The sequence below is a fragment of the Planctomonas sp. JC2975 genome (assembly GCF_012985205.1).
Taxonomy (GTDB): Bacteria; Actinomycetota; Actinomycetes; order Actinomycetales; family Microbacteriaceae; genus Humibacter.
On sequence record NZ_JABEKS010000001.1, the window covers coordinates 2,916,640 to 2,965,294 of the forward strand.

Consider the following 48,655-nt stretch of genomic DNA (forward strand, 5'->3'; position numbering starts at 1 on the left):
CACCGGCTGGGATGTTGGAGCCCTTGTGGCTCACATGGGTATCGGTATCGGCCGAGTCGTCGAGTTCGCCGCCATCACACCGACTCCGACCGCCGAGCACGCGCCGAGCGCGCTATCGACCACTACCGTCGAGTCGCGGCGAGAACGTCGGAAGCGAATCGCGGTCGGTTGGTCGCCGGCGTCGATCGCCGGGTGAGGACGCCGGCCGAGGGCCGCCGAGTGTGGCGGGCAGCCCAGTCAGAGTTGGTCGCCTTGTGCAGTGCTCGCGGCTGCCGAAGCCTGATATCCACCAGGTGGGGATCAGTGATGCGGTTAGACCAGTACCTGAAGACGCGTCTGGTCGAATGCGTTGTGCACGGGATGGACCTCACCGACGCGCTCCACAGGCCGACGATCGCCTCAGAACCAGCCCTTCAAACCGTTGCCCTGCTGTTGTGTCAGGTGTCACGGATACCGCTGGAGCCCACCGACGATCTCGTGGAGATCATCGAAACCCTCACCGGTCGTCGCGCACCAGGACATGAACTCCTTGACCGTGCCCGCGAACACGGTGGAGTGATACCCGCACTCGGATAAGTGGTCGCGCGCCCAAAGCAACAGCGACGGTTGCCCGCAGGAGGATTCAGAAACGGTGCTAGAAGCGTTTGTCTCCGAAGCGTCCGTCTGTGTTGGCGGTCCAGCTCGCGCTGGGGTGCGGTTTGTACCGGCCGCCAGGGCCAACGTTGCGGCGAATCATGAGGTTGTCGAACATCGTCGAGCTCCGCAGAGCGAGTCGGGGGAGTTCCTTTTCGCCGGTGTGTCGTTCCAGCCCGATGAAGTAGGCACCGGCCCGGCACGCTCTCATCTGCACGCGTCGATACCAGATGAACCCGATCCCGAAGAGCGGAAGGGCAACCACGAGATCAGACAGAGCCACGATATTTCTCACATCAGGGTTGGACCGGAAAATGCCTCCCAGGACCATCGAGGCAAGCACGTAAGCCAGGAACACCGCGATCGTTCCGGAAAGTATCCGAGTTGATCGGGCTCGGAGTGTTGTCGCCTCAGAACCGATCCGCGGTTCCCATTCGTAGTCCATCTGTTCTCCCCGCTGCTCCCTGCTCAACCCGTCCTATCCGCTTCTGGCGGGCCGCCGGTGGGACGCGTCAAGTTGCAGGAGCTGTTTACCTGTTTTGGGTGAGGTAACTGTCTGGCAGGGGATATTCGGTTTCGCAGATAATCCGGGCGAGGGCTTGTTGTTCGATGGTGCCGGAGGTTGTTCGTACGCTTCCGTTGACCGCTGTCGCTGGGATTCCGTTCTTCGTGAAGCAGCGCGCCGTCACCGTTGCTTCTTCGGAGGGTGCGATGACCCGGATGAAATGCACATCGGGGATGGTCGTGTGCGGGTCCTTGGCACGTAGCGTTGCGACGTCTTGAGCGAGCTTTTTGTGCAGCTGGCCCGTCCGCGCTGTTCGGCCCATAGCTGGAAGCGACGAGCTGGGGCGGTGTAGGTGCGTTCGTCGCCGTGCAGCCGGCCGTCATTGTCAGTACGCCGATGAAGACGAGGCCCCAAACTGCATGTCTTGTTCGCACCCGTTTCTCCGCTCGTCAGGCCCGGGATGAATCTAGTCGCCCGGGCGATGCTCACGACAGACGTTGCGATCCGAAATAGGGATCAGAAGAGACGGGATGAAGAGCGAGCAGCCAGCGTCAATCACGAACTGGTTTCCTGCCGCGGTCGAGGGGGCTGCAGCAGTCCCGGACGACAACAAATCGATCCGCGCGCCCGCTAATGGATCCGACTGCGTGCGGCTTCGATGCCGCTGCCGTTGCTGACAATGCCCTCGATCCGGAACCAGGGACCCCGCTTGGGATGTATCCAATGATGGCTTGAGCGCGACCTTTTCGGAGTCGGGCATCTGTTCGGGGGACCCGGAAGGATGCCGGACGCAGCTATAGAGAGCCGCATGGACGACGATGGCCTCGGGACGCCAAACTGCCCGTATTGTCTCGCGCCCTTGGAACTCGCGGTGCCAAGCAATCGCCCTGCTGGTCGTGCCCGGAGTGCGAACTGATTGTCCTTTGACCTCGCTAGCGGGGCCGGCGCATGTAGACGTGCAGGATCCCTCGGGAGGTTTTAATGCTGCTGACGTCGCCGAAGCGGTTGACACGGGCAGCAAGCGCTTCGTCTGCGGCCGTCATGTCCAAGCGGGCGTGCTGGCCTGTGGCACCGATCAGCTTGGCGTATTCACCACCCATGGCCTGAAGGATGGACACAAGTTCCGACATAGTCACCGTGGAGAGGTGAGACTGAAGGAGACGAACAATCACCTCGTTGGACACGCGCTGCGAGGCGATCCGTGCAATTTCGGCGAGTGGCACGGCCATGTCTCGGGTCAGGGCGTACTCCGCAACGACGGTGAGCGTGGCGCGATTCGCGCTCACAGTGAACACTGCGAACTGCTCGACGATTTCGTCGCGCACTGCAAGAGGCACGTCTGTGCTCCCGATGAGGAAGGCTAGCTGCCCAACAGGCACTTCCGTCGGCGTCATAAAGCTTGTGAAGTTCTTCGACTTCATGATCGCGAACGCACGTCCTTCTGCGTCGCCCTGCGCCAATTGACCGAAGGCAGCGGCGTCGTCTTGAGCGATCTTGGCTTCGATCAGGCGGCCGACGAGCTCCCCCTTCTCCACCGGGATCTGCGCGGGATCCAGCCAGTCATCGAGGCTCAGGCTCGCGATCAGACCAGTGCGGACCGCGGCGGACGGCAGCATGGTGCTCGCCTGCAGGATTAGCGCGGCGAGTTGGTGTTTCTCGACTTCAGTGTTCGCGTCGGTCGTCGCGATCGATCCTGCCTTAGTGAGCATCGCGGCCACGGCGCCGTCCATCCCAATTTCATCGATGTAGGCCAGTACGTTCGTCAGGGTTACGCGGAATCGCCCGTGCTCGGCGAGGGCCTGTCACGTATCGGATGAGATAACGTCCAGGTCGTCGAGGATGCATCCATCGCTTGCCCGAGCGACCACGCCGTCGAGTTGCCGTGCATCCGATTGGAGCACGTCCTGCAGCACGCGCACGAAAGCTTCTGGCTTCGTAATCGTCTGGTCGTCTTCCTCAAGGCTGTTCAGGTACGCCACGAGATCTTCGAGTATCCGCTGGTAGACATTGTCGTCTGCCTCAGCGATGGTGTCGAGGGCGAGGTCTTCGGTCTCGACCGGCAGCGCAGTCACGAGGTTCGGAAGGGTGACCTCGTAGGCGTGGGCGCTGATGATTGCGTCGAGAGGTGCTTGGGACAGGGGCGCAAGCACCGGCAGACGGAGCGAAAGACGCTTGGCGAGATCGCCCAGTGTTTGCGCCTGCTCGGCAGTGGTATCAGCAGAGGTGAACACAGCGAGGCTTGCGTAGTGATCCTCAAGGTAATCGCGAACAGCATCATCGATGTCGTAGGGCATGTCGGGTGTGAGGTGCTCGAGGGCGACGCCCACAAATGACAGGCGATCACCGTCGGACAACGCCGCCTCGGTGACAAGGTGCGGCAGAATTCGCGACCAAAGCGGCGCCATACGTTTAACGAATGCAGCCTGCTGCGCTCCGGCCTCGAAGTGGGCTGCGATGAAGTCGCGCTCTGTCTGCCCGAACGCGGTGAGCTGACGAAGGACGATCTCGGCCCCGCTATCTTCGTGGGCCAGCAGGTAGTCGACGATGCTCAGGTTGTAGGCGACGCGCTCGCGCAGAATCGCCCGACTTTTCTCCCGGAGTACCGACTCGACTTCGTCGTCCTTGAGGACGTAGAAGTAGTCGACGACGCCGGTGTCCACGTTTTTCAGTATGAAGTTCATGGCATTTGTGGTGACACGCGCGGCGTAGAACGTCGAGGTGTAGAGGGTGAAGTTTCGATCGATGTAACCGTTCGCGACGAGCTGTACGGCAAGCTCGGAGCTCAGTCGAACGTTGACGAGATCTTCGAACGATCTCGCTTGCCCCGCTCGTTCGATCGTGAACTCCCTTCGTTCCATGAGTTCGTTGAGATCCGCGCGAGCGAGGAAGCGGCGATCCTCATTCATCTTGGCGTTCTCGTCCTTGAGCCGATGCCGCTCGCGCGTCGCAAGCTCGTCAGTATTAAGTGGGTCGCCGACGATGCCGGCCATCTCCACTCGGGAAATCGACGCGCTTGAAGTTCCCCACCGGGACCGAAAGCTGAACTGGAACGGCTGTTCGCCCTCAACAAATTGCCGCCAAAAGTCGTCGGTGCGCAGCTCTTCGACGGACCTCTCCTTCCCGAGATAGGTCCGCGTCAGGATTGCGAATTCGGTGACAATGGAGAATCGGTTGATGAAGTTGACCAGGCGATCGCCGAACTGCTCGCCCTTCCCAAAGACCGGGTTGACGGAACGCATCGCCCCTCGATTGAGACCGATCTGCTGAATCATGCCGTTCGTCACCGCGTTCACCAACTCGGTGCGATCCCGATATAGGTCGTCGAGCTTGCTCTTGCCCAATCGGATGAGCTCGAAGTCGGCGAGATGGATGCTCTTGTAGACGACCATCGCGAAGAGCCCGTCCTGGCTGAGTTCGAGTGTCCCGGCGTCGATGACTCGTTCTTTGAAAATCACGAACTCGTTGCGGATGTTCTTGATGAGTCTCATGTCGGCAACGTGCCGCGCCACCAGGTCGATGAGGTCCTCCGACACTTCGTGGGTAAAGTCGCCCAGCGTCCGATCAAGGAGGTCCCTCGCGCTGCGATGGGTGATGAACGGCACCACCGGGATGACCAAGCTGAAGAACTTGGTGCGGTTGGCGCGTGCCAATTGCGATTCGGCGGTGTCCGATGGACCAGACACCGCCTCCGGCTCGTCCCCTTCACTCGCCATCTCTTCTTCGGCGGCGCGCTCCCCGAGCTCGTCGAAGATGCTGTCCTTGATCGCATAGATGAAACGCACCTTGCGGCTGCGGAGTTGCTTCGCGCTATTCAGGAGCGTGTTGAGCGCGCGCAGCGTCTCGAAGATGTGCGGATCATCGAATCGATCGATATCCTCGAAGATGACAATGTCGCGCTCGACGATCTCGAAGAAGTAGACGATCTCGTCGAGATATTGATCAAAATACGTTCCGGACTCGGCGGAGAGCGAGATGCTCGCCGAACCAGCGCTTACTTGAGATATCCGGACGCGGTTGTGAAACGCCAACAGGACGAAGAACGTGACGGCGGCCGCCACGACGAAGACGATGCCGTACATCAGCGGCTGCCAATCCGTCGGCAGCTTGGCCGATGTGGCGAGCGTTTTGGTCCAGCCCGCAAGCAAGAAGATGACTGCGACAGGAAGCGCGATCAGGAGCGACAGCCCGATCTGTCGCCCAGCTCGGAAGCGACTCATGCGGCGATAGCGCGAGCCAGGCATCTTGACCGGATCCTGGCTGTAAAGCAGTTGCTTGACGATCTCCTTCTGGATCTGATTCGTCTTGCTCAGGGCATGGCCGCTTGCGGGGTCAACGGGCTCATCGTCAAAGCCGAGCGTGGAGAGTGAGATCGAGATGACCCGCTTGTTGTATTGCCGGCCTACCTCACCCAAGATGCTGTTCTTGCCCACCCCGTAACTCCCGGTCAGCGCGATGTTCTTGACCTCGGGATCCGCTAGAGCGGATTCGATCGCGTCGAAGTAGACCCGGTGCTGTTCAGGGTCGTACTCCGGGGTGAGCGGCAGGAGTCTCGGCGCTGACCCACTGTTCGCAGGCTTCGCCGTCAACCTCTTCAGTAGCCACTCCAGGGCCTTCGTAATCATCGCTCGCATGCTGGGCCTGATTATGGCAGCGCGCGCCGACACGTCATGCACGAGCGAAATGCGCGGATCTGAGTTCGCTGTCCATATAACGACGCTTCGTCCATTGCCTCGTAAGCCTTCATGCCCAATAACTAGAGACGCCACAGCATATGCAGTCTCCCCACGCCCATAGCAGGACCCGCGCTTGCGGGCGCCCGCAAGCGGGTCGATCAGCGTTCGCGGACTGGCGGCGCTGGTCCCGCGTGCCCGTCGTTGAGGTCGCCGCCCGTCTACCCCGCCCGACGAAGTGCCCGATGACGGTGCGCTAACTAAAGCACTCCGCCAGTTTGCTGAGTGGACGATTCGAGCACGTCTCGTCGCGCGCTCGGGTGATGATGTTTGTGTGATTGGTCAGCGTCCTTCTCCGCGTCCCGGTGGTGTTAACGACAGGGATGCTGTGGAGCTGTGTCGCGAATGGATGGTGTACCTCGGGGAAGCCGACACTGTCGTTGCGGTCGGCGACACATCAGCGATCTGTGACTTGTACAGCTCGCGCTACGTGGCCCTGGTCGACAACCATCGCGGCAACATCGGGCTCCCGTTGATCGAGCGTGTTCGCGCCTTGGTGGCTTCTGATGGTCGCCGAGGTTTAATCTTCCATTCCGGTGGTTGCCTTCCCGATGCCGGGGTCACCGCAGAACGGGTTGGGATCGCGGTGATCATGTTCGACCCTGAGAATGGTGAGATCGAGGCTAGAAACCGGGTCGCGATCCCGATCTGTCGCGAGTATCGCTTGCTCTAGAGGCTCGGAGTGGAGTGTCCGGCTACAGATGGGACGACGAGCGGGGCGGCGGCGTCGGGTGAGGCGGCTCGGCGGAGTTCGGCGCGGGCCGCTTCTCGGGAGGCGTCGATGGTTGCCTCGATGGTGCCGCGTTGGAGCATATCGATGAGCGCGGTCTTCGCGGCCCGCGTGTTTGGCGCGGTCAGGATGATGTTGTTGCTCTCGCGTCCGCGGGTGAGTCCCACGTAGAGACCGGCGGCGTCTACGCCGGGGCCGACGAGTGATCGATCGGTGGTTTCGCCCTGTGCGCCGTAGACGGTGGAGGCGTAGCCGAGGTGGAGGTGCTGTGTCGCGTACTCGTGCCGGACCTTGCGGAGTTGTGTGGAATCGGTCGCGGAGGCGAGCAGGATCGACTCGTCGCTGATGCTGGCGATGACCCAGCTCTGCCGGTTCTCCACTCCTGCCAGGGAGTCGTTGCGTCGTGTTTGGACCACATCACCCTCGAGCAGGAGTTGGCCGGCCTGGCCGGTCGCGGTGCGGTCGGTGCGCAGTGAACCGTCGCTGATGCGGCGCGTTTGGATGGCTTCGCTGACCGTTTGCGCTTCGGCGTGTGTGGCGGTGACGAGCGAGATTGTCTTGCGTGCACTGGTTGCATTCAGCCACGCGTCGACCATCACCTGCTGCGCTTCGCTCGTGTTGTTCACCTGCCGGACGTGTCCGGTTTCGATGAGTCGTGTCGCGACCGCTTCGCGTTCCTCAGCACCTCGTGCCCTGCGCAGTTCACGCGTGAGCTCGCCCCACTGCGGGTCCTTGAACCGGTGAATATCGATCAGCTCAATGTTGTTGGCGCTCGCTCGCCGGATGAGTTCCATGGCGCCGGAGTGGCCGACGGGAAGAGCCTGCTGCGGGTCGCCGACGGCGGTGAGGCTGGTGCCGGTCTCGCGGACGAGTTCCACCAATGTGTTGGCCGTTTCCAGTTCGAGCATTCCGGCCTCGTCGACCACCACCCGGTCGCCAGCCCGCAGGGCGTGGTCGCGCGGTCCTGTATAGGTGTTCCCGGTGGCCGGGTCGGTTTCTCCGGGGACCAATCGGGTCCATTCGGTGTGTCCGGCGGGATCTTCATGCCACCTCCACCCGTAGGCATGGAGCAGTTGATGCAGAGAAGACGCGTCAGCTCCGGACTCCCGGCCCGCCACGGTAGCGGCCTTCTTCGTGGGAGCCACCACCACCAACCGTCGGCCTTGAAGGTGCAGGGCGGCCGCGGCAACCTTCAACATCGTCGTCTTCCCCGTGCCGGCCGCACCGATGACCGTTGCCAGCCGATGCGTGCCAGCGATCGTCGCCGCGCCCGCGATCTGCCCTTCATCCAAGTGCTTTCCCGGCTCGATCACGGCCGCCAGACGAGTGATCGCTTCCACAGCCTGCGCCGCACCATCAATCGGGAACAACTCCAGCTGTCCGGCCAACGAGTTCTTCACGATCGCAGTTCGTGTCGCCACAAGGTGCTTCACGTGATCCGGCACCTGCTCCTCATCGAGGAGGTGCACGGTATGCGAGGTAATCGCGCGCTCGACTAGGTCGGTCACGAGGTGGTCGAGGGTGTCGCGTTCGGTGACGGGTCCGGTGGTGGCGAGGGCACGGAGGACGCCGGCGCGGACATCGAACACAGAGAAGCGGCCGCGTCTACGGCATCCCGCTGCCCACTATCGAGCGCGATCCCGCCGTCCCCGCTGTCGTCGACACCATCGAGCACCTCTTCGGGGAGGTCTGGTCCCGAGGCCACCTGACCACACGAGACCGACGACTGATCGCGCTCGGCGCAACCACGATGCTCGGCCGCCAAGACCTCCTCGAGACCCAACTCCGCGGAGCACTCACCAACGGCGAGCTCACCCCCGCACAACTGCGGGAGATCGAATACTTCATCAACTACTACGCCAGCGTGGAAAACGGTACCGCCATCCTCTACGTGGTCGAGAAACTCATCGCCGAACACCCCGGCGCATGACACCGTAAGCGGATCCATCATCGTGCGGAGGGGAACCAGCGTGAGGGCGGGGCAGCTTGAGCGGGCTCTATTTGCTTCGGTATCTGGATAAGGATTCCAGTGTGCTGACGAGGTCGCACAGTAGCAATTGGCTAGGAGCTGAAGTCCAGCCGCGGTGCGCCCGCTCCTCGCATATCGATGGCGAAGCTGACCTCGAGCCGGTCCACGCCCTCAAGCGTCATGGGTCCGGATAACTCTTCCACCATCGCAACGATTCCATTGCTGAGCGTTCCGAAGCGCCTAATCTCTCCGACGTGTGCGAGTGCTTCGACCGCGTCCGCACTTGCCACTGCTATTGAGCGGTGGGGATGCGATCTGTCGACTGTCGCGCTTGCCGGGAACACATAGTGCTGACCACCAGCTGGAGCGAGTTGCCATTGTCCATCCGGCTCATCGGCCATCAATGTCGGATCGTTCGAAACGAAGAAATCGCCGCGGTCGAGCACGTCCAACATGAGTCGAGCACCGTACTCGGACAGACTGGCCGATGCATATCGACTTCCCAGATGCTGGAACGCCAGAGCGCGGTACATATATGCGTAGCGCGCACGCGCCTCGGCGATCCTCTCGCGATCATGGTCGTTTTGGGGTGTCAGCACGTCGCGGTCCGCTTTGGCATGAAAGATCGACGTGCGAAACTGGGCGTACATTTCGTCGAAGATCGCGTTCGCAGGCGACTTGTCAGACGGCGGTGCATACTGCGTCAAGTCGACGATCGTGGCGGCCTCTTGCAGAGCACGCTTTAGCCAAGCGCTCTCACGTTCAGGCAGGCTTTCGGATGCGCGAGACGGAACCATCGAACTGAGGATGGACTCGATTGCGAGGTAGGTGTTGCGGAACGAATCGAAAAGGTCCGACGTTGCCTCGGCGATGCGGTAGTAACGCATGCTTGGGTGCGAGTCGAGGGTTGGCGGCTTCGGTTCCGGCGGCAAGGTGCCGTCTGCATTCCTGACCTCGATGTGTGCGTTCCCGGCGATCTTTGGCCGCGCATAGCTGACGATGCGGGCAGTCACACCATTGTCGGATGTCCACTTGACCACGGCTGCGCTGTCGTTTTGGTCGAGGAGAGCGGCACTGCCGTGGTTGCTGTGCAGGAGGTCCAGCCCGTGGTTAGCGGTCGAGCGCGCCGCATCGTAAACCTCATCGAAGGTATCGCCATGCAATCCTCGAAGCACGAGGAATGGTGAGTTTGCCGGCAAGAAGAGTTCGCTGCCGTCCTCGATTTGGACGGTCTGCGGGGTACTCACCGGACTGCCCGCGAGTTTTAGGACCGCGCATCCGTCGGGGCTCAGAGGGATTCGGTCAAAGCTCGCCACGAGCGTCAGGTTACTCGTTCGCGTGCGGTGGCCCAGCGTCCTTAGTCGCCTATCCGATTCGTCTCCGACCCATATCAATTAACATGTGGAGCCCGCCCGCGCGCGATGCCCTCATAAGCATCCTTCACTGGAACAGGTTGAGTGCTTGGCGGTACCGCTGGTTGTTGGTGCGTGTTTCGGTGGTGACGAGTAGTCCGTTAGAGCCGATCCTCCGGGTGAATGTGCCGCGACACGGGATCTCGACGATCTTGGTGAGACCGGCCTTCCACGCCGGGATTACGGCATCGAGGAGTGACCTTTCAACATCGCGGGGAGTTTCACGCTGTTGAACGATTGTGGTGTTCTCCCACGCACGGTGGCCGCCGGAGTACGCCGCGGTCCCGAACTTGTCACGCCAGGTTGGCCCGCGCAGTTGGAGGAAGAGGGCGCGATGCTCGTCGGCGCTGAGATCAGTGCGGCGGACACGTCTGAAGAGTTCGTCGTCTTGTTGCGTCCCAGCGTGGCTGAGGCACGCGGCCCACACCTCGGGCCAACCGGCCTCCCACTCCGAGAGAGGGGCCGCTGCACGAGCGGCCGGTTCCACCGGTTCCGGTGTGACCATCAGCCCCGGTGGTAGATCACCGCCCCGGGGTCGCAGACCCCATGCCTGACGAATCCAGAGCAGGTCGAGCAAAGGGTGTGGGGTGTCGATGGTGAGCATCATGTCGTGCGGCCACGGGTTCCGCCGCCTGGGCAGCAACGCGCGCATCCTGACCTCCTCCACCTGAACACGATCATCATCGATCCGCGCACCCACTCAGCGGAAGACGCGAAGTGGATCTCGCCCGGTGATCGCCGCCGTCGCCCGGTCAGGTAGAACGGGCCCATGCAGATCTCTAGTCTCGATACCTACGACGTCAGCGACGAGGTCACCTTCCCGGTGTATCGGGTCACGTTCTGGCTCGCACCCAAGAGACCGTCCGCACTCGAGAGCTCTCCATACCCGATGGCGTTCAATGCTGAGCGTTACCGCGTGACCGGCGCCCGCGACGTCCATGAGGTCCTGAAATGGGCGACAAACGATGGACGCCACTACGAACTCTTCATCGAACTGCCAACCGACGGTGCCGACGGTGTCGGGGTTGTACGTCTGGCCGGATTCAACCCGGCGACAGCCGCATACGCCCGCCCGGCGGACTACCTCTCCGACGCGACCCTCGCAGCGTCCACCGTCGCCTGGATCCGCGCACAAGAACACGACATCTGACCCAACACCACCCAAGCCAACCGCGCGCAGGCGGATCCTTTGTGATGCATCAGCGCTGTGCCGCGGTGGTTTCGGCGCTCAGGCGGATCGTGCTGCGGGCATCTTTGTCGGCGGGGTGCGGGAGACTTTTCTCGAGTTCGATGACCGATAGAGATCCGCGTGAGCACGCAGTACGTCCGGAAGACCTGAGTGGGCTGTTCGTCGACCGCGCGAATGCGGGCGACGTTGATGGTGTGGTTGAGCTGTACGAGCCGAGTGCGGTACTGGCTCTTCCCGACGGTCGAACGGCTACCGGCGCCAAACAGATCAGGCGCTTCTACTCTCAGCTCCTCGCCGACAGACCAGCATTCACGCCTGGCCCGCAGCGACCGGCGCTTCGCAACGGTGATCTTGCGCTGACCTCGACGCGCACTCCGGTCGGCGCCACGACCGAGGTTGCTCGCCGCCAGGCTGACGGTACGTGGCGGTGGGTTATGGACCAGCCCAACGTCCTGAGCGATTGACCGCGAAGGCGAGAATGCCCGCAACAGGATCACCAGGGCTCCGCATCTTCTCACCGTGCTGCACAATCACCACTTCGCTCCGCGTGCCCGGCCCTCACCCCAATGTCGACCGCGCCCATCTACCGACGGATCACAGGGCGCTTCGCTGCGCCAGTACCGGGATCCACATCAGCGGTCGACGGTGAGGTGGTCTGCTGGGTTGTTTTTGAGGCTGTCGAGGAAGAGCGTGGTGCGCTCGGCGTAGACGGTGGCTGTTGGTCGGCCGAGGTGCCTGAGGGCGAGAGCGTTGCCGACGTCGAAGTAGTACAGATCGGCGACGGTGAAGCCCGGCCGGAGCACTGCGGCGGCGTGTGCACGGTTGATGAGGCGTTGCGTGACGGTTGTCGCTGCCGTAGCGAGCTTGGCGAGTTCCGGGGATTCCGGGTGAGTCGCGACGAGGGCGTCGATCGCTGCAGGCTCTCGGTAGTGGAGTAGGCGGCGCTCGGTCACGTAGCTCGCGAACGCGCTCCACGGATCGTCAATTGCTTCTGCGCGCTCACCGATCTCGTGCATGGATGACCCGACGAGCTCCCCGATCACGGCATCGACAAGGCCCGCACGGCCACCGAACCGGTGATAGATCGTGCCTTTGGCCACACCGGCTGCGGTCGCGATCTCCTCCATCGGGGTATCGAGCCCTCGCCCGTGGAAGGCCTCGATCGCGGCGCGTGTGATCTGTTCGACGCTCCGTCGAGCATCCGCTCGAAGTGCGCGGGATCCCGTTCTGGTCTGCTCTGCCATCGTCCCGATTCTAGCAAATTGACGGTGGCGTCAAATTGACCTACCTTTTTAACTTGCCTAATGCGTCAAGATAAGGGAGCAAACATGCCGAAGTCGATCGCGATACTCGGAACCGGTCCAGGGCTTGGTCAGGCGGTGGCCCGCCGCTATGCGCAGGAAGGATACGATCTGGTCCTTGTGGCCCGTCGGGCCCGTCCGCTCGACGAGTTCGCGGCACAACTGTCCGACTTCCACGTGTCGGTCTCGACCATCGCAGCCGACTTGTCCCAGGAGGGCTCTTCGGCTCAGGTCATAGACGAGATCCGAGCAGCAGTCGGCTGTCCCACCGTGCTTTACTACGCCTCGAATCCCGGCACCCCGAACGCCGGCTTCCAGCCGGCGACGACCCTGAGGGCCGGGCCCGTGCGGGCGTACATGCAGCATGCGCTCTACGCACTGATCGACCTCGTCCAGGAGTTCCTGCCGGAGATGACCGAACGCGGAGAAGGTCAGATTCTCGTCGCCCAGGGGACAGCAGCGCTGCAGGGACTCCCGAATATGAGCGGACCCGGCCTCGCACTGGCCGCGCAACGCAACTATCTACAGTCCCTCGAAGCCGAAACAGACTCCCGCGGCATCTTCATCGGACGTCTCTACATCGGCGCAGCGATCACTGGAACCCCGTTCCACACAGCCATGCTCGCGGCGGCTTCCGACAGCACTGCTGCCCCCGAATTCCCGATCGTCACCCCCCGAAGACTGGCCGACCAGCTATGGGACATGACCATCTCCAACACCCACGAGATCACATACCCCGACAACCGGACCTCGCCCGAAACGAAGTCGCCCGAAGCCGCCACTGCAACCGAGGTGGCGCCGCCATGCTGAGAACCGTTAGAACCTCTTTGGGGGCCCGGGCGCACCCCTGCCTCCGAATCCTCCATGATGCCTCCACGTCACTGCGAGCCATGTCGCACATCGGCAACATGTTGACGGATTGACCGTATCGCAATATGTTTACACTCTGAACATATAGGAGGTGTCATGACCCTGCCCGAACTCGCGGTTACCGACGACCGGCTGGCGGCGCTGCTCGCCACCGATGAAGACCTTCGTCGTCTTTTCGATGGTGACTGGATCCGATACCGGACATCCCCTGCACTCCAAGAGCTCACCTGGGCGGCGCATTCGACGTGTGCGACTATCAATCGGATCTACTACGACGACCCTGCCGGAGCGCAGCGGCTGTTCCGCGAACTGGTACCCGGCGCGGGATCCGGTATCGACTTCCGGCCTCCGATCAGCATCGACTACGGAATGCTCCTGACAATCGGGGACCGGACATTCATCAACACCGACTTCCTCATCATCGGTGGGGGACAGGTCACGATCGGCGCCGACTGTCTCATCGGACCACGTTGCGGTATCTACACGCCTAACCACGCGCAGGACATCTCACGCCGACTGGAAGGCTGGGAACTTCCCGAGCCAGTCGTGATCGGAAACAATGTATGGCTTGGCGGATCAGTCACCATCACGCCAGGCGTCACCATCGGCGACAACAGCATCATCGGAGCTGGATCTGTCGTCACCAAAGACATCCCGGCCAATGTCATCGCCGTGGGCAACCCCTGCCGACCGATACAACCGATTCCGGACCAGTCACCGAGCAGGCCCGACCGGCCGACGTCCGGCGCTTGATCTCGTACGCTGCATCGAGGAAGTAGCCGCCTGCAAGTCTGTCGCCCACCAGGGCGTGTTGCTAAGCGGTTGCTGGAGCGCGGGGGGACGGCCGCCGGCCTCACCTTTTCGGTGCACAAGAACGACGCGATGCTCTCAGTGGCGGCTGCGCGACCGGGCATCATGGGTGCGTTGTGGTGGCCCGGGTACCACTCGAGTTGCGGCTACCTGCGTGTAGATCCTCCGATAGAACAGACGGCGCGCTGGTGATCCGCCGCCGCCGCCCAGGACAAGTGGTCGGGTGATCTCAGCGAGCCGATTGCGGGCATCGTAGCCGTCGGACGCAGCGCGCTACCTGCGGGACGCCAAGACGGGCGGACCCGGCTCGGTGCCGGGGATGAACGGCACGATCGCCGCCAACAGGGAGCGTCGACGCGTCGGCGTTCGCGTGGAGGTCGAGAGCCGGCCCAATCGTCGGACGAGCTGCGCTCGGGGGTTGCGGCTAAGGTTCTGGTGTCGGCGCGTGTCGCGGGCGAGGGTGAACGGGAGGGCCAGTCTCTCCCTCGTCGCGGGCCAGGTGCTCGTCGTCAGCCTGCCGCGAGAATGTTCGCCGGAGTGCTTTATGGCTTGTGGACACCGTAGAGGAGTTCGTTCAGCCGACCATCGTCGGCGCCCCGGAATCCGCCCCGACTCTTTCGGCGCGGTGTGCGATCGGCCTAGCAGAATATCGGCTGGTGCTGGTGCCTCAATGGAACGCTGCGGCACCATTGACCGCGAGAACGGTGCCCGAAGCGAATCCGCCGGCGTCTGATGCGAGGTACAGCGTCGCTGCTGCGACGTCGGCTGGCGTGCCGGCCCTCCGGAGTGGCGTAGCGGCGATTGTGGTGAGCTGGTCGGCCTCCGGTGTGAAGCGCGCGTGAAACGGTGTCTCAAGGATGAGGCCGGGCGCGATTGCCGAAACGGCGATACCACGCGGTCCGAGCTCTTTCGCGAGCGCGCGGGTGAAGCCCTCGACCCCAGCCTTGGCGGCAGCGTAAGCGCCTGCACCCGTGCCACCACCGTTGTGTGCAGCAAGAGAGGAGATGCTCACGATGCGGCCCCCGTCGGTCATGAACGGAAGGGCAGCACGGACGGCATAGAAGACGCTCGACAGGTTCAGATTGATCACCTGGTGCCAATGTGCGTCGTCCGAGTCATCGGTCGCGCGGCGCGCGACGAGCCCTCCGGCATTGTTTACGAGAACATCGATCCGGCCGTCGAGCATTGTGGCGAGCCGACCCACGGTTGCCGTCACGCCGGCGGGGTCGGTGGCCTCCATCCGCTCGGCGAACACCCGCTTGGCGAGATTCTCGGTCACGGGGGAGGTATGCGTCGTGATGGCCACCCGATCGCCAGCGAGTAGGAACGCCTCGGCGATGCCGAGGCCGATGCCTGTTGCACCGCCGGTGATGAGAACGCTGCGGTCTGTAGGGGGTGCGGTCACGGGGGTCTCCATCCTGGTCGAGTCAGTTGACGGCGGGGCGCATGACGATTTCGCTGACATTGGTCCGGGCGGGCAACCGGATAATCGCGAGGCAGACGTCGGCGACGTCTTCGGGCTGAAGCGCTTTCGCCAACTCTTGCGGGGATGGCGCAGAAGGGCGATGCCGCATAAATGGAGTATTGATGAGGCCCGGTGAGATCGTCGTGACCCGCACACCGTCGCCGCCCGTCTCAAGCGCGGTGGCCCGAGCCAGTGCATCGAGCCCCGCTTTGCTTGCCTGATACGCGACACCGGAGAAGTCGGGGACAAGAGCCGACACGGAGGAGATGTGAATGAGCAGCCCGTCGCCTTGGGCGCGGAAGTGCGGCAGGACCGCTTGGGTGAGGTGAAACGCGGAGGTGAGGTTGCTGTCCAGAACAGTGCGCCAGCCGGCTTCGTCGAGTTCCGCGAGTCGGCGCGCTTTGAGATTGATCCCGACGGCGTTGACGAGAACGTCGATTCCATCCGCCTTAGCTTCCAGCTTCGCCACGGCGTCATGGGTCTGCTTTGCCGAAGTTGCATCGGCGACTGCGAGGTGCGCCGTACCGCCAGCCTCGGACACCTCGGCGCGCAGGGCGTCGAGGCGGCTCGCGTCGCGCCCTAGAAGCAGGAGCGTCGCGCCGTCCGCTGCCGCGCGGAGGGCGATGGCTCGTCCGACACCCCCGGCCGCGCCAGCGACCAGGATTCGGCGGTTGGATGCGGTCATGTGTTTCTCCTGGACGTCGACTCCCGCTCCACCAAGGTGGGCGCGAAAACCAGCGAGTGAAGCGATTCGCCGGCCCTGGCTTCGTTGATCGTGAGCGCTACCACAGCTTCAGCCATCTCTCGCAACGGCTGGTGGACCGTGGAGAGGGTGGGGGATATGAGGCCGCCGATCGGGATATCGTCGAAGCCGACCACGGCGACGTCGGTGACGTCGCGCCCAGCATCTCGGATCGCCGCGACCGCGCCGAGAGCAAACATGTCGTTGATCGTGACCAAGGCGGTCGGCGGATCCTGGAGTTCGAAGAGAGCATGCACTGCCTCACGCGCGAGGGAACCGCTATCTGTATCGCCGAGCTCGGGTGAATCGGACACAAGTGCTTCGTCCAGTTGGATGCCGTTTTCCGCCAGCGCGCGCCTGTAACCAGCGAATCGCCGGACGCGGCTGACCGTGCGGATCGCGCCCGACACGAAGGCGATCCGCCGGTGCCCCCGCTCGACGAGGTGCTGTGTGGCCATCCATGCGCCAGCTTCATTGTCGACGCTGACGCTCAGCAGCTCAGGAGGATCCGTCTCCTCGCGTTCGCGGTCGAACGCGACGATCTGCACACCAGCGTCCATCGCGGGTCGAAGGTGTTCGAGCGACGGCAGTGAGGTGGAGAGCACAATGTGCTCGACACCGTCCGCCCACAGCTGCTCGACATAAGCCCGTTCCCGGTCGGGATCGCGCTCGGTGTTGCAGAGATAGATCTGCCGCCCGCGTGCATGGGCCGCGGTCTCAAGGTAGGCGGCCCATGAACCCCAGAACGGGTTGGCCACGGAGGGAACGATGAGCCCGAAGGTGAGATTCGGGGCACCACGCAATTGCTGCGCGATCCGGCTCGGCCGGTAGGAAAGCGCCTCCATCGCCTCGAGCACCCGGCGACGAGTCTCCGGCTGCATCAGGTGGTCCCGCGCGTTAAGCAGATTCGAGACCGTCGACGGCGACACCCCTGCGGCCTTCGCCACATCCTTGATGGTTGCGATCGCTGACCCCTGCCTCTGGTTGACGCGTTTCGGATTCACTGTATCGTTGCACAAGTTCCGTCTTCCAACGTTATAACGAGGAGTTCGAATGGTGCACGACGATCCGACGACGACCTGGAGCGTCTTCACGAAACCCTGGCGAGTGCAGTCGATCGGCGCTCTCGGAGAGCTGGTCGCGGGCATGGGATTCGATGCCGTCGAACTGCCGGTGCGGCCCGGATACCAAGTGACCCCCGACGAGGTTTCGGCGGCCCTGCCGGCCGCGGTGCGTCAGCTTGGACGTACGGGCGTCACGGTCGCCAGCATCGCCTCCGGCGCCGACGAGGCCACATTCGCTGCGTGCGCGGAGGCAGGCGTGCCGTTCATCCGGATCATGGTGCCGATTGGATCCGCCGGGTATGCGGCGACCGGTGCTGAGATTCGCAGGACACTCGCCAGGCTCGTCGAGCGCGCCGGCCGTCACGGAGTTCGGGTCGCGATCCAACCGCACTACGACGACTACATCGCGGACTCTTCCGAGCTTTTCGCGCTCCTCCGCGACTTCGATCCGAAGGCTGTCGCGGCGATCTGGGACTCCGCGCACGACGCTCTGGCGCGTAAACGTCCCGAGCACGGGCTCGAACTGCTGTGGCCGTGGCTGGGCATCGTCAACCTCAAGAGTGCGTACTACGGGCGCCTCGAACATCAGACGTCACCGGACGGAGATCCGGTGTGGGAACCGATATTCACCGACGCACGCAGCGGCATGGCGGAGTGGGCGCGCGCGATCGACTACCTGACACAGCACTCGTTCGTCGGTCCGATCTGCCTGACCGCGGAATACACCGACGAAAGCGACCTTGTGGCGAAAGTGACCCGTGACCTCGAGTACGCCCGCGGCTTGCGCGCGGCGGCCCAGGAACGTCTCGAGGTCGCGCGATGATCGACGGGCCGCGCCGCGTGAGGGTTGCCGTCATAGGCGCGGGCCAGATGGCCAACCTCGTGCACTATCCCTCCCTATCGTCGCTGCCTGACGCAGAGATCGTCGGCATCTGCGACCTGTCGCCGGAACGACTTCGGTCCACGGGTGAGCGGTGGGGGATCTCCGCCTTGTACGACGACTGGCCGACCATGATCGACGAGACCGGTCCCGACGCGGTCTACGTCATCGGACCGCCAGAGATGATGTACAGCATCTGGTGCGCCTGCCTCACCAGGGGTCTGGATCTGTTCGTCGAGAAGCCGCTCGGTCTCACGATCCACCAGGCGCGCACGCTCGCGCGTCTCGCAGAAGAGAACGGCAGCGTCACGCAGGTCGGATTCCAGCGGCGATCGTCGCCATTGCTTGAGCGCATGCTCGACCGGGTCCGCGAACACGGGGATGTCGTCCACGCGGTGTGTCGGTTCTACAAAAACGACCCAACCCCGATGGAGTCCGCACGCGACCGCATGATGGATGACGGCGTCCACGTCATTGACACCCTGCGCCACCTGTGCGGCGGTGAGGTCGTAGCCGTCTCCGATGTCACGCGCAGGGTGATCGTCGACGACATCAACTTCATCACCGCGACCCTCGAATTCGACACGGGCGCGGTCGGGGTGATGATCACGAGTTGGACGAGCGGTCGCAGAACCTTCGGTGTCGAGATCCACGCTCCCGGGGTGATGGCGGAAGGCGACCTGGAGATCGGCGGCATGGTCTGGGGCGGGGATGGCTCGGACGAGCTCGATGCTGCCGAGGTGGCGGGATCGGACGAGCTTTTCATCCGCGGAGGCTTCCGCGCCAAGAGCGCGGAGTTCATCGCCGCGGTGCGTTCGCGACGGCTACCCTCATCGCACTTCGGCGACGCGTTGAAGACCATGACCGTTGCCGAGACCATCCTGGCGCACGCCTTGCTGCACGAGATGTAAAGAACAAAACGTTTAGCTCTTTCGTCATTCAACTTGACTCATCAGTCCCGATTTTCTTACCATCTAGCGAAGTCGTAACGTTTCGCTTAGCTACTCAAGGAGGAGTTCATGAAGGCGCGGTTGAAGAACTCGAGAGGTCGAACCCGAATCGGCTTGTCGATTGTCGTTGCCGGAGCACTGGCGCTCGGACTGGCCGCATGCTCGGGAGGCGGGAGTTCGACGTCCGGCCTGTCCGGCAGCACACTCAAGATGTACACATGGATCGGCGGCAAGGCCGACCGCCAGCAGTGGAGCGACTACATAGCCGGTGGCAAGCATGCGGACCCGAAGCTCTCGGTGAGCTTCTCCGGCCCTCCGATCAACGACTACTACACGAAGCTTCCGACGGTAATGCGGAGCAGCAGTTCGCCCTGCTTGGTGACGTTCCAGAACGGCCGGGTGAATTCATATGTCCAGGGTTTGGAGCCGTTGGATGACCTGGCCAAGAAGAACAAGGTTGACCTGAGCGCGTACAGCTCGGCCATGCTCGAGCAGCTCAGCGTCGACGGCAAGCTCTACGCGCTCCCGTTCAACGCGGGACCGAACGTGATCTTCTACAACAAAAAATTGTTCAAGGAAGCCGGGATCACCGATCCGGCCAACAATTGGACTGTCGACGACTTCATCGCCGCTGCGAAGGCGACCACCAAGAACGGCGTCTACGGGTTCGCGATCGGGCAGGGCTCCACGCCCATCAGCACTTTCATGGCGGCCGACGGTCACCCCTACGCGGACAAGAACGGCGCCAAGCTCGACGACCCGAACTTCCGCGACGCACTCCAGCTGCTTGTCGATCTGTCGAACAAGTACAAGGTCGCGAAACCTCTCGAGGCTGCCGCCGGCGGAACCTTCCCTGACATCGACGCGTTCAGCACCGGGCAAGCGGCCATGGAGTTGGAAGGACTCTGGGACCTGCAACACGAGCAGCAGACCCTCGGCAAGGACAACGTCGGCATCGCCGTGGTCCCAAGCAAGAGCGGTACATCGAAGGGCTTCATCAGCGGTTCGGGCTTCGGCATCACGAAGACGTGCGGTGACAAGCAGAAGGCGTTCGAGGCCATCGAGGCGATGACGAGCAAGAGTGCTCTCGAGTTCGTGACGAAGTCGCAGGCATCCGTGCCGGCTAGGCTCGACGCGCTCGACGCCTGGTCGGCCAATGCCGGGTCTCCTGCCTTCACGGCCGTGATCAAGCAGATGACCGGCGATGCCACGCCGTCACCGGTGCCGTCCAACCAGGCCCAGCTCGACACACTCCTGACCCAGTACGAGGTGAACGCGTTCTCCGGCAAGAACTCGGTTCCGGAGGTGCTGCAGCAGGTGAAGTCCGGCCTGGGGCAATGACCTTCGCCCGTCTGGACCGCGCGACGGACCAAGTTTCCGAACAGCCCCTCTCCCGGCTGGACCCCCCGAGCGGTCGGCTTCGTCGCCGACCCCTCGGGGGTCCCCGCTGGGTAGGGTGGGCGTTCGTCCTTCCGGGACTGATCGGGCTGGCGGTTTTCATCGTCATCCCTCAGATCGCCTCGCTCATCCTGGGATTCTCGAACTCGACCTTGCTTGGCGGCACGCAGTTCACCGGCGCCGCGAACTACGTCCGGCTGCTACACGACCCGCAGTTCCTCAACAGCGTCGTCGTGACGGCAATCTTCGTCCTCGTCTATGTGCCGGCGAACATCGCGATCTCGATGGCAATGGCGATGTGGTTGAAGACACGCATCGCCGGCCGCAACTGGCTACGCGTGATCTTCCTGATCCCGGCACTGTCGCCGATGGTGGCGAACGCTGCGGTGTTCCGGCTGCTTTTCCAGAAAGACGGCGCCGTCAATCAGGCGCTGGCGGGCATCGGACTTGGCCCGATCCCATGGCTCAGCGACGGGAATTGGGCCCTGGTCGTCGTGATCGGGGTCTCGCTCTGGCAGTCGTTCGGCTACAACATGATTGTGCTCGGTGCGGGTCTCGACTCGATCAGCCCCGACGTGATCGCTGCGTCGCGGATCGATGGTGCTGGACGCGTCCGCCGATTTGTATCGATCACCCTGCCGCTGGTCAGCCCTGCGCTGTTCTTCACAACGGTGCTGACTGTCATCGGTGCGTGGCAGACCTTCGCGCAGGCCTACGTGATCACGGGCGGGGGGCCTGGCAACAGCACGATGACGATCATGCTGTACCTCTATCAGACCGCGTTCACGAACAACGAGCTCGGGTACGCGTCGGCCATTGCCACGGTGCTGTTCCTGATTATCGCAATCTTCACGCTGTTCCAGCTCTGGGGACAGAGGAAGTGGGTTCACTATGACTGAGCATCAGCTCCCGGCTCCTGGATCGAGATGGCGCCGTCGTCTTAGGCCCATTGGGTTTGCTGCGAACACCACAGTCGCGTGGGTCTTCGCGCTGGTGTTCTCGTTCCCACTGATCTGGACCGCCTTCACGGCGCTGAAACCAGCGAACGAGGTGTTCAGCGCACAAATCAGCTTCATCGGGTCGAAGGTACTGTGGTCCAACTTCGTTGACGCCTGGACTGAGGTCGACTTCGGGCGCCTGCTGATGAACAGCTTGATCGTGGCCGCCATCTCGACGATCCTCACGTTGATCGTCGCGACTCTCACCGCCTTCGCGTTCGCGCGACTGCGGTTCCCCGGAAGAGGAGCGATCTTCCTTCTGTTCGTGATCACACTGACGCTGCCAAGCGAGGTCGCCGTCGTGCCGCTGTTCCTCGGCTTCGACCAGGTCGGGCTCACGGACACCTGGATAGCCCTGATCTTGCCCGGGCTATTCGGCGCCTTCGGCGCGTTCTTGCTTCGTCAATTCATGCTCCAGATCCCTGGGGAGCTGGAAGAGGCGGCACGGCTGGACGGCGCGTCCACCTGGCGCATCCTGATCAGCGTCATCGTCCCCCTCGTGCGGCCGGCCTTGTCGGTGCTTGCGATCTTCGCCTTCCTCGGCAGCTGGAACAGCTTTCTCTGGCCCTTGATCATCCTCAACAGCTCAGACAAGTGGACGATCCCCATCGGCATCGCGGGATTCACCACACAGACCGGCACGCAATGGCAGCTGCTGATGGCGGCGTGCGTAATGACGATCGCCCCTGTCGTGGTCGTGGTCGCATTCGCACAAAGACAACTGGTGGCCGCAATCGGTGCGGGCGCCTTCGGCGGCCGCTGAGGCCCCGAACGGATGGAGACCCATGACTCTCGAACCCCTTGACCCCTCGATCCTGCCGGCGCCCGTCGACGTATCGGACAACCGTCAGGCGCTCGCGATGGTGGACGCCGTCATCGCCGGCGGACCGTACGACGCAACCTGGGAGTCACTTTCCCGCTACCGGGCTCCGCAGTGGTATCGCGACGCCAAGTTTGGCATCTTCCTGCACTGGGGGGCATTCTCGGTCCCGGCCTTCGGCAACGAGTGGTATCCGCGCACGATGTACCGTCGTGGCACGCCTGCGTTCGATCATCATGTGGCGACGTACGGACCGCACGACCGCTTCGGTTACAAGGACTTCCTGCCGCACTTCCGCATGGAGCGCTACGACCCGCAGGACTGGGTTGCCCTGTTCAAACGTGCCGGGGCGCAGTTCGTGGTGCCGGTGGCCGAACACCACGACGGCTATGCCATGTACGACTCCGCACGGTCCCGCTGGAAGGTGACGCAGGTCGGGCCGCACCGTGACGTGATGGGAGACCTCTTCGCCGCCGTCGACGAATCCTGGCTGATCGCCGGCGCGTCCACACACAGGGCAGAGCACTGGTTCTTCATGAACGGGGGCTCTGAGTTCAACTCCGACGTCCGCGATCCCGCCTACGCCGATTTGTACGGCCCCGCGCTGCGCAAGGAGATGAACCCGACCGAACGGTTCCTCGAGGACTGGCTGTTGCGGACAGTCGAGATCATCGACTCCTACCGACCGCAGATCCTGTATTTCGATACGGGCATCGAAGAGCCGTCGTTCGAGCCCTACATCCGCCGCCTTGCTGCGTATTACTACAACAGGGCGGCGCAGTGGGGACGTCGGGTCGTCATCAACTACAAGTGGGAGTCGTTCGCGCCGGGATCCGCAGTGCTCGATATCGAGCGCGGCACGATGGGCGGTATCCGGACCGACGTCTGGCAGAACGACACGTCTGTGTCGCGGACCTCGTGGAGCTGGGTCGAAGGACACGACTACAAGAGTGCAGACGAGCTGATCCAAGAACTCGTCGACGTTGTCTCGAAGAACGGCAACCTGCTACTCAACGTCGGCCCGCGCCCCGACGGGACGATCCCCGACGAGGAGATCGCGCTGCTCGAGGCGGTCGGCAACTGGCTGGCCGTGCACGGCGAGGCGATCTATGGTTCCAGCCCATGGACCGTGTTCGGTGAGGGTCCGACTGCTCCGGCCGCAGGGTCATTCACCGACTCCACCGCGGACGCCTACACAGCCGACGACATCCGCTTCACCACCATGACCGAAGTCGGGCACCGATACGTCTACGCGATCGGGCTCGTGCGTCCCGAGAACGGCCGGATGCGGATCCGCGCCTTCGGCACGGGCAGCCGTCTCATCGACCGCCCGATCATCGACGTCCGAGTGCTGGGCTCTGGCGAGCGTCCCGAGTGGACGCGCGGCAACGAGCTGATGGAGGTCGTCCTGCCCGCATCCGAGACTGCGGGGCACGGCGGGGCAGTGGTGCGGATCGAGCTGGAGCCGGAGACCACGGGGACCCGGATCGACTTCTTTCACGGCCTGGGGATCTAGCACCGATGCGGGCCTTCGTGATGAATGGTCCCGGCCGCGGTTCGGTCCAGGACGTGCCTGATCCGCAGATCGGCGAGTACGACGCTGAGGTCGAGATGCTCTGGTGCGGTGTGTGCTCGAGCACTGACAAGATGCTGCGCACGGGCACGTTTCGTGGCGGGGTCTCCTACCCGAGCATCCTCGGCCATGAGTCGGTGGGTCGCGTGGTTGCCGTCGGGCCGACGGTGCGCAACCTGACGGTCGGCGATCTCGTCACGCGGCCTGCTGCGTACAGCGCCGGCGTGGCACCCCTCGCAATGCACTGGGGCGGATTCGCAGAGCGCGGGGTGGTTCATGACTTTCGCGCCGAGTCCGAGGACCGGGGGACCTCTAGGGGGACTGCACCCTGGGTGCGGCTCGAACCGGGCACCGACCCGGTTGCCGCTGCTCTCGCCATCAGCCTGAGCGAGACGTTCAGCGTCGCCTGCCGCGAAGACCTCCTCGGCGCCACAGTCGTGGTCGTCGGCACGGGCGTCGCCGGTCTCTCACTCATGCGATACGCCTCACTTCTCGGTGCCGCGCATGTCATCGGGGTGGGCCGTCGGGCGGAGAGGCTCGCCTTGGCGGCCTCGGCCGGAGCGACGGAGACACTGCTTGCGGATGACGCGCCTGTTGAGCTTGCGAGACGTCGTGAGGCCGATGTCGTGTTCGAGGCATCCGGTCAGGCGTCGATGGTCGGCGTCGAGTACGGCTGGCTCCGCCGGGGTGGTCGGCTGGTCGTCTACAGCGCCCCAGAGCGTACAGCCGAAGTGGATCTGATGGCTGCACCGCGCGATGTGACGCTCCGCGTCGCGTCCACCCAGGAGACAGCGGTCCTGCCGAACATTGTGCGACTCGTGGAGTCGGGCTACCTCGCGATCGACGAGTTCGTCACGCTTCGTGTCGACCTTCCCGATATTGCCAATGCATTCGACGCGATCGGCCGCGGTGAGGTCGTCAAAGCGCTGGTTCGACTCGGCTGAGCCATCGGATGCTAGATCCATCCGCACTTCCCTATCGAAACGGAGAACTCATACATGACCACAATCGGCAACGTGCCGACTCGTCGGCTGGCGAGCGGCGCCGCGATGCCGACCATCGGCGTGGGGACCTTCGGGTCCGATCACTATCCGGCCGGAGAGGTGTCAGCCGCAGTAGCAGGCGCGATCCGAGCTGGATACCGCCTCGTCGACTGTGCGTCGGTGTACGGCAACGAAGCCGAGATCGGTTCCGTGCTTCAGAACGCGATAGCGAACGGTGTGCCTCGCGACGACCTATTCGTCATGTCGAAGGTGTGGAATGACGCGCACGATCCAGACGCCGCAGTGGCCTCGGTGCGCCGTTCTCTTCGTGACCTGCGCCTCGACGTGCTTGACGCGGTGTTCGTGCATTGGCCGTTCCCGAACCACCATGCGCCGTTCGCCGACGCTGCAGACCGCGACCCCGCCGCCCGACCCTACGTGCATGAGGAGTACATGGCACTCTGGCATGCATTGGAGGGACTCGTCGACGAGGGCGTCGTGCGGCACCTTGGCACCTCCAACGTCACCATCCCGAAGCTTGGTGCGATCCTCGCGGATGCGCGAATCCCACCGGCGCTGAACGAGATGGAGCTGCACCCGTGCTTCCAGCAGCCAGAGCTCTTCCGGTTCTGCCTCGACCACGGCATCCAACCGGTGGGTTATTCGCCTCTCGGCTCGCCGTCCCGGCCGGAGCGAGACCGCGTCGCCTCCGACGTCTCGGACATGGAGCATCCCGTCGTCGTGTCGATCGCCGAGGCGCACGGCGTGCACCCGGCACTGATCTGCCTGAAATGGGCCGTCCAACGCGGCCAAGTCCCCATCCCGTTCTCCGTCAAGGAGCCGCAATACACTGCCAATCTGCGGGCCGTCATCGAAGACCCTCTCACACCAGCCGAACTCGAGGAACTCCGAGCAGCCGAGCGGAACAACCGCCTCATCAAGGGACAGGTCTTCCTGTGGCCCGGCGCGGACACCTGGCTCGACCTGTGGGATGTTGACGGGACAATCCCGGGCTGGGACGGTTACACCGCCAACCGCGCGGCAGAGGGGGTGAACGCGTGATCACCGGTCCGCTTGTTCACCCGCCACTGCTGGAGGCGCTTGCGTCATCAGGCCACGGCTCGGGGGTACTCATCGCCGACGGCAACTATCCTTACCTGACCGCAACGGGCTCCGGTGTTCGTCTCGTTCACCTCAACCTGCGGCCAGGGTTGCTCGACGTGACCACGGTGCTCGACGCCGTGCTCACCACCGTCAACGTGGAGTCCGCCACCGTCATGCAGACACCGCCGGAGGTGTCAGCTCCCGCTCAAGAGGAGTACGCGAGACGGCTCGGCGCCGGCGTCCCCATCGAACGCGTCGATCGCTTCGACTTCTACGATCGAGTGCGCTCACCCGACGTTGGACTGGTCATCGCGACGGGGGACGAGCGCCTATACGGCAATCTGCTGCTGACCATTGGTCTGCGCTGACGGTTCGTCGTCTCACTCGTCGAGGCGGGTAACGGAGGCGCCGGGGATGAGCTGCGGATCAAGGTACTCGATCCTCGGCACCGGGCGCTCGCCACGCGATTCGATGTGATCAGCGATCAGCTGGGCTGCGTGCTGGGCGATCTTTCGTGTCGGCTGCACGATGACCGTCAACTTGGGAACGAGCGCCTGAGCGAGCTCGCGACTGTCGAATCCGACCACAGAAATGTCCCGACCAATGCGCAGACCTGAGTCGTTGACGGCGGTCACGGTGCCAAGGGTGAGTTCGTAATTCGCGGTGAAGATTGCCGTCGGCCGGGGGCGCAGGGCAAGAAGCTCGTGCGCCGCCTCGTATCCCGCCTCGACAGTAAGCGGCACCAGGCGCTGCAGTGTCGGATCAACCGCTACCCCGTCACAAGCCAGTGCACGCTCGAACCCCTGCGTGCGTAGACGCATCGAGGAAATCGCCGGCTCGCCGCCAACGAAGCCGATACGGCGATGGCCGTGGTCCAGGAGGTGCCGGGCACCAAGGGCACCGGCAGCGTCGTTGTCCAGGAAGACGCCGTCGGCGCGGATATCGTCGATGTACCAGTCGACCATCACGACTGGTACCTGCTCGGCGGCGGCGCGGAGCGCCGGCACATCGTGTGCTGAGGTGACAGTGACGATCCCGTCGACCATGCGGCCCATGAGAAGGTCTACGGTCTCGTCCCGCGGGTCGGGACTCGCCGCCACTATGACGCTGATGCCGCGCGGCCGAAGCTCCTCCTCCACCCCGGCGATGATCGTCAGATGGAAGTCGTTGTCCAGTGCCGGCAGCAGCACCCCGACCGTCCGGGAGCGTCGTGAGCGCAGTGTTCGAGCGAACTCATTGGGGCGAAAGTCGAGCTCGCGTGCGGCTGACTCGATAGCCTCACGATTCGCCTCGAGCACGTTGCGTCCGTTGAAGTATTTCGAGATCGTGGCGAGCGAAAGTCCGGTTGCCCGCTGGATGTCCTTATAGGTCGCCACAGCCTCGTCTTTCTCATCATCCTGAGACCCGCAACCACGACGGCTAACGATTCCTTCGGCCCCTAGCATATCGAGCAGCGACAAGAAGCGAATCGTTTCGCGCGGCCCGTCGATTGGCGCAGTCGCTTCAGCGAATCAGCGTCGCAGGTGCGCGTCTGGACCGAGAGGAAGATCTCGAACTCGTCGTCTGCGGATCATCGGGGTCAGCGATTCCGACGTTCGGCGATTGGGAACGCACCGTCCTGGAACACAGCTACGACTACGTCGACTACATCTCCTGCCACGCGTGCTACCTAAGAGGACGGTGACCTCGGTTCATTTCTCGACTCGGCGATCGACATGGACTATTTCATCAACAACGTCGTCGCACAGCGGACCACGTCGGCTACAAGAAGCGTTCCAACAAGAAGATCAACATCTCCTTCGACGAATGGAACGTCTGGCACCTCAAAGAGCACAAGGAGTTGCAGAAGACGTACGACGAGTGGACCTACGCCCCTCGCCAGCTCGAAGACGTGTACACAGTGACGGACTGCACTGATCCCGCAGACGGCGGGGCCGAGCAGTGGCACCGACGCGTGGCCCTGCCGAAGCTGTTTGCACCCCCCGCGGCCTCACACAAAGCACCGCATTGCGCCGTCATTTGCGCAAGTTTGGGATATTGCGTCGCTCCATATCCCATGCAAGCATCGGACTGCGGGGCCATGTCCATAGCAATTTGCGCAAAATAATCGGTCCTGCGGAACGTGCCTCGGATTTCCTCAGTGTCGACGGACGCGGGATCCTGCTGGCACTAACTCCAACGAGGGAGAAGATATGCAATTCAAGGACGAGTTCGCAGAGCAGCAAGCGACCGGGTCGCAAGCCGGCAAAGCGCCCCGCATGACACGGAGGATGTTCATCGGCACAGGCGCAGCCGTCGTCGGGGGGCTTGCGCTGGGAGCGTCGGCGCCCGCGTACGCGTCGGCCGCCGGTCCAGGTGGGCCCAGCGGCTACAACGTGACGCCATTCGGCCCGGTGGTCGTCACGCCAAGCGACGTGACGGGTGCGTCATACGCGCGAGCCGTGCAATTCGGCACCTCCAGGCCGGGTCAACCTCGCTCACTGCTCGCCACCTATCAGAGCTTCGGTGGCACCCCCTTCCCGCTCTACCGCAGCGACGACGGCGGCCACACCTGGGCCCAGCAGGGGAGCATCCTCGGCCCCCAGGCGCCCGCCGGGATCTATCTGCAGCCCTATCTGTACGAATTGCCACGCGCTTTCGCGGGGCTTCCCAAGGGCGCCCTGCTCTTTGCGTGCAATTACTGGCCGTTCGACTTCTCGAAGCCGTTCCCGTTCGCAAGCACCAACATCCAGCTCTACGCGAGTACGGATGGCGGCGTCACCTGGCAATTGCTGAGCACTGTCGCCCAGGGCGGCCCGCCGGACACCACGAACGGTGCGACCCCGGTGTGGGAGCCGTTCCTGTTACTGAACAAGAACAACCTGATCTGCTACTACTCCGATCAACGGGATCCGAACTTCGGCCAGAAGCTCGCTCACCAGACCAGCACCGACCTCCGCAACTGGGGACCCGTCGTGGATGACGCGACCGGAACCGCATACGCCGACCGACCCGGCATGACCTCGGTGGCGCGACTGAGGGGTGATCTATGGATCATGACCTACGAGTTCGGAGCGCCGGATGACCCGGTGAACCCCGATCAGAACAATTACACGTACCACGTGCACTACCGCATCGCAAAGGATCCGGAGTCGTTCCGGTTCTCCGCCGACACCCCGCTCCTCGACCAGAGCGGGTACGCCCCGAACGCTGCTCCCATCGTGTCGTGGTCGGATTCGGGGGGCGCGAACGGAACGATCGTCGTGACGGACAACGACGATCAGGACTTCTTCATCAATCGAGCTCTCGGCGATCCTGGGTCGTGGACTCGGTTGTCGTCGCCCATGCCGGCCGGGTACAGCCGATTCACCATCCCGCTGGATATGCCAGGGGGTCCGCGGAAGCCGGGCATGGTGTTCGTCATCACGGGGGCGCAGTACAACCAGGCCGGTGGGATGGAGGCCGGTGTCATCTCGCTCGACAACGCAGTACCGCATCCTGGCCCCGGGCCGCACGGCGCGGGCGCAGCTCGTGAAGACCGTCAGGCCTTCGTCGACCGTGCGGCCGCGTATGCACTCGCGCATCGATGAGCGACCGGTCCGGAGGGTGAGCAACCCCGGATGATGCAGTGATGGGCCGTCGGATCAACCGGCGGCCCATCACTTCGTGCACCGGAGGAACCTGACCTTCCTCGTGCCACTCGTGTTCGGGTATTACTTCATCTGCGACACGAGCGTGTTCTGCAGTGTGGTCAGCGCCTCCTTCGGCGTCGCTTTCAGGGAGAGCACACTTTGCGCGAACGTCGTCATCGCCGGCGTGCTGTCGACCAGCGTCACGTTGGAGAAGAGTGCGTCTCCGCCGGGTGCCGCCCACGTCTTGCAGATCGGCTGCCACACGGAAATCATCTTGGCCGCGTTCGGGTCAGCCTGGAATTCCTTGGTTGCGGCAATGGACTTGAGCACCGGGAGCCCTATACCGGTGTTCTTTGTCCACAGCGGGGCCATGTTCTTGTAGTAATACGTCAGGAACGCCTCGGATCCCTTCTGGGACGGGGTGTTCGTGTACATCATGATGTTGTTCGGGAAGTACAGCGCACCCTTCTTGCCGTTACCTGAGACGAGGGGATCGCCCACGTAGATGTCCGGACCGGCCGCGCCGCCCACCTGTTGGGCGAGGCCCGGGCTCTCGAACCCCATAGCGAACTTGTCCGCCTTCCACTGGGAGTAAGCGTTGGTCGTCGAGTAGCCGACACTGCCCGGGTCCATGTATCCCTTACGGACCATCTCCACCACGAAGTCGAGAGCGTCGAGGTTCTCCTGAGTGACGCAGTTCGGCTTCTGTTCCTTGTCGAACAGGCCGCCGCCGTTGTTGATCAGGAGCCCCACGAGGATTTGGAATCCGTTGCCCTGAGCACCGGAGGCGATGCCGAAGCCGTACGTGCCGATCTTCTTCAATGCCTCACAGGCATCCAGGTACGACTGCCAATCCTTCGGCGGAGTCACTCCGGCCTTCTCCAGGAGAGCCTTCCGATACCAGAGCACGCGCATGTCGAGGTTGTACGGGACGGCGACATACCCGGCCGGTGTCTTCATGGCGTCAAGCACCCCCGGGAGGAAGTCGTCGTACAGCCCGTTCTTCTTCCAGGAATCGAGCAGGTCATCCGCATAGGCGATGTGGTGCTGCTTCGCGAACTGGAACGCCTGAGTGCCGCTGCCGCTACTCACAGCCGGCCCTGTGTTCGAGGCAACGGCGGAGGCGAATGTGGTCGTAAAGTTCGCCCACTGCACGGACTGATAGGTGGCCGGTGGCAGCTCACCGGAGGGCTTATACGCCAGCGTGATCTGCTTGTCGGTCGGGGCGAAGTCGATTCCTCCCCATGGCATGTTCCAGAACTTGATTGGTTTCGCGCTTCCACCGCCTGAGGAGCAGGCAGCCAGCAGCGCGGCCGCCGCAACGCCGCCGCTCGCAGCCAAGAAGCTGCGACGCGACAAGCGCGCCACATCGTGTGAGTTGTTCATGCTGTGTGTCCTCCTGCACTCCAGCCCGCGCATCGAGCCGGGTTCCTCTTTGAACATGGAGCGATGCCATCCATCTCAACCTTGCGCAAAGTCATGCTATATGTTCGACATCAGACCATATGTTTTCAGGCAGCTGCGCAAACCGCAAGCCACGACTCAGGAATAGTTTGCGCAATCTGGGCAGTAGGATTCGACTCATGCAGAGCGAATCTCCGCGCCGGCGTCCCACCCTGAGCGACGTTGCCGAGCTGGCGGGCACCAGCGTGCCAACGGTGTCGAAGGTGCTTCGGGGCGGGACGGACGTTTCGCCCAGTACGCGCTTGAGAGTGATGGAGGCGGTGCGAGAGACCGGATATCGACGCCGGGGGTCGGGCGGGCAGGCTGACGTCCTGACGCAACAGCCCACCATGATCGACCTCGTGGTGAATCACGTCGAGGGCTCGTGGGCGAACTCGGTTCTCACGGGCGTCGAAGCGGCCGCGGCGGCCGCGGATATCGACGTCGTGATCTCGATGGCGACGCACGGAAGGGACTGGGCGTCGCGGCTCCTGCGCCGTCCCTCGTCCGGTGCCGTGGTCGTGCTCGTCGATCCGTCGTCCACCCAGTTCCGGACGCTGGCAGCCGCCAACGTACCGGTCGTCCTCATCGACCCCATGAGCAGGCCGCCGCACGAAGTCCCAAGCGTGGGTGTGGCCGACTGGGACGGTGGACGGACGGCCGCCGAACATCTCCTAGGGCTCGGTCATCGCCACTTCGGCATCATCGCGGGAGGCCGAAACCACCTATACAGTCGCGCCAGAGTCGACGGATTCCGATCCGAGGTCGAGATGCGCCTCACCAAGCCGAGCATCCATGTCGCTCACGCGGACTGGAACCGCCAACGCGCACGAGACGAAAGCCGACGCCTCCTCGAAGCGCACCCCGAGATCACCGCCTTCTTCGGCTGCTCCGACATCATGGCGCTGGGCATCTACGACGCCATCGCCGACCTGGATCTGACGATTCCGAACGACATCAGCGTGGTCGGGTTCGACGACGTCCCCGAGGCGCAGACCGCCCGGCCGCCGCTGACCACCGTCCGACAGCCGACCGCCGAGATGGGCGCCACGGCAGTGAGGATGCTGCTCGCCGCCATGACGATGCGCCCTGCGGCCTTCGAAGCCGAACCTGCGCGCATCGAAATGGCGGCCGACCTCATTGTTCGCGGATCCACTTCTGCGCGCGTCGACCCATAGTCCACCGAGCGCGCAAATCGACCTCGGATCGAACTCGTGGCTCGAATTTTCAGCTTGTCACTGCTGGCCGTTGCGTGCGTGACTCTTAGGGCGTGACTGGCACGGTCGGCGGCTCGCTGGGAGTCTTGAAGGCTTGTCGTGTTTCCAATTGCTGTTGGATGCCCGATGGTCGTTGATCGAGCCGATGCTGCCGCGTCCGACCGGTCGGAAGGGCAGGCCGTTCTCGGACGCGCGGACGATGCTCGAGGGGACCAGCTACCGATATCGGTGCGGGATCGCGCGGTGTGATCTGCCGGAGTCGTTCGGGCGGTGGCTGACGGTTGTGGACGTGGCAAAACCGGATGGCGACCGACGGAACCTGGGACCAAGAGGTCACGAAGCTGACTGCCGTGTCGGAGGTGGCAGTCCAGATCGACTGGTCCACTCCGTGGACTGGACCATCGCCCGGGCGCACCAGCACGCTATGAACACGACCCGCACCATAGGGGCTGAAACTAACTGCACGAATCTGCAGGAAGAGCCGCCCGATCAGGAGAACGGCCGCTCCTGCGGCGGGTTGTTGACGAAGATCCACCAACTCGTCGACGGGAGAGGGCCCGGAACCCAATTGTTGTTCACCGTTGACAACCCGCGCTTCCTGGACACAATTCCGGCCACCACTGGCTCGTATACGATCTAGGCACGATGGTCGGAAGAGAGTCAGATCTCCGCCTCCTCGGGCTCGGGCTGCACGTACCCCCGCGTGACAAAGTTCCGCTCGAGCAGAGAGCACCACCACAGCAGGATCAGGCCGGGCGCGACGAACACCGCGGGGATGAAATTCCACACGACGACGCCCGTGAGGATCAGCGCGATTGCGAGCAGGAACGTCAGGCTCGGTGTCGTCAGCCCGAGGGTGAGCCCGTTGCGCACCTGCCGCCAGGTGGGGTTGGTGAAACGGGCCACCAGCGGAAGACACCAGAAGAGCAGCAGCACGAGGAAGAGTGCGACGACGAGGATCGGCACAATGACCTGGCCGAGCCCGAGTACCGGCACGGCAGAGAGCGCGAAGATGCCGGCGGCTGCGACGGGGACGGCAAGCAGACCGACGAGAGTCGCCTGCCTCCAGCTCTGTCGCCAAGCCTTCGAGGCGATAGCCCAGGGGCCGGCGTCTTTGCCGAGCACGTACCGACGGCACAGTTCGTACGCGACTACCGTTCCCGCTCCGGCCGTCACAACGAGCCCGAGGCTCAGGAGCCAGAGGAGGCTGATGAGGATGGCGGAGGCGAGTAAGTCCAAAGCGCGCCACAGTCGTGACCCAGGGTTGTAACGAAAGATGGTCGGGCCTCTCTGTGTGCGAACGTGCGGATCCTGCCGAGGGGGCAGGCCTCCCGCGCTGTGCGCGGGAGGCCTACCGCCATCAGCCCTTCACGGAGCCGATCATGACACCGGACACGAAGTGCTTCTGCAGGAAGGGGTAGACGAACAGGATCGGGACGGCCGCCACCATGGTGATCGCCGACCGGAGGGCGATCGGCGTCGTGCCCTGCCCGCCCGCCGCTGCGGCGGCCGCGCCGCCCGACTGGCCGGCGCCGTTCATGCCGGAGGCCATCGAGCTCGACAGCAGCTTCTGCAGCTCATACTGCAGGGTCGACAACCACTGCTCGTTCGAGTTGTAGAGCAGGGTGTCCAGCCAGGAGTTCCAGCTGCCAACGGCCACGAACAGGCCGATGACGGCAAGGGTGGGCTTACACAGCGGCATGACGATCTGCCACCACGTGCGGAACTCGCCGGCGCCGTCGATCCGTGCCGACTCGATGATCTCGTCGGGGAGGGACCTCATGTATGTGCGCAGGAGGATCAGGTTGAACGCGCTGATGATGGTCGGCACCCAGTAGGCGTTGAAGCTGTTCAGCATGCCCAGGTCCTTGATGAGCAGGTAGTTCGGGATCAGTCCGGCGTCGAAATACAGCGTCAGCACGAAGATCAGGGTGATAGAGCGGCGGAAGATGAACTCCTTGCGACTGAGCGCGTACGCGAGCATCGAGGTGAAGAACAGGTTCGTCGCCACGACCACGACCGTCTTCAGGACGCTCATGAAGAACGCCTGATAGAGCGTGCTCATGTTGAGCACGACGCTGTAGTTCTGCAGCGAGAACACTCGAGGCCAGATGCCGATCCCCCCACGGACGGCATCCTGGCCGTTGTTGAACGAGATGGCGAGGGTGTTGAGCAGCGGGTAGATCATGAGCACCGCAAGGACGATCAGGAAGATCGTGTTGAGTGTCGTGAACACGATCCGTTCGACCGTCCACCTGTCCCGCGGTGACCGGGTGCGCGATGGGCGGAGCTTCGGCGACTCCGCGGCAACTGTGGGTGTCATGAGGTCCTCCTAGACCAGCGTCTCTTGGTTGAAGCGCTTAGCCGCTAGGTTCGCCGAGCCCACCAGGATGATGGCGACGATGGTCTTGAAGATGCCCGCGACGACGGCCACGCTGTAGTTGCCTAGCTGATAGCCGTAGCGCAGCACGAACACGTCGATGGTCTCGGCCCGCTGGGACACCAGACCGTTGCCGAGGAAGTAGGGCAGCTCGAAGTTCGTCGACAGGATCCAACCGCTGTTGATGATGAGCAGCACGATGATCGTGGGGCGGATGCCCGGGAGCGTGATGTTGAACATCTTGCGGTAGCGGCCGGCACCGTCGACCTCGGCGGCCTCATAAAGAGTCGGGTCGATGGCGGTGATCGCGGCCAGATACAGGATCGTGTTCCAGCCCAGCTCCTTCCACAGGTTCGTCCCGGCGACGATCTGCCAGAAGTAGTTCGGCTGTGTCAGGAACAGAATCGGGTGGTCGATGAGGTGCAAGTTCAGCAGCGCCTGGTTGATGAACCCGCCGGAGCTGGGCAGCGACAGCGCTACGGAGGCCAGGCTTGCGACGATCACCCAGCTGAGGAAGTGCGGCATGTAGGTGATGTTCTGCAGCACGCGCTTGAACGGAAGGTTCTTGACCTCGTTGAGCAGCAGCGCCAGGACGATGGCCCCGATGGTGCCGACGATCAGGGAGAGCACCGACTGCCCCAGCGTATTGATGATGACATTGCCGAACTGCTCACCATTGACGCCGGTGAACAGGTTGCGGAAGTTGTCGAGGCCGACCCACTGTTGGTTCCAGATGCTGCCGCGTCCGGGCCGGTAGTGCTGGAAGGCGATCACCCACCCGTAGGCGGGAACGTACTTGAACAGGATTTGGTAGAGAAGCAGCGGGACCGCCATCGCGATCAAGGCTCGCTGCGCCCAGACCCTGTCCCAGGTGATCTTGCGCTTGAGGCCCTGCGCAGAGTTCTTCTGGGCCTTGCGCTTTGATGCGCGCGAACTGGTCGCGAGCGGAAGGGCCGTTTCCAGCCCGCCAGCAGCGGTCACATACTTGCTGACCTTGGTGTCAGTCATCTGTCCAACCTCGTCGTCGGGAGCTGTGGGTGGTGATCTTGAACGTGTCGTGGTGGGGGGCGGGAGGGGGCTTGCGCCCCCCACCACGACTGCTCGCGACGAACTGCTACCAGTTCTTCAGACGGTACTGAATGCCCTTGTTGACGGCGTCCTCGTAGCTCTTGACGTCGATCTGTCCAATGACCTGGGTGTAGGTCTTCCAGTTCTTGTCGAAGTCTGACGTCTTGCCGGCGATGATCTTCGGCAGATTCTGCACGGCGGCGTCGGTCAGCTGCTGGTTGGCCTGGGTGGCTGCGTCGTCGAGCTTGATGTTCCACGCCGGGTAGTACTTCGGGTTCTGCGGCGCCTTGTTGACGAAGTCCATCCAGGTCTTCTTGTTGTACTTCTGCATGAAGTCCTTGTCGTAGGCGGACAGCGTCGCGTAGAACTCGGCGGGCTGGTCGTCGGGGCTAAAGGCGTTGCCGTCGGAGAACGTTCCGTTGTGCTTGGGAACCTGGTCCATGAGCGCCATGAGCTTGTTCTTGGACTGCCAGGTGAGGTCCTTGGACTGGGTGCGCTGTGCGTCCGTGCGGGTGAACTTGCCGTCGGTGCCCACCTCATAGTCCTCACCCTCAATGCCCCAGGAGAGCACCTTCTGCCAAGGCTCGGAGAGCATCATGTCGAGGAATTTGAGTGCCTCCTTCTTCTGCTTGCTCGTGCTGGAGACGCCGAAGCCCTGGTTGGTGTTCATCACGGCACGGTCGGCGTAGTACGGCTTGACACCGGGGTAGACGGGCATGAGCGGCACGTAGGTGTACTGGTCCTTGCCGGCGCTCTGCAGCGACGCGGTGGCGGTACCGAACTGCCAACCCTGGTTCTGCATGCCGAGGACGGCGCCGCTGGCCAGCTTCGCCGAGAACTGGTCGTTCGTCAGGGTGAAGGTCTCGGGGTCGACGAGGCCTTGGTTGTACCGGGCGTTGAGAGCCTGGAACCAGTTCTTCGCGACGTCTTTATCGGCGAAGATCGACGCGTGGTCGTTCTTGTCGACGATGACACCACCGTTGTTCGGCGAGCCGGCCAGCAGCGCCGGCGGGTTGGTCAGGATCCACTCTGCCCCAGTCGGCGCGGGTGCCTCGAATCCGACCGTCGGGGCGCCGTCGGTTGTCGGGTTCTTCGCCTTGTAGTCCGAGATGAGCTTGAAGTACTTGTCGACCGTCATGTTGCTCAGGTCCGGGTATCCGGCGTCGGCGAGCACGCGCTTCTGGATCCAGAACGCGGCACCGTAGTACGAACCGCCGGTGACGTCACCGTAGAAGCGGTTGTAGGCAGGGAGGATGTATAGGCCCTTGTCGATCGCGGTGCCCGTGTAGCTCATCTTCTTGATGTACGGCTTGACGTAGTCCTCGACGTTCGGGTAGTTGCCCGACTTGAGCATGCTGTCGAGACGCGTCATCGCGCCGCCCTCGATGAACCGCATCTTGAGGTCGCCGGTGCCGATGAGGTCGGGGTAGTCGCCCCCGGCGAGCATGACGCCGATCTTCTGGTCGGCGTTGTCCCCGGTAACGAGTTCGTAGTTCAGGGTGACGCCGAGCTTGTCCTTGAGCAGCTTGGTGAGCTTGTTGTCGGCGGCCGGAACCTGGTGCGACGACTCAATGTACACCGAGAGCGTGGTGGGGTTGCTGGGGGTCAGTGTGCCTGACTTGTCCGCGAGGTCACCCGACGGGATGACGACTTTGTTCTTCGGCGCGGACGCATCCGTGGTGGTACAACCGGCGAGAACCAGTGTTACTGCGGTGGCCGGGGCAAGCGCTAACAGGTTCCTTCTTGTGATGGGCACAGAAGTCTCTCTTCCTTGAGATCGGTTCCGGTCGGCATTGGCCGGGACCCGTGCAGATCGGACGCGAGTCTGTGTCTCGCGCCCTCATCCCGAGAGGGATTTTAGCGATAAAATAGGAGACATAGCGGCGAGAAGTCAAACCCGCTCGCATCTCAATGCGATAACGGAGCCGCCCTGCAACGTGGGCGCCCCTGCGCCACGTCCTGGAGAATGACGCCCTGCCGCCCGCTTAACCGACTGCCATCTGCTCGGGAACGGGACGCTAGATGAGTGAGTCCTTCTGACGCCCTGGCGTTGTAGGCGCTATTGCGATGTGCATAGGGGCGCTAATCCGGGGAGATGGGGACGGAGGGTATTAGACCCCGGCCAGTCATGGTGGGGCACACGGGTCCGCCAGGCGACCGGGCTGCTGTCCGCAGTGATCACCGAACTCGCCCGCGACACCCCGACACTCGGCGAGATCACCCGGCTGATCGATTCCACCTCGGTGCCGTGCGGAAAGTCCCGAGAGACCGTGAAACGCTCCGACCTGGCCGGTCACGCCGGTTATGGGTACTGCGCCTCCCATTCTCGGTTCCTCTGGGAATCCGGCTCTCCTTAATCTTCCCCGGTTCGGGAAACTCGGCCGAATCAGGCAATGGGTCGAGTCCGTGTTCGACTCCCTCGAAGGCCGACTCTCGCGGAGCTCGTCCATCAGAGCATAAACGACTTCCGCCCGCCATCGCGGAGCAGCTCAGCGCGCACGCGCATGATGCCACGGTTCCAGCCGTACATGCGGGTGGAGCATCGCTCCTGCGCTCGCCCGCGCGGAGCCGACGGCGCAGGGAGTTGCTCGTCGTCGGCGCTCCGTGTCACTGAGCAGCCAACTGACGAGCCCTCAGCTTCAGCGTGCTCGGCAAGGCACTATCGTCATCTGCGAGCGCGGACGCCGCGTTCTCTTGACACTCCTTCCGAATGGAGAGCTCATGACGATGTCTGCGGCCATCGACGACGCGCCCGCGCAGCACGGGATGATTCCGATCGCAACCCCCGCACAGCCCGGCGCGATCGAACTCGGAACTGGAAGGCCCTCGGATGCCCGCGCACCGGAGGCATGGCACAGCGAGTACGGCAGCATGTTCGCGCGCAACGTCAGCGTCCCCACGCTGACGCCATTCCTCCCGGAGCCGGCCACGGCCACGGGAACCGCCGTGATCGTCGCTCCGGGCGGCGGATTCATGTCGCTGTCCATGGAGAACGAAGGCTGGGACGTCGCACGCGCGCTCGCTGACCGCGGTGTCGCTGCCTTCGTGCTGAAGTACCGGCTCAAGCCGACCGCAGAAGGCCTTGACGACTTCGCCGTTGAGTTGAGGACGATGCTGGCGGGACCGCGTCCCTCTGAGCGGCATGACCCGGCCACCGCGGTCCGGGCCCTGGACTCACAGATCGCCGACGCCCGCGCGGCATTCGCGCTCGTGCGCAGCCGTTCCTCCGAGTGGAGAGTCGATCCCGAGCGCATCGGCATGGTCGGCTTCTCCGCCGGCGCCATGCTCACCGTCGCGACGACCCTTGCAGGTGAGGATGCGAAACCGGCCTTCATCGGCGACATCTACGGCCCGCTCACGGCGTTCGAGGTACCGCACGACGCCCCGCCGCTGTTCATCGCGCTCGCCGCGGACGACGGCCTGATGGCCTCGGGCGGGTTCCCGCTGGTCGAGAGCTGGCACGCCGCCGGACGTCCCGTGGAGCTCCACTTCTACGAGAAGGGCGGGCACGGATTCGGCATGTATCCGAAGGAGACCACCAGCACTGACTGGTTCGGCTCCTTCGTCAGCTGGATGAGGATGCACGGCCTGCTCGAATGCCCGGATGGTCGGTGACCTCCGGCCTCGACGGCTTCCGCCACGTGATCTCCTCCACGATCGCCGCGTCGGTTCCGGTCGAGCGTCTCACCCTGCTCAACCAGCTTTGGCCGCTAGCGTATGACCGGCTGAACTACGTCGCCCGACGATCGACGAAAAGCCCCGGTTTGGGAAACTCGGCGGAATCAGGCAATGGGTCGAGTCCGTGTTCGACAACCTCAAAGGTCAACTCACCCTCGAAGAACACGGCGGTCGCACCATCGCCGGCATCTACTCACGCATCGCCGCCCGACTCCTCGCCCTCGCTGCCGGCATCTGGCACAACTGGCGCACCAACGCACCGATCAAACGCCCACTGATCGCCTACGACCACTGAAACCAAAGAGACTCACTCACCTAGGCGCGGCCGTCGGGGGCGTGGGCACCGAACGTCTGAGTCTCAACCTCGACACCTTCTGGTCCGGCGGACCAGCGACCAGCGACGACGCTACACTGCTCGGGGATCTCATCGAACTATGCGGAGCCGGGCCGCGGGCGACCATGGGCAGACTCGCTTGCCCTTGACTTGTCGCCGTCGGCCGGAGCGACCGCGAGACATTTTATCGATATACTTGGCGCTGCCTGGCGGCGTCGTCAGGCCGTTCGCGCCCCGGCGAGGTATGCACCCATCTTCCTCTCGGACTAGCAGGACGTCGCGGCTCCGGAGGATGCGCATGGTGAAGATGGCCGACGTGGCCCGCGAGGCCGGTGTCTCGGTCATGACCGTGTCGAACGTCATCAACGAGCGCCTTCCCGTCGGTGAGCCGACACGCGCCCGCGTCATGGCGGCCGTCGAAGCCCTCGGGTACGAGGTCAACCTGACTGCGAGGAATCTGCGCGCCGGGCGGACCGATACGGTCGCGTTCGTCGTGCCGAGTTTCCACGACTACTTCGGCGAGCTCGCCGACCAGGTCGCCCCGCTCATTGAGGCGGAAGGGCGTCACCTCGTTCTCGAGCGGACGAGTGCCAACGCAGAACAGGAGATGGAGGCGCTGAGCGTCCCGCGGCTCCAGATCTACGACGGCGTCCTGCTGTCCGTCGCTGAACTCGACCTGGAGCTGCTCGACCGGGTTCGCACCACGAAGCCGATCGTCCTGCTGGGCGAGCGTGACGTTCCCGACCACCTCAACCACGTACGCCTCGCGAACGAATCAGGCGCTCAACTCGCCACGGCGCACATGATCGAGCACGGAGCGCGCCGCATTCTCGCGCTCGGTTGCACGTTCGACGCCGCACACATCATGACCACGGACCGACGCGTCGGGTGGGAGCGCGCGCACCACGAGGCCGGTCTCGCCGTCGATCCGGCGCTCGTCGCGCCGGTCGGCGACTTCACCTCGCTCAGTGCCTATGATGCGATGCTCGAGGTCATCGCCAGGGGGACGGCCTTCGACGGCGTCTTCGCGGTGACCGACATCGTCGCCCTGGGTGCGCTGTCCGCCCTCGTGGAGAGTGGCCTGCGGGTGCCCGTCGATGTTCAACTCGCGGGGTTCGACAACCTCGACATGTCGCGCTTCGTCCCTCCCGGCATCACGTCGGTCGATGCCAACCACGAGGGCGTCGCAGAGGCGGCGGTCGACCTGCTTCACCGCCAGATGGCGGGTTGGACGGGTCCCGCCGAGCACGTCGTCGCGCCCGTTCGCCTCGTAGTGCGTGGATCCACCCGTGGTGACGCCTAGCCCAGGACTGCGACAGGTTCTTCGCATCACCCCACATCGCCCCGGTCAAAGGAGACCCATCCGTGCGAACCCCCGGCGTCGTCACCCGCCGGCAGGGCCGTCCTGGCCTCGCCGGTCCTACCGACGCTTCACCGGCGGTTGACAGTCTCAGCGCCGAGCGCGTCATGAATGCCGTGCCGTTCAGGACGTGGAGCAATCGGACGCCTGGGCCTATGGGTCTGGCTCCCGTGCGCCACCGACTGACCTCTTGCCTCACCTGACCCAGACATCCCTTGACGCGAAGGAGCGCCATGACTATCACGACCGCCGTCATCGACCTGGACCTGCCGGGTGCCACGATCAGCCGGCACATCTACGGGCACTTCGCCGAGCACCTGGGGAGGTGCATCTACGGCGGATTCTGGGTGGGCGAAGACTCGCCGCTGCCCAACGTGCGGGGCATCCGCTCCGACGTCGTGGACGCGTTGAAGGCGATCCGGATCCCGAACCTGCGTTGGCCGGGCGGGTGTTTCGCGGACGACTACAACTGGCGTGACGGCATCGGCCCGCGCGAGCTTCGCCCGCGGATGGTGAACTCTCACTGGGGCGACGTGGTCGAGGACAACTCCTTCGGCACGCACGAGTTCATGGACCTGTGCGAGCTATTGGGCGCCGAGCCGTACGTGGCGGGAAACGTGGGCTCGGGGTCGGTGGCGGAGATGTCGGACTGGGTCGAGTACCTGACCCGCTCGGACGACTCACCGATGGCGGCGCTGCGGCGGGCGAACGGGCGTGACGAGCCGTGGCGGGTGCCGTTCTGGGGCCTCGGCAACGAGGCGTGGGGCTGCGGCGGCAACCTGCGCGCTGAGCAGTTCGCCTCGCTGGCCCGCCAGTATGCCACCTACTCGCGCAACCACGGCGCCAACTCGCTGTACCGGATCGCGGCAGGAGCGAACGCCGGGGACCTGCACTGGACCGAGACGCTCATGCGGTCCTTCGACGACCTGACGTCGGACCCTGCGGGGCACGCCGGCCCGTTCCAGGCCGTGTCGCTGCACTACTACACGATGGCGGGTTCGTGGTCCGACAAGGGCGACGCCACCGGCTTCAGCACGGACCAGTGGAACGTCACGATGGCGCGCGCTCGGCAGATGGAGGAGTTGCTCACTCGCCACTCCACGGTCATGGACCGCTACGATCCACATCGCAAAGTCGGCCTGGTCGTGGACGAGTGGGGCACCTGGTGGAACGTGGAGAAGGGCACCAACCCCGGTTTCCTGTACCAGCAGAACACGCTGCGCGACGCGCTGGTCGCCTCGGTCCACTTCGACGCGTTCCATCGGCACGCCGAGCGTGTGGTCATGGCCAACATCGCCCAGACGGTCAACGTGCTTCAGGCGATGATCCTGACAGACCCCGACACGGGCGCGCTGGTGCTCACTCCGACGTACCACGTGTTCGAGATGAACTCCGGTCACCAGGATGCCGCCGCGCTGGCTGTGCACTTGCTCGACGCCTACACCCGCACCGTCGAGGGGAACGAGTTCTCGCTCGTTTCGGCGTCCGCGTCTGTCAACGGGAACACCGCCCTGGTGTCGCTGTCCAATCTCGACGCCGAGACCGACTGCACCGTGGTGCTCGACCTGCGGGGCCGAGACGTGCTCGGGCACTCCGCGCGGGTCCTGACGGCGTCGACACTTGACGCACACAACACACCGGAGCGTCTCGACGCCGTCTCGCCTGCAGCGCACGCCGGTGTGCGGACGCATGCCCGCGGGCTCGAGGTGGACCTGCCAGCTCACTCATACGTGACCGTCTCGCTCGACCTGCGCTGATGGATTCGCGCCACCGGGACGGCCGGTTCACGAACCCCGTCATCTTCTCCGACGTGCCCGATCCCGACGTCGTTCACGACGGCAGGCAGTACTACATGGTCAGCACGACCATGTACTTCGCGCCGAGCGTGCCGATCATGCGCTCGGGCGACCTCGTGCACTGGTCACTCGCCGGCTACACGGGCCCGATCCTCGACGACACGGACGCTCTCGCGCTGCGCAACGGACGCAACGCCTACGGCCAAGGCAGCTGGGCCGCGAGCATCAGGTTCCACGAGGGCACGTACTACGTCTCGGTCGGAAGCCTGACCACGCAGAAGACGTACATTTACGCGACGCCGAGCATCGAGCACGGGCCGTGGACGCGGTCGGTGCTCGACGGCTACGCCCACGATCAGTCGCTCCTGTTCGATGGCGAGGACACCTACCTGGTGTACGGCGGCGGTGTGATCGACCTGCGCCGCCTGGGGCTGGCGGCGGACGGGACTTACGTCTGGGACGGACCCGCGATCCGGCTCGTCGACGACGCGAACGTCGACCAGACCAGCGGGCTGAACGCCGAGGGCGCGCACGCGTACAAGATCGGCGACTACTACTACGTCTTCATGATCGAGTGGCCGACGGACGGGGTGCGCCAGGAGGTCGTGTGGCGGTCGACGGTGCTGACGCCGCAGTCTCAGGGTGGAACCTGGGAGGGCAGAGTCGTGCTCAGCCAGGCGGTGTCGGTCGAGGGGCGCAAGGGCGGCGGTGCCGCCCAGGGCGGCGTTGTCCAGACGCCCGACGGGCACTGGTACGCCATGGTGTTCCAGGACGAGGGGCCGCTCGGCCGATCGCCACAGCTGGCGCGCGTGACCTGGGAGGAGGACGGGTGGCCGGTGTACAGACTGGACGCCTCGATGGCGATGCCAAAAGGAACACCGTCGGCGAGAGGGACGCACCTGCTCGTCACCGACGACTTCGACAACGAGACTACGGCCGCCGGCTACTGGAGCACAGTGCATGCGGGAGCGGTGACGACATCGCAGGAGAACGCCTGGAACGGGTCGAACCTGGCGCTTCCGTGGCAGTGGAACCACAACCCGGATAACCGGTTCTGGTCGCTCACCGAGCGTCCCGGCCACCTGCGGCTGACCACGGGGAGTGTCGCGTCAGGCATCCTCGACGCCCGCAACACGCTCACGCAACGCACATACGGGCCGGCCGCCTCGGCCGCGATCTTGCTGGACGTTTCGGGGATGAAGGACGGCGATCTCGCTGGCCTGTCCGCCTACCAGCAGAAGTACGGGTACGTGGCCGTCGAGATGCGGGGCGGTGCCCGTCGGCTGGTAATGCGTCGGGCGGACGGGCAGGGAAGGGTCGCGTTCACGAGCGTCCCTGTGCCGCTCGACGCCGAGACGGTCTCACTGCGGGCCGACGTGGATTTCCGGGACGCCGCCGACCGTGCGTCGTTCGCCTACTCTCTCGACGGCGTCACGTGGACGCCGATCGGTGACGACCTGGCGATGGAGTACAGCCTCGGCCACTTCACCGGGTATCGATTTGCGATCTTCTGTTATGCGACGGCCGTGACCGGCGGGTACGTGGACGTCGACTGGTTCAGGGTCGGCGACGACATCGAAGGCACGAGGCCATGACGAGACGACTTGTACCGGAGCTGGAGGCGCGTCGGTACCTCATCGAGGACTACACGGAGTTCGCGCAGGTCCCCGAGCCCGTCGTCGAGTAGTGGAGGGCACCGTTCGGGCCGCTCGAGGACTGGGACCTGACCATTGTCGACCAGGTGGTCCCAGGCCCGGTGCCCGTGCGCGTCTACACGCCTGTGAGCACCCTGCCCGACGGCGGCCGCGCGTGCCTGGTCTGGATGCACGGCGGCGCCTTCGCTTGGGGCGACCTCGACATGGCCGAGGCGCACGGCGCCTCGTGCGGCGTCGCCGGCCGTGCCGACGCGGTGGTCGTCTCCGTCGACTACCGCCTGTGCCCCGTGATGCCCGAGCTCGGCGGAACCGTCGGCGACCGGGTCGACGAGCTCGGCCGGCCGGTTCGGTTCCCCGTGCCGCAGGACGACTGTACGGCGGCGTTCGACGCGGTACACGCGGACCCCGCGCGGTTCGGCGTCGACCCGGCCCGGGTCGCGGTCGGCGTCGCGAGCGCCGGCGCCTCGCTGGCGGCGTCGGTGGCCCTGCGCGCGATCCACGACGGCCACGCACCGTGGCAGACCCTGCTGCTGTACCCGGTGCTGCACCCACGCATCCGAGCCCGTCGTTCCGCATCGCGGAGCGCGATGAGGCGGGGGCGCAGGCGCTGTCGCAGCTGCGTGGGCAGGGGCTGAACCTCGTGGCGGATGCGCTGGCTCGATCCGTCGACCACATTCGCAGCTTCTTCGAAATGATGCGCACCGAGCTCGGCTTCTACGTGGGATGCGTCAATCTCGCCCACGCCATCGATCACCGCGGTCTGCAGACGTCGTTCCCGACCCCGATCCCCGGGCAGCGGCAGGAGTTCACCTGCGACGACCTGTACGACGTGAGCCTCGCCCTGGTCTCATCGGGCAAGGAGGCCACGGGGAGCAGGCTCGCCATCAGCTCCATCGTCGGCAACACCGTCGAGGCGGATGGCCACCGGCTCATCATGGTCACCGGAGCGAACCGCGGCGGCAAATCGACGTTCCTGCGCAGCGTCGGCCTCGCCCAGCTGATGATGCAGGCCGGCATGTTCGTGCCGGCTCGCTCCCTATCGGCGACCATCGTCTCCGGCGTCTTCACCCACTTCAAGCGCGAGGAGGACACCGCACTCGCCAGCGGGAAGTTCGACGAGGAGCTGGCGCGGATGCGCGACATCGTCGGGCAAATCCAGCCGAGGGCGCTGATCCTGTTCAACGAATCGTTCGCTGCCACGAACGAGCGCGAGGGTGCCGAGGTAGGGCCTTGGAAGCGATCGAGGCTAACTGAAGGCCCTTTCGTCTGAAGTCGTCTGCACCTTGGTGTCGCTCCCTCTGCCCAGGCGCCGGGTGGTAAAGGTGCCGAAATCCGGGTCGGGATACCGAGTCCCTCCCTCTAACCTGCCGATCTCCTTCACCCCATCCTGATTCACGTTTCGCGATAGGCGCTTACGTATCAAAATCGACACTGAATGAGATGCGATGCCGACGTGGCATGCGGCCGGCCCTTTCGAGGACTCGCGATCGGCTTCCGGGATCCTCGAGGCTACGCCGTCGTCGCTAGGACTCCTGTGGGGCTCGCGTGGTGAACAATCGTCCGCGCGCCCCCCTAGAAAGCGACCGGTTGCGGTCGCGGGGGCGCGGGATCGGGTGCGGTGATGAGGTCGCCGAGCATGTCCGGTATCTGGAGACGGAGCGTCATGCGGAGTTCTTCCGCGACCTGTCGTACCACTGCAGGCGCCGGTGACTCGGAGACTTCCCGGCTGAACGTCCATCCTTGGTCGTGTGTCACGAAGCCCATTGAGTTGCGGCGAGTCAGAGCTTCGTAGTCAGTAGGAAGCCGGTCGTCGAGATGGGCGCCGCCATCCTTGTTTGCCATGTAGAGCACGATGTTGCGGCGCGAGAAGGTGTTCCCCTGCATGTCGGTCATTTGCGGTGTTTTCCACCAGAAGTCGAAAGGTACCAACCGGTCTCCAGTGAGTCGGGCGGCGTCGTACGCGGGGCGCCATTCGTGCGCACCGTCTGACATGACGGCGACGACGGCATAGCCGGGGTCCGACACTGCCGTTGTTCCAGGCCCCAGCTTTCCAGATAGCGCGCAAGGTCGCTGTTCGGCGGCGGCGCTGAGTCTGGTTGGTCTCCAGTGACAAATTGGATGGAGTCCTTCACCCCGAGGTGCGCGAGCAGACTTCTGCTCGACGGGGTGTCGTGAACAAGCACGCGGATGGTCGTGGCAAGCCGGAGCGACTCGGCGTATGGGCCCATGTCGTAGGCGTGGGCAGACGCATCGATGAACGACAGCTGATCGCGGAGACTGGCCTGGAACTCCTCCATGGTGCGTGGCATACGCAAAGTCTGCACTACGACGCGAAACCATCATACGGGCTTCCTCGGCCAATCACGCCCGGCACATCTGTTCGGTCGGGCTGAGGCGGGTTACTCTGGAGGCGAGATCGTGGTGGAGGGGCTCACCATAACCGCGACGGACGCCAACGGCCCCTGCTGCGCTATTCATACGCGGAAGGCAGGGAGAGCCATGGTCTCCACGCAGTGGTGCGCTCGACTCGACCAGGTCAGGGTCGCCAAGAGCGGACACGTCATCCTCGAGGACGTTCCTCCCCGGCGCGAAGATCGGCGTCGTCGGACCGAACGGGGCGGGAAAGTCTACGGCTCTGCGGAGTGCCGGGTCGATAGTGCGAAGGTCCGCAGACGCGCAAACGTCTGTCAGACGTTATGGGTCTGTGAGAGACCAATCGGTCGGCCGCTAGGCGGCCGTAGTGTTCTGCACCCTTTCGGGTGCGTTCTTTCGTCGTGAAGCCTGCGGCATTCTACGGTCGTCGTCCTCCGCGCAAGCGGCCTGCGGCCGCCAGCTTCCCCGAGACTTTCCGGCCGCGGTCGCCTGGCGGCTCCCTGATTTCGGCGGGAAACTCTCTCCTCCGCTGCCCTTCGGGTTGCACTCCGTCCTCCTCCCTGCGATGGCACTTCGTGCCTTCACGGCAAAAGAACGAGATGGAAGGAGAGACACATGCTGAACGGGATGCTGGTCAACACGGAGGGCGCGATGCGCTCGGTGCAGGTCGACGACACGAACGCGGTGACCCTGTGGTTGTCGAGGCAGGCAGCGCTGGGGTGCGACCACCTGAATGTGGTGCGGATGCCGGACGGGATCGACTGCTGGGTTGATGACGAGGGCCTGTACAGGGGGGGTTCAACCCGGTCCTGACGGTGATGACGGACCGGATCCGGTACACCTCGCCGTTGCTGGGCTCAGGGTTGTTCCTTGGCCGGGTCGCCGCGACGGGGGCGATGGCGTCGCTGACCGGCGAGCAGATCGCGACGATCTGGCAGTGGTGGGTGGCGGCGAGCCGGAAGGTCACGAACGCCCCGGTCGCCGTCTGACCCCCACCAAGAAAGGGGTCGGGACCGAAGCACCGGTAATGCCTCGGTCCCGACCTGATCACAGAAGTTTACTGAGAAGGGAAACGCTCAACATGAGCAGCAAGAAGAGCACCACCGAAGCGGACGGTCCCGCGGCGACGGTGGATGTCAGCGCGGTCACGGTCGAGCTGATCGACCCGGCCGTCGCGGTCTTGGACGCCAACGTGCGCACGATCGTGGATGTGTCGTTGGAGTTCATCGACTCGATCCGCGCGGACGGGGTGCGGGAGCCGGTGAAGGCCCGCCGTGGCGAGGACGGGACCGTGTACGTCTATGACGGGCAGCGCCGCCTCCTGGCGGCCCGGGAAGCCGGGCTGGCGGGGATCCCGGCCGTGTTCGGGCTGGCCGAGCAGGGCGGCACCGTGGCGGCACGGATCGCCGATCAGTTGCGCACGTTCGCCCGGGACGAGCTGACACCCCTGGACCGGGTTGCCGCGGTGCGGCAGTTGAGCCTGGAAGGCGTCAGCGTGACCCGGATCGCACGCAGCACCGGCACGTCGAAGAAGCGAGTGGCCGACATCCTCACGGTGGCGGGGTCTGCGACGGCGACGCAGGCCGCGACCGAGTACGGGCAGCAGTTGACTCT

44 protein-coding genes and 4 pseudogenes are annotated in these 48,655 nt (G+C 64.1%); 30 read left to right on the forward strand and 18 right to left on the reverse strand.

Features of this window, described 5'->3' with window-relative positions; all coding sequences use genetic code 11:
- Positions 1 to 634: 634 nt before the first annotated feature.
- The 3 genes from HII28_RS13310 to HII28_RS13320 all read right to left on the reverse strand — a co-directional run bounded on the left by HII28_RS13310 (position 635) and on the right by HII28_RS13320 (position 5,760).
- A complete protein-coding gene (locus HII28_RS13310) occupies positions 635 to 1,078 on the reverse strand; it encodes a hypothetical protein (protein ID WP_170025822.1) in 444 nt (147 codons plus the stop codon).
- Between the two features lie 992 nt (positions 1,079 to 2,070).
- Positions 2,071 to 2,868 (reverse strand): hypothetical protein, encoded by a 798-nt coding sequence (locus HII28_RS13315; RefSeq protein ID WP_170025823.1) that lies wholly within the window; start codon positions 2,866 to 2,868, stop codon positions 2,071 to 2,073.
- 72 nt (positions 2,869 to 2,940) lie between these two features.
- Positions 2,941 to 5,760, reverse strand: a complete 2,820-nt coding sequence (locus tag HII28_RS13320; protein ID WP_170025824.1) for a DNA-binding protein — start codon at positions 5,758 to 5,760, stop codon at positions 2,941 to 2,943.
- 286 nt (positions 5,761 to 6,046) lie between these two features.
- Here HII28_RS13320 and HII28_RS13325 point away from each other — a divergent pair, with 286 nt between their 5' ends.
- Positions 6,047 to 6,541: a hypothetical protein gene (locus HII28_RS13325; protein ID WP_170025825.1), complete on the forward strand. Its 495-nt coding sequence runs from the start codon at positions 6,047 to 6,049 to the stop codon at positions 6,539 to 6,541.
- On the opposite strand, the gene HII28_RS13330 is transcribed toward HII28_RS13325, so the two are convergent.
- Positions 6,538 to 8,187 (reverse strand): AAA family ATPase, encoded by a 1,650-nt coding sequence (locus tag HII28_RS13330; protein WP_170025826.1) that lies wholly within the window; start codon positions 8,185 to 8,187, stop codon positions 6,538 to 6,540. The two genes, HII28_RS13325 and HII28_RS13330, sit on opposite strands and share 4 nt — an antisense overlap.
- Before the next feature lie 77 nt (positions 8,188 to 8,264).
- On the opposite strand from HII28_RS13330, the gene HII28_RS13335 reads away from it, so the two are divergent.
- A complete protein-coding gene (locus tag HII28_RS13335) occupies positions 8,265 to 8,528 on the forward strand; it encodes a carboxymuconolactone decarboxylase family protein (protein WP_346769332.1) in 264 nt (87 codons plus the stop codon).
- 131 nt (positions 8,529 to 8,659) lie between these two features.
- On the opposite strand, the gene HII28_RS13340 is transcribed toward HII28_RS13335, so the two are convergent.
- Positions 8,660 to 9,883 carry a hypothetical protein gene (locus HII28_RS13340; protein ID WP_170025827.1) on the reverse strand — a complete coding sequence of 408 codons (1,224 nt, stop codon included), beginning with the start codon at positions 9,881 to 9,883 and terminating at the stop codon, positions 8,660 to 8,662.
- 124 nt (positions 9,884 to 10,007) lie between these two features.
- On the reverse strand, positions 10,008 to 10,631 hold the full coding sequence (locus HII28_RS13345) for a hypothetical protein (protein ID WP_170025828.1): 624 nt from the start codon (positions 10,629 to 10,631) through the stop codon (positions 10,008 to 10,010).
- Positions 10,632 to 10,748: 117 nt separating this feature from the next.
- Here HII28_RS13345 and HII28_RS13350 point away from each other — a divergent pair, with 117 nt between their 5' ends.
- On the forward strand, positions 10,749 to 11,129 hold the full coding sequence (locus HII28_RS13350) for a hypothetical protein (protein WP_170025829.1): 381 nt from the start codon (positions 10,749 to 10,751) through the stop codon (positions 11,127 to 11,129).
- A 140-nt stretch (positions 11,130 to 11,269) separates the two neighbouring features.
- On the forward strand, positions 11,270 to 11,632 hold the full coding sequence (locus HII28_RS13355) for a nuclear transport factor 2 family protein (RefSeq protein ID WP_170025830.1): 363 nt from the start codon (positions 11,270 to 11,272) through the stop codon (positions 11,630 to 11,632).
- 168 nt (positions 11,633 to 11,800) lie between these two features.
- Here HII28_RS13355 and HII28_RS13360 read toward each other — a convergent pair whose 3' ends face one another.
- Complete coding sequence (locus HII28_RS13360) at positions 11,801 to 12,412, reverse strand: TetR/AcrR family transcriptional regulator (RefSeq protein WP_170025831.1); 612 nt, start codon at positions 12,410 to 12,412, stop codon at positions 11,801 to 11,803.
- 84 nt (positions 12,413 to 12,496) lie between these two features.
- Between HII28_RS13360 and HII28_RS13365 the strand changes: the two genes are divergently transcribed.
- Positions 12,497 to 13,279 carry an SDR family NAD(P)-dependent oxidoreductase gene (locus tag HII28_RS13365; RefSeq protein ID WP_170025832.1) on the forward strand — a complete coding sequence of 261 codons (783 nt, stop codon included), beginning with the start codon at positions 12,497 to 12,499 and terminating at the stop codon, positions 13,277 to 13,279.
- Positions 13,280 to 13,435: 156 nt separating this feature from the next.
- The gene (locus HII28_RS13370; RefSeq protein WP_170025833.1) at positions 13,436 to 14,092 is read left to right on the forward strand and encodes a sugar O-acetyltransferase; all 657 of its coding nucleotides are present in this window, start codon (positions 13,436 to 13,438) and stop codon (positions 14,090 to 14,092) included.
- 724 nt (positions 14,093 to 14,816) lie between these two features.
- On the opposite strand, the gene HII28_RS13375 is transcribed toward HII28_RS13370, so the two are convergent.
- From HII28_RS13375 to HII28_RS13385, 3 genes are read right to left on the reverse strand one after another with little or no spacing between them, the layout of a single operon-like run.
- On the reverse strand, positions 14,817 to 15,614 hold the full coding sequence (locus HII28_RS13375; RefSeq protein ID WP_346769306.1) for an SDR family oxidoreductase: 798 nt from the start codon (positions 15,612 to 15,614) through the stop codon (positions 14,817 to 14,819).
- Positions 15,577 to 16,299 (reverse strand): SDR family oxidoreductase, encoded by a 723-nt coding sequence (locus HII28_RS13380; protein ID WP_170025835.1) that lies wholly within the window; start codon positions 16,297 to 16,299, stop codon positions 15,577 to 15,579. Before HII28_RS13380 ends, HII28_RS13375 begins: the two co-directional genes overlap by 38 nt.
- Entirely contained in the window at positions 16,296 to 17,360 is a 1,065-nt protein-coding gene (locus HII28_RS13385) for a LacI family DNA-binding transcriptional regulator (RefSeq protein ID WP_346769307.1), read from the reverse strand. The genes HII28_RS13380 and HII28_RS13385 overlap by 4 nt, the downstream gene beginning before the upstream one ends.
- A 49-nt stretch (positions 17,361 to 17,409) precedes the next feature.
- Between HII28_RS13385 and HII28_RS13390 the strand changes: the two genes are divergently transcribed.
- From HII28_RS13390 to HII28_RS13430, 9 genes are all read left to right on the forward strand, one after another.
- A complete protein-coding gene (locus tag HII28_RS13390) occupies positions 17,410 to 18,243 on the forward strand; it encodes a TIM barrel protein (RefSeq protein WP_170025837.1) in 834 nt (277 codons plus the stop codon).
- The gene (locus tag HII28_RS13395; protein ID WP_170025838.1) at positions 18,240 to 19,211 is read left to right on the forward strand and encodes a Gfo/Idh/MocA family oxidoreductase; all 972 of its coding nucleotides are present in this window, start codon (positions 18,240 to 18,242) and stop codon (positions 19,209 to 19,211) included. The genes HII28_RS13390 and HII28_RS13395 overlap by 4 nt, the downstream gene beginning before the upstream one ends.
- A 108-nt stretch (positions 19,212 to 19,319) precedes the next feature.
- The gene (locus tag HII28_RS13400) at positions 19,320 to 20,591 is read left to right on the forward strand and encodes a sugar ABC transporter substrate-binding protein (RefSeq protein WP_170025839.1); all 1,272 of its coding nucleotides are present in this window, start codon (positions 19,320 to 19,322) and stop codon (positions 20,589 to 20,591) included.
- A gap of 209 nt (positions 20,592 to 20,800) precedes the next feature.
- Positions 20,801 to 21,547, forward strand: a complete 747-nt coding sequence (locus HII28_RS13405) for a sugar ABC transporter permease (protein ID WP_240977358.1) — start codon at positions 20,801 to 20,803, stop codon at positions 21,545 to 21,547.
- Positions 21,540 to 22,409 carry a carbohydrate ABC transporter permease gene (locus HII28_RS13410; protein WP_170025841.1) on the forward strand — a complete coding sequence of 290 codons (870 nt, stop codon included), beginning with the start codon at positions 21,540 to 21,542 and terminating at the stop codon, positions 22,407 to 22,409. Before HII28_RS13405 ends, HII28_RS13410 begins: the two co-directional genes overlap by 8 nt.
- 22 nt (positions 22,410 to 22,431) lie before the next feature.
- Positions 22,432 to 23,982 (forward strand): alpha-L-fucosidase, encoded by a 1,551-nt coding sequence (locus tag HII28_RS13415; RefSeq protein WP_170025842.1) that lies wholly within the window; start codon positions 22,432 to 22,434, stop codon positions 23,980 to 23,982.
- A 53-nt stretch (positions 23,983 to 24,035) separates the two neighbouring features.
- Positions 24,036 to 24,983 carry a zinc-binding dehydrogenase gene (locus HII28_RS13420; protein ID WP_170025843.1) on the forward strand — a complete coding sequence of 316 codons (948 nt, stop codon included), beginning with the start codon at positions 24,036 to 24,038 and terminating at the stop codon, positions 24,981 to 24,983.
- A 54-nt stretch (positions 24,984 to 25,037) separates the two neighbouring features.
- Entirely contained in the window at positions 25,038 to 26,084 is a 1,047-nt protein-coding gene (locus HII28_RS13425; RefSeq protein WP_170025844.1) for an aldo/keto reductase, read from the forward strand.
- Positions 26,081 to 26,494, forward strand: coding sequence for an RbsD/FucU family protein (locus HII28_RS13430; RefSeq protein WP_170025845.1), 414 nt, complete (start codon positions 26,081 to 26,083; stop codon positions 26,492 to 26,494). The genes HII28_RS13425 and HII28_RS13430 overlap by 4 nt, the downstream gene beginning before the upstream one ends.
- A gap of 12 nt (positions 26,495 to 26,506) precedes the next feature.
- Here HII28_RS13430 and HII28_RS13435 read toward each other — a convergent pair whose 3' ends face one another.
- The gene (locus HII28_RS13435; protein WP_240977359.1) at positions 26,507 to 27,586 is read right to left on the reverse strand and encodes a LacI family DNA-binding transcriptional regulator; all 1,080 of its coding nucleotides are present in this window, start codon (positions 27,584 to 27,586) and stop codon (positions 26,507 to 26,509) included.
- 89 nt (positions 27,587 to 27,675) lie between these two features.
- Between HII28_RS13435 and HII28_RS20300 the strand changes: the two are divergent.
- Both HII28_RS20300 and HII28_RS13440 read left to right on the forward strand, forming a co-directional pair.
- Positions 27,676 to 28,035 (forward strand): annotated as a pseudogene (locus HII28_RS20300) (alpha-L-arabinofuranosidase); the annotation flags it as partial.
- 283 nt (positions 28,036 to 28,318) lie between these two features.
- Entirely contained in the window at positions 28,319 to 29,695 is a 1,377-nt protein-coding gene (locus HII28_RS13440) for a sialidase family protein (protein ID WP_205864654.1), read from the forward strand.
- Between the two features lie 123 nt (positions 29,696 to 29,818).
- Here HII28_RS13440 and HII28_RS13445 read toward each other — a convergent pair whose 3' ends face one another.
- The gene (locus HII28_RS13445) at positions 29,819 to 31,123 is read right to left on the reverse strand and encodes an extracellular solute-binding protein (protein WP_170025846.1); all 1,305 of its coding nucleotides are present in this window, start codon (positions 31,121 to 31,123) and stop codon (positions 29,819 to 29,821) included.
- A 197-nt stretch (positions 31,124 to 31,320) separates the two neighbouring features.
- Between HII28_RS13445 and HII28_RS13450 the strand changes: the two genes are divergently transcribed.
- On the forward strand, positions 31,321 to 32,358 hold the full coding sequence (locus tag HII28_RS13450) for a LacI family DNA-binding transcriptional regulator (RefSeq protein ID WP_170025847.1): 1,038 nt from the start codon (positions 31,321 to 31,323) through the stop codon (positions 32,356 to 32,358).
- A gap of 133 nt (positions 32,359 to 32,491) precedes the next feature.
- Positions 32,492 to 32,953 (forward strand): annotated as a pseudogene (locus HII28_RS13455) (transposase); the annotation flags it as partial.
- Positions 32,954 to 33,057: 104 nt separating this feature from the next.
- Here the strand turns inward: HII28_RS13455 and HII28_RS13460 are convergent.
- From HII28_RS13460 to HII28_RS13475, 4 genes are all read right to left on the reverse strand, one after another.
- The gene (locus HII28_RS13460; RefSeq protein ID WP_205864655.1) at positions 33,058 to 33,636 is read right to left on the reverse strand and encodes a DUF624 domain-containing protein; all 579 of its coding nucleotides are present in this window, start codon (positions 33,634 to 33,636) and stop codon (positions 33,058 to 33,060) included.
- 121 nt (positions 33,637 to 33,757) lie between these two features.
- Positions 33,758 to 34,720 (reverse strand): carbohydrate ABC transporter permease, encoded by a 963-nt coding sequence (locus HII28_RS13465; protein WP_170025849.1) that lies wholly within the window; start codon positions 34,718 to 34,720, stop codon positions 33,758 to 33,760.
- A 9-nt stretch (positions 34,721 to 34,729) separates the two neighbouring features.
- Positions 34,730 to 35,785 (reverse strand): ABC transporter permease subunit, encoded by a 1,056-nt coding sequence (locus tag HII28_RS13470; protein WP_170025850.1) that lies wholly within the window; start codon positions 35,783 to 35,785, stop codon positions 34,730 to 34,732.
- 106 nt (positions 35,786 to 35,891) lie between these two features.
- Positions 35,892 to 37,601, reverse strand: coding sequence for an extracellular solute-binding protein (locus HII28_RS13475; protein WP_346769308.1), 1,710 nt, complete (start codon positions 37,599 to 37,601; stop codon positions 35,892 to 35,894).
- A gap of 361 nt (positions 37,602 to 37,962) precedes the next feature.
- On the opposite strand from HII28_RS13475, the pseudogene HII28_RS20305 reads away from it, so the two are divergent.
- The 8 genes and pseudogenes from HII28_RS20305 to HII28_RS20310 form a co-directional block, all read left to right on the forward strand.
- A pseudogene (locus HII28_RS20305) lies at positions 37,963 to 38,278 on the forward strand (IS982 family transposase); the annotation flags it as partial.
- A 288-nt stretch (positions 38,279 to 38,566) separates the two neighbouring features.
- Positions 38,567 to 39,460 carry an alpha/beta hydrolase gene (locus HII28_RS13480; RefSeq protein WP_170025851.1) on the forward strand — a complete coding sequence of 298 codons (894 nt, stop codon included), beginning with the start codon at positions 38,567 to 38,569 and terminating at the stop codon, positions 39,458 to 39,460.
- Between the two features lie 133 nt (positions 39,461 to 39,593).
- Positions 39,594 to 39,818 (forward strand): annotated as a pseudogene (locus tag HII28_RS13485) (IS982 family transposase); the annotation flags it as partial.
- Between the two features lie 337 nt (positions 39,819 to 40,155).
- Positions 40,156 to 41,160, forward strand: a complete 1,005-nt coding sequence (locus tag HII28_RS13490; protein ID WP_170025852.1) for a LacI family DNA-binding transcriptional regulator — start codon at positions 40,156 to 40,158, stop codon at positions 41,158 to 41,160.
- Between the two features lie 290 nt (positions 41,161 to 41,450).
- Positions 41,451 to 42,974: an alpha-L-arabinofuranosidase C-terminal domain-containing protein gene (locus HII28_RS13495; protein WP_170025853.1), complete on the forward strand. Its 1,524-nt coding sequence runs from the start codon at positions 41,451 to 41,453 to the stop codon at positions 42,972 to 42,974.
- A complete protein-coding gene (locus HII28_RS13500; RefSeq protein WP_170025854.1) occupies positions 42,974 to 44,608 on the forward strand; it encodes a glycoside hydrolase 43 family protein in 1,635 nt (544 codons plus the stop codon). Before HII28_RS13495 ends, HII28_RS13500 begins: the two co-directional genes overlap by 1 nt.
- Positions 44,609 to 44,754: 146 nt before the next feature.
- Positions 44,755 to 45,303: an alpha/beta hydrolase fold domain-containing protein gene (locus HII28_RS13505; RefSeq protein WP_205864656.1), complete on the forward strand. Its 549-nt coding sequence runs from the start codon at positions 44,755 to 44,757 to the stop codon at positions 45,301 to 45,303.
- A gap of 299 nt (positions 45,304 to 45,602) precedes the next feature.
- On the forward strand, positions 45,603 to 45,938 hold the full coding sequence (locus HII28_RS20310) for a hypothetical protein (RefSeq protein WP_240977948.1): 336 nt from the start codon (positions 45,603 to 45,605) through the stop codon (positions 45,936 to 45,938).
- A gap of 302 nt (positions 45,939 to 46,240) precedes the next feature.
- Here HII28_RS20310 and HII28_RS13510 read toward each other — a convergent pair whose 3' ends face one another.
- Both HII28_RS13510 and HII28_RS13515 read right to left on the reverse strand, forming a co-directional pair.
- Complete coding sequence (locus HII28_RS13510) at positions 46,241 to 46,561, reverse strand: hypothetical protein (protein WP_170025855.1); 321 nt, start codon at positions 46,559 to 46,561, stop codon at positions 46,241 to 46,243.
- A complete protein-coding gene (locus tag HII28_RS13515) occupies positions 46,558 to 46,977 on the reverse strand; it encodes a hypothetical protein (RefSeq protein ID WP_170025856.1) in 420 nt (139 codons plus the stop codon). The genes HII28_RS13510 and HII28_RS13515 overlap by 4 nt, the downstream gene beginning before the upstream one ends.
- 679 nt (positions 46,978 to 47,656) lie before the next feature.
- Here HII28_RS13515 and HII28_RS13520 point away from each other — a divergent pair.
- The 3 genes from HII28_RS13520 to HII28_RS13530 all read left to right on the forward strand — a co-directional run.
- The gene (locus tag HII28_RS13520; protein ID WP_170025857.1) at positions 47,657 to 47,854 is read left to right on the forward strand and encodes a hypothetical protein; all 198 of its coding nucleotides are present in this window, start codon (positions 47,657 to 47,659) and stop codon (positions 47,852 to 47,854) included.
- 5 nt (positions 47,855 to 47,859) lie between these two features.
- The gene (locus HII28_RS13525; RefSeq protein WP_170025858.1) at positions 47,860 to 48,030 is read left to right on the forward strand and encodes a hypothetical protein; all 171 of its coding nucleotides are present in this window, start codon (positions 47,860 to 47,862) and stop codon (positions 48,028 to 48,030) included.
- A gap of 92 nt (positions 48,031 to 48,122) precedes the next feature.
- Positions 48,123 to 48,655 (forward strand): ParB/RepB/Spo0J family partition protein (locus HII28_RS13530; RefSeq protein WP_170025859.1); only part of this gene is annotated, 533 nt, incomplete at its 3' end.

Excerpts from the sequence above, each read along its gene's own strand:
- HII28_RS13355 (WP_170025830.1), top strand. The coding sequence starts at position 11,270 with ATGACCGATAGAGATCCGCGTGAGCACGCAGTACGTCCGGAAGACCTG.
- HII28_RS13495 (WP_170025853.1), top strand. The coding sequence starts at position 41,451 with ATGACTATCACGACCGCCGTCATCGACCTGGACCTGCCGGGTGCCACG.
- HII28_RS13445 (WP_170025846.1), bottom strand. The coding sequence starts at position 31,123 with ATGAACAACTCACACGATGTGGCGCGCTTGTCGCGTCGCAGCTTCTTG.
- HII28_RS13450 (WP_170025847.1), top strand. The coding sequence starts at position 31,321 with ATGCAGAGCGAATCTCCGCGCCGGCGTCCCACCCTGAGCGACGTTGCC.
- HII28_RS13320 (WP_170025824.1), bottom strand. The coding sequence starts at position 5,760 with ATGATTACGAAGGCCCTGGAGTGGCTACTGAAGAGGTTGACGGCGAAG.
- HII28_RS13520 (WP_170025857.1), top strand. The coding sequence starts at position 47,657 with ATGCTGAACGGGATGCTGGTCAACACGGAGGGCGCGATGCGCTCGGTG.
- HII28_RS13410 (WP_170025841.1), top strand. The coding sequence starts at position 21,540 with ATGACTGAGCATCAGCTCCCGGCTCCTGGATCGAGATGGCGCCGTCGT.
- HII28_RS13350 (WP_170025829.1), top strand. The coding sequence starts at position 10,749 with ATGCAGATCTCTAGTCTCGATACCTACGACGTCAGCGACGAGGTCACC.
- HII28_RS13375 (WP_346769306.1), bottom strand. The coding sequence starts at position 15,614 with ATGTCAGCGAAATCGTCATGCGCCCCGCCGTCAACTGACTCGACCAGG.
- HII28_RS13465 (WP_170025849.1), bottom strand. The coding sequence starts at position 34,720 with ATGACACCCACAGTTGCCGCGGAGTCGCCGAAGCTCCGCCCATCGCGC.
- HII28_RS13380 (WP_170025835.1), bottom strand. The coding sequence starts at position 16,299 with ATGACCGCATCCAACCGCCGAATCCTGGTCGCTGGCGCGGCCGGGGGT.
- HII28_RS13400 (WP_170025839.1), top strand. The coding sequence starts at position 19,320 with ATGAAGGCGCGGTTGAAGAACTCGAGAGGTCGAACCCGAATCGGCTTG.
- HII28_RS13390 (WP_170025837.1), top strand. The coding sequence starts at position 17,410 with ATGGTGCACGACGATCCGACGACGACCTGGAGCGTCTTCACGAAACCC.
- HII28_RS13345 (WP_170025828.1), bottom strand. The coding sequence starts at position 10,631 with ATGCGCGCGTTGCTGCCCAGGCGGCGGAACCCGTGGCCGCACGACATG.
- HII28_RS13515 (WP_170025856.1), bottom strand. The coding sequence starts at position 46,977 with ATGCCACGCACCATGGAGGAGTTCCAGGCCAGTCTCCGCGATCAGCTG.
- HII28_RS20310 (WP_240977948.1), top strand. The coding sequence starts at position 45,603 with ATGGTCACCGGAGCGAACCGCGGCGGCAAATCGACGTTCCTGCGCAGC.
- HII28_RS13415 (WP_170025842.1), top strand. The coding sequence starts at position 22,432 with ATGACTCTCGAACCCCTTGACCCCTCGATCCTGCCGGCGCCCGTCGAC.
- HII28_RS13525 (WP_170025858.1), top strand. The coding sequence starts at position 47,860 with ATGACGGACCGGATCCGGTACACCTCGCCGTTGCTGGGCTCAGGGTTG.
- HII28_RS13490 (WP_170025852.1), top strand. The coding sequence starts at position 40,156 with ATGGTGAAGATGGCCGACGTGGCCCGCGAGGCCGGTGTCTCGGTCATG.
- HII28_RS13310 (WP_170025822.1), bottom strand. The coding sequence starts at position 1,078 with ATGGACTACGAATGGGAACCGCGGATCGGTTCTGAGGCGACAACACTC.
- HII28_RS13470 (WP_170025850.1), bottom strand. The coding sequence starts at position 35,785 with ATGACTGACACCAAGGTCAGCAAGTATGTGACCGCTGCTGGCGGGCTG.
- HII28_RS13440 (WP_205864654.1), top strand. The coding sequence starts at position 28,319 with ATGCAATTCAAGGACGAGTTCGCAGAGCAGCAAGCGACCGGGTCGCAA.
- HII28_RS13500 (WP_170025854.1), top strand. The coding sequence starts at position 42,974 with ATGGATTCGCGCCACCGGGACGGCCGGTTCACGAACCCCGTCATCTTC.
- HII28_RS13315 (WP_170025823.1), bottom strand. The coding sequence starts at position 2,868 with ATGGACGGCGCCGTGGCCGCGATGCTCACTAAGGCAGGATCGATCGCG.
- HII28_RS13510 (WP_170025855.1), bottom strand. The coding sequence starts at position 46,561 with ATGACCGACATGCAGGGGAACACCTTCTCGCGCCGCAACATCGTGCTC.
- HII28_RS13480 (WP_170025851.1), top strand. The coding sequence starts at position 38,567 with ATGACGATGTCTGCGGCCATCGACGACGCGCCCGCGCAGCACGGGATG.
- HII28_RS13370 (WP_170025833.1), top strand. The coding sequence starts at position 13,436 with ATGACCCTGCCCGAACTCGCGGTTACCGACGACCGGCTGGCGGCGCTG.
- HII28_RS13360 (WP_170025831.1), bottom strand. The coding sequence starts at position 12,412 with ATGGCAGAGCAGACCAGAACGGGATCCCGCGCACTTCGAGCGGATGCT.
- HII28_RS13425 (WP_170025844.1), top strand. The coding sequence starts at position 25,038 with ATGACCACAATCGGCAACGTGCCGACTCGTCGGCTGGCGAGCGGCGCC.
- HII28_RS13395 (WP_170025838.1), top strand. The coding sequence starts at position 18,240 with ATGATCGACGGGCCGCGCCGCGTGAGGGTTGCCGTCATAGGCGCGGGC.
- HII28_RS13365 (WP_170025832.1), top strand. The coding sequence starts at position 12,497 with ATGCCGAAGTCGATCGCGATACTCGGAACCGGTCCAGGGCTTGGTCAG.